Below are 56653 nucleotides of genomic sequence, written 5' to 3' on the forward strand. Positions count from 1 at the left end.
CCGCCGAGGGCGCGTAGAGGCGCGCCGGGAGCGCATGGCCGTCGCGGGCCGCGATGGTGAAGTCTTCGATGCGCGCCAGTTCGGGCTTGGGCACTTCGAGCACGCCGGCACCCTTTTCGTAGGAGGCCTTGGCCTCGTCGGGGGTCTGGCGGTCGAGCGGCGGGTGGCCTGCGCGGGCCATGCGTTCGACGACGCTGGCCATCTTCTGCGTGAGCCGCGTGGTGTCCGGTGTGCCCGGCGCGACAGCGGCAAGGGTTTCTTTCGTGTGCAAGACGGTTCGCTCTTGTTAGATTTGGCTGGTCGGCAATCGTACTGCCCCGGGCTCCCGGAGGCCTTCACCCCCATGGCACTCATTCAATACCTCACCCAGATCCAGTTCGAGTTCGGCGCGATCAAGCTGCTTTCCAGCGAATGCGCGCGCATCGGCATCAACCGTCCTCTGATCGTGACTGACGCCGGCGTGCGCGCGGCCGGTGTGCTGCAGAAGGCGCTCGACGCCATCGCCGACCTCGAAGTCTCGGTCTTCGATCAGACGCCCTCCAACCCCACCGAAGCCGCAGTGCGCGCAGCCGTGGAGCTCTACCGCAGCGGCCGCTGCGACGGCCTGATCGCCGTGGGCGGCGGCTCCGCCATCGACTGCGCCAAGGGCGTCGCCGTCGCGGCCACGCACGAGGGTCCACTCAAGACCTACGCGACCATCGAAGGCGGCTCGCCGCGCATCACCGATCGCGTGGTACCTCTGATCGCGGTGCCCACTACCAGCGGCACCGGCAGCGAGGTGGCGCGCGGCGCCATCGTCATCGTCGACGACCACCGCAAGCTGGGCTTCCACAGCTGGTTCCTGATGCCCAAAGCGGCCATCTGCGACCCCGAGCTCACGCTGGGCCTGCCGCCCAAGCTCACTGCCGCCACCGGCATGGACGCCATCGCGCACTGCATGGAGACCTTCATGTCGGCCGCGTTCAATCCGCCAGCCGACGGCATCGGCCTCGACGGACTGGAGCGCGCATGGGGGCACATCGAACGCGCAACCAAGGACGGCAGCGACCGCGAGGCGCGCCTGAACCTGATGAGCGCGTCGATGCAGGGTGCGATGGCCTTCCAGAAGGGCCTGGGCTGCGTGCACTCGCTGAGCCACAGCCTGGGCGGCGTCGATCCGCGCCTGCATCACGGCACGCTCAACGCCCTCTTCCTGCCCGCTGTGATCCACTTCAACTCGGGCGCCGAGTCGGTGCAGAAGGAACAGCGTCTGCAGCGCATGGCGCAGGCCATGCACCTCGATTCGGCCGGCGACCTCGGCGATGCGATCCGCGACATGAACGCGCGCCTCGGCCTGCCCAAAGGCCTGGCCGAAGTGGGTGTGACGCCCGCGATGTTCGAGCAGATCATCGACGGCGCCATGGCCGACCACTGCCACAAGACCAACCCGCGCCTGGCCACGCGCGACGACTACAAGGCGATGCTCGAAGCCTCGATGTAAGGCCCGCGCAAGAAGCCTGTAATGGCTTCTTCTACACATTGCTTCAGTGAGCGTTCCGAGGGGTGTTTCAGAGGGAAAAACCGCCCTCTCACACCCCTCGCGTCATTTATGTGACATAAGGGATTTCTAGACTGTCACCGAAGGTTTCCCAGCCGCGGAAACCCAAGGGTCAGGGAAGTTCCGAATGCAGCGCACAGTCCAAGTCCACACCGTCCTGAGCTCGGAGCAGCTCAAGTTCCGCTCGATGCGGGGCCGGGAGGGACTCTCCGAACTCTTCGAGTTCGAAGTGGACATGGTCAGCACCAGCTTCAGCCTCGACCTAAAGCAGTTGCTCGGCACCTCGCTCACGCTGGAGCTGGCCGACGACGGCGGCCCGCGCTTCCTCAACGGCACCGTGGTTCGCTTCGAGCTCGTGGGCCGCGCCAACGAAACCGGCCGCCACTACATCTATCGCGCGCTGGTGCAGCCGTGGCTCTGGTACCTCACGCGCACCACCGACTGCCGCATCTTCCAGAACAAGAGCGTGCCCGAGGTGCTCGACGAAGTGCTGGGCAAGTACGGCTTCCAGTTCGAGAAGCGCCTCACCGGCAGCTACCCCACCTGGGAGTACTGCGTGCAGTACCAGGAGAGCGACTTCGCCTTCGTCAGCCGCCTGATGGAGCACGAAGGCATCGCCTATCACTTCGAACACGCCGACGGTTCGCACCTGCTGGTGCTGGCCGACGACGCAGGCAGCTACAAGCCTCTGCCGGGCCATGCCAGCATTCCCTACCGGCCGCGCGACCGCGTGGTCAATGCGCTGGAGCCCTGCATCGACCAGTGGCGGGTGGCCGAGCAGATCACCTCCGGCCGCGTGATGCTCGACGACTTCGATTTCCGGAAGTCGCGCGCCTCGCTCCAGAGCGTGCAGCAAGACCCCAAGCCTCACGATCACTCGACCTACGAGGTCTACGAATGGCTCGGCGGCTACACCGAGCACCAGCAGGGCGACGCCTACGCAAAGATCCGCCTGCAGGAGCTGCAGTGCGCACACGAGCTGGCCGCGGGCCACACCAACGTGGTGGGCATGGCGCCGGGCTACCTGTTCCAGATGACGCATTGCCCGCGCGAGTCGGACAACCGCGAGTACCTGGTCACCGAGACCCGCTACGACCTGCGCGAGCCCGAGTACTCCTCGGGCGGCAGCAGCGAATCGGTGTGCGAGTTCGACTTCACCGTGCTGCCCTCCTCCGTGCCCTACCGTCCGGCTCGCAAGACGCCACGCCCTCGTACCAACGGTCCGCAGACAGCCACGGTGGTCGGCCCCGAGGAGATCTGGACCGACCGATTCGGCCGCGTGAAGCTCCAGTTCCGCTGGGACCGTTACGGCCAGTCGAACGAGAACAGCTCCTGCTGGGTGCGCGTGTCGAGCAGCTGGGCCGGCGCCAACTACGGCACCATGCACATGCCGCGCGTGGGCCAGGAAGTGATCGTCGATTTCATCGGCGGCGAGCCCGACCGCCCCATCGTCACCGGCCGCGTCTACAACAGCGACCAGATGCCGCCATGGGAGCTGCCCGCCAACGCCACGGCCAGCGGCATCCTCACGCGCTCCAGCAGCGGCGGCGCAGCCAACCAGGCCAACATGCTGCGCTTCGAGGACCGCACGGGTGCCGAGCAGATCCTGCTGCATGCCGAGCGCAACCTCGACGTTGAAGTGGAGGCCGACGAAACCCACACCACCGACGGCACCCGCACGACGCTCATCAAGGGCCACGAATCGGCCACCTACCAGGACGGCGAGACGCGCGACATCACCGCCGGTGCCAAGGAAACCATCACAGGCGGCGACACCCGCAGCGTGACCGGCGGCTTCACCGAGACCGTGACCGGCGGCGTGAACCAGACCATCTCGGGCGGCAAGACGCGCGTGCTCAGCGGAGGCCTGAACGACACCATCACCGGCGGCGTCAACTCGACCATCGCCGGCGGATACCACGGCACCATCAACGGGCAGGAAGTGCGCTTCGTGAGTGCGGGCCGGCAGGACACCATCGACGCTTCGAACACGGTGGTGGTCAACGGCCCGTCGACCACCACCGTCACCGGCCCGACGGTGCATACCTCGCCGGACGTGACCTTCAACACCACGAACCACATCCACAACACGACGCAGCACGTCATCAACACCACCGTCTACAACACGACGTCGAACACCTACAACAACCTGGCGGTGAGCTACACCAACAACTCGGTCAGCTACACCAACAACTACGCCAAGAGCAGCGACTGGCGCCTGACGCGCTCCGGCGGCGCGGGCTTCCGCTTCGGCGCGGTGGGCATGTCGCTCGACTTCTGGGGCGTGCGCCAGCAGTTCTACGGCATCAACTCGCAGTACGCGGTGCTCAAGGTCGACTTCCTGACCTTCAAGATCGCGAACAAGGGCATCGACATCACCAACCAGGCCATGGAAGTCGGCAGGACCGCGGTCCGCTTCTACATGGACGGCATGGCGGCCTATGCGCAGGCCATGCACCTCGTGATGTGACGCCCGGCATGGTCGAGTGGGAGACGCTTCTCTGGGTGTTCTTTGGCGTGGTGATGGCCGTGGTGGTGCTGGGCGGCATCGGCGCGGTGGGCTACATGCGCAAGGAGAACGGCCGCTACACGGCCGAGGCCAGGCGCTGGGCGGTGCTCGCGCAGACGGGCCAGCCGGCTGAAGCCGTGGTCAGCAACGTGCGCATGCATCCCAACAACATGACGCGCGGCGGCTCGCGCGGCCAGACGGTCTGCGCGCTGGTGCTCGACGTGGCCTACACCGATGCCGCCGGCGCGGCGCATTCGGCCTCGATTCCCACCTTCGTCGAAGACGCGCTGGTGCCGCAGTTCCTCACGCCGCAGCGCGTCGTCCACTTGCGCTACGACCCGAGCGATCCGGCCTCGGTGGCCATCGACCGCACGCGCACGCCGCTGGAGCTGCCGCGTGCCGACTGAGCGCTGTTCCCTTACTCGTCCATGAAGACAGTCAAGCCGCTGCGGCTGAGCGCGATCACGCGCCCCTTCCTCCGGCAGGCCGAGCAGCGCCTGGCCGTCACCACGCTGTGCATGGCCTCGATGAGCGGCCAGCCTGTGCTGACACCCGAGCCCGAGTTCTGGAAGACGCTGTCCGAGGAACTGGGGCCGGCCACGGCGATCGACCTCGGCATTCCCAAGGTTCGCGCCGAAATGCTCGCGACCGGCTACGCCTACACCGCGCACCACGAAGAGAAGACCCGGTGCGCCGCACGGCTGCAGGTCGGCCATCTGGCCAAGGACCTCGCGGTGTTCGGCGATCGTTTCTGGATCGGCGCACGCCCTTCCCCACCCCAGCCCTTCGAGGCCATGCGCATCGACTGGACGCGCGCCTACGGCGGCCCCGACTTCGCGGACAACCCGCTGGGCCGCGGCCACGGCCTGGAGAACGTGAACGGCCATGAGGTGCAGCGGCTACCCAACATCGAAGACCCCGCGCACCGCCTGCACCATCCAGGCGACCGGCCGGAGCCGGCGGGCTTCGGTCCGCTCGACATCGCATGGCCGCGCCGCCTGCGGCTCATCGGCAAGCAATACGACGGGCATTGGCGCGACAACCTGTTCCCCGGATTCGCCGAGGACATGGACTGGCAGCTTTTCAACGCCGCGCCCGCCGACCAGCGTTTTCACGACACGGCGGAGATTGCACCGGGCACGCCCTTCGCGGTCTGGAACATGCACCCTGCAACGCCGATCCAGCAAGGCCGCCTGCCGCAGTGGCGCGCCCTTGCCGTCATTGCGCGGCACCGGCTTCCCGGCCAGATCGAGGAAGTGCCGCAGCGGCTGACCACCGCATGGTTCTTTCCACATCTCGATCGCGTGGTGCTGGTCTTCCACGGAGAGACGCGCATCGATGAAGACGATGCGTCCGACATCTCGCATGTGATGCCGGCGCTGGAAAGCGTCGGCCAGCCGCGCGGCATCGACCACTACGCCGCCGTGCTGCGCCAGCGCTGCGATCCGGACAAGGGCGCGCTGTACATGTTCCGCGACGACGAGCTCATTCCCGACGAAGCGATCGGCCCGTGGCTCGACCAGCCCGGCACCGGCGACTCGGCGCTCGTGCGCAACATGCGCGAGCGTGGCGCGCAGGCCCGCGAAGACCTGAAGCAGAAGGCGCTCGCCGCCGGCCACAAGGCGCGGCACTTCAACGAGCGCCGCCTGCCGGAGCCCTTCACGCGAATGCCCACGCTGCGCGAGCTGCCGGACTTCGTCGAACGGGCCGACCACCACGCGCGGGCCCAGCGCGAACAGGGCGCCGTCGAGCGCGAGCGCCTGCAGCGCGAGGCCGATGCCAACGCCAAGGAGTCGATGAAAGTCGGCTTCGACACCGGCAAGCTGGTGCGCGAACACGACGCCATGCGCCCGAAGGGCCCGCCGCAGGTCGACAGCGCCGAACTGCTGCGCGGCTTCGAAGGCATTCCCGCGGCCACCGGCACCGCGCCGCTGCCGGGGCAGCAGGTCGAGTCGATGCGCAAGCTCGCGCAGGACGCCGAGCGCGGGCTGCTCGCGCTGTACCGCGGTTCGGCCCAGCACCAGACGCCGATCGATGCACCCAGCGACGAACGGCAGGCCGCGCTGCGCGCCAAGGTTCTGTCCGTGCTCCAGGGCAGCCGCGATTTCACCGACATGGACCTCACGGGCGCCGACCTCCGCGGCATGGACCTGCAGGGCGCCTGCTTCCGCCGCGCGCTGCTCGAAGGCGCCGACCTGCGCCGCGCACGCTGCGAAGGCGCGGACTTCAGCGAAGCCGTGCTCGTGCGCGCGCATCTGTCGGCCGGCGACTTCAAGCGCGCGGTCTTCCGCGACACCAACCTTGCCGGCATCCAGTGCGAGCAGGCCGTCTTCTCGCAGGCCCTGTTCGAAGGCACGGGCTTCGAGAAGCTCAAGCTCGAGCGCTGCGACTTTTCATCGGCCCGCATGCGCCACCTGCACGTCATCGAATCGCAGCTGCTGCATTGCAACTTCGATGCGGTCGACGCCGCCTACATCGGGTTTCTTTCCGACGTGACCATCGAAGACTGCAGCTTTCGCGGCGCACGTCTCATGAAGGCAGGCTTCCTGGGCTGCCGCGTGGCAGGGCTCGACTTCAGCGGCGCCGAGCTCGAAGCCTGCGCCTGGACCCACGTGAATTGCGACGACCGCATGGTGTTCGGGCGTGCACTGCTGCGCAGCACCTGCTTCGTTGGCAACAGCAGCCTGCGCGGCGCCGACTTCGAAGAAGCCACGCTCGTGCAATGCAGCCTGCGCGAGATTCCGATGGAGGGCGTGCGCTTTGCGCGCTCGACCCTCGACACCTGCGATCTTTCGTCGTGCGACCTCACCGCCGCCGACCTCGGTGCGGCACAGACGCCCGAGAGCCTTTTCATACGCAGCAACCTGAGCCGGGCTTCGCTGCGCGCCGCGAACCTCATGAACGCCAATTTCAACAAGGCCCGGCTGCTGTCGGCCGACCTGCGCGAAGCCAATCTGTTTCGCGCCGACATGTCCCAGATCGTGATCGACGACGTCACCGAGACGCGCGACGCCTACATCGTGCACACCAAGACCGTGCCGGCCGCGCGGGCCGCCGCCGTCGAATGAGCCCGCAGGCGCTGGCAGCCAAGGCACGCAGCGGCGAGCCCTTGCAGGGAGAAGACTTCAGCGCAATGCCGCTCGACGGACTCGACCTGTCGGGCGGATTGTTCAGCGAGTGCCGCTTCACGCGCGCAAGCATGAACGGCGTGCAACTGGCCGACGCCGTATTCGAGCGCTGTGTCTTCGACGGCGCAGCGATGGACGGCGCGCAGATGGGCAAGACTTCTTTCCTGCGCTGCAGCCTGCAGGAAGCGCCGATGCATGCGGCTCGGTGGGAAGGCACGGTGGCTGCCGAGTCCGATCTGCGGGGCGTGCAGGCCGATGAATCGGTACTGCAGGAGGCCGCTTTCCACGATTGCGACCTCGGCGGCGCACGGTTCGTGCGTGCATCGGTCACCAAGACAATCTTCAACGACAGCCGCATCGGCGATGCCGACTTCGGCGAAGCCGCGTTCGCGACCGGCGTGTTCTTTCGCTGCGACCTGCGCGAGACGGGCTTTCTCGGCGCGCGTTTCGACAACGCGATCTTCACCGAGGCCGACCTGCGCGGCCAGTCGTTCGCAGGCCAGTCGCTCGAGCGCTGCCAGTTCATCGAAGCGCGCCTGTCGAACTGCGTGTTCGACGACGCGCGGCTGGTGCAGTGCAACTTCAAGGGCGCGGCGCTGGATGGCGCACGGCTGCTGCGCGTGCACGCGCAGCAGTCGCTGTTTCCACAGGCCGACATGCGCCGCGCGGATTGCCGCGGGGGCGTGTTCGACCAGTCGCTGTGGATCGATGCGCAGCTCGCCGACGCCGACTTTTCCGACGCGCGCCTCGAACAATGCGTGTTCCACCGCGCCCGCTGCGAGCGCACGTCGTTCGCGCGCAGCCGGCTGGTGTACGCCGACTTTTCATACGCGGACCTGCGCGCCGCCAATTTCGAGAAGGCCGTCTTCCAGCGCACGCAGATGCACCGAAGCCTGCAGACGGGCACGCGCTGGAGCGACCGCGTCGGCGTGCTCGACGCCGACCCCGAGCTGTTCGAGGCCGAGCGCGTCGCTTGGCAGCGCCCGCACCGCGCCGTGCGCATCGATCGCGACGCGCACGGGCTGATGCGCGCGCAGGACCTCCCCTCCTCCCACATGAAGGACCCCGCATGACGATGGCATCCAGGACACCGTCCAGCGCACCCGCGCCGCTGGCCGGCCGCGGCGACGAACGCGGCAATGAAAGCGCCGACGAAAGCGCCGACGAAAGCGCGCTGGCGCCGCTGCTGCGCAAGCAAGCAGGCCCGAAGCAACGGCAAGCCGACGCACCGCCCAGCGGCATCGCCATGGCGACGGTCAGCGCCGCCGAGGCCGAAGACGGCTTCTGCGAAGTCATGCTCGCAGACAGCCGCCGCATGCTGCGCTGCCGGCGCGCCGCCAGCTGCCTGCTGCTGCCCGGCCCCGGCGACACGGTGATGGTCGCCGGCCCGCACGACGAGGCGCTCTATCTCATCGCCGTCGTTGCGCAGGCCGACAGCAGCCTGGCCACGCTCGCAGTCGACGGCGACCTGCGGCTGCAGTCGCGTCACGGCGGCGTTGCCATCCAGGGCGCGGGTGCGATCGACCTCCAATCGGACACCGCCATCGCCAGCCGATCGCCGCAATGGACGCTCGCGGCCGAGCGCGCGCAATGCACCGTGTCCGAGCTGGACTACCAGGGCGCCGAAGTGCGGTTCGGCGTGCTGGTGTCGCGCTTCGTCGGCCGCGCCTGCGAGGTGGTGCTCGACCGGCTGAGCCTGCTCACGCGGTCGAGCTTCCGCATCACCGAGGAAGTCGAACAGGTGCGCGCGGGGCAGATCGACATGCAGGCCTCGCGCACGCTGCGCCTGCATGCGAAGAACACGCTCGTCACCAGCAAGGAGCTGGTGAAGGTCGATGCCGAGCAGATCCACATGGGCTGAACCACCCGCCACCGATTCGAAGGAGCTTCACGCATGTTCGCCAACGCACAGATGATGGGCATGGACCTGGCCTTTCCCGATGTCTGCAAGACGCCGCCGGCCGTTCCGATTCCCTACCCCAACTTCGCGCTCGGGCCCACGGCCATTCCCAATGCCTGGAACATCCTCTACGGCGGAACACCCGCGCACAACCTGGCGACGACCACGCCCATCACCAACGGCGACAACGCAGGCGTGCTGATGGGCGTGGTGTCGCAGACCGTGATGGGTCCGTCGCGCCACATCACGGGCGCGTTCACCGTGCTGCTCAAGGGCTCGCCATGCACGCGCATGACCAGCCTGACCGTGCAGAACCGCAGCAACATCGTCGGCATGCGCATCGTGCCGAGCCAGTTCAAGGTGCTCGTGCTCGCGCCCTGAATGCACATTCGGTTGCTTTTGTAAGCGGAAATAGTTCACTTTTGGCATGTGTATTGCTGCGATGCAGCAAAGCAGATGGCATGCCCCAATGATGTGCCACGGCAGTGGAGACGCAGGTCCTGAAAAGCCACCACGTCATCGATTGCGAGGCGCCAATGAATGCAAGTACCGTCCAGGAGTCGCACCAGATCGCGAAGGCGGAGGTCTCCACATGGCATGAGCGCTGGCGACGATGGCGAGGCGGCACCGCCGAGTCGCTGGTGCCGCGCATCGCGGGGTACGCATTGCTCGCCTTCGTGCTCTGGCTCGTCGTCACCACGCTGATACAGCCGCTGGTCTCCAGGCAGGCCACGCGCGCGGTGCTGCAGGCCCCGGTGACGCTGGTCACCTCGCCCATCAGCGGCGTGGTCACTCAGATGTCGGTGCGCGCGCTCGACAAGGTCGATGCCGGCGCCGTGGTGGCCACGGTGCAGAACCCGACCATCAACCGCGACATCCTCACCACGCTCAGCACCCAGCGGCTCGCGCTGCAGAGCCAGGTGGCGCAGTTGACGAACCAGGCCAACGCATCGGGCGATGAACTCCAGTTCGTGGAGCAGCAGGTCAAGCTGTACCGCACCGCATCGATGGCGCAGACGCGCGATGCGTGGCAGATCGCGCAGCGCCAGCGCGAGGTGGCGCAGTCCAGCGTGGCGGAGCAGGAGCAGAAGGTGCGCCGCACGTCCGCCATGCTCGACGAAGGCGCGGTGAGCCCGCAGGCCATGGACGCAGCACAGGCGCAGTTGAGCATCTCGCGGGCCAATGCGGCCGTGGCCGAGCAGGCCTACTCAGGCCTGGGCCAGAGCATGGCGAGCGCGAGCCGCGGCGTGTTCGTGGGCGGCGGCGGTGCCAGCGTCTACCAGACGCTCACCAGCCGGCGCGAGACACTGAGCAGCTCCATCGAGCGCGCGCAGCACGACAGCGAGGTCCTGCGCCAGCAGCTGCGCGAAGTGACCGCGCTGGAGGCCGAGGAACGCAGCCGCATCGACCGCATGGCCGCCTTCCAGGTGCGTGCGATGCAACCGGGCCAGGTGAACTCGGTGCTGATGCCGCAGGGCAGCTTCGTGCCGCAAGGGGCCACTCTGGTGCGCATGACCGACTGCAGCCGCATCGAAGTGGTCGCGGTCTTTCCGCCGCGGGTGGCCAGGAAGCTCAACATGGGCTCGACCATCGCCGTGAGAACCGACGACGGCGGCGCGGAAGTTTCGGCCCGCGTTACCCAGTTGTTGCCAGTTGCTCCAGAAGATTTCCAGAGCCGCTATGCCGTGCCCTTCCCCTTCGCGGAACAAGGCTCGCTGTACGCGGTGGCGCGTGTCGAGTCCGACAACCCGGCCTGGATCGCGCAACGGGGCCTGTGCGCGCCCGGCAAGGTGGTGTCGGCAAGGCTGGCCTCCTAGCGCGAAGCATGCATCCACGACGCCGATGAAGGCAGACGATGGATCACGCAACACCCGTTCGACGATGCGCGCTGGCGCCGGCCATGGCGCTCACGGCGATGCTGTGCCTTCATGCGCCGCAGGCACCGGGGGCCGAGAGCTCCGTGCAACAGCTGCTCGCGCGGCAGAGCTGCGACGGCCTGCGCCGCGCCGTGGCGTTCAGCAGCCGGGGTGAGTCTTCGGCGCCGCTGCTGCTGCCGAGCTATCGCACCGAGGCGCAGATCGACGGCGTGCCTGAACTCGCGCCGAGCCTCGCGAACGTGGCCTTCGTGTACGACAACGCGCTGGCCGGCATCGCACTGCTCGCATGCGGCGACACCGCGTCGGCCAAGCGCATCGCCGACGCGATGGTGCTGGCCGTCGAGCACGACCCGCACTACTCCGACGGCCGCATCCGCAACGCCTACCGAGCCGGCCTGCTGGTCGATGCGAAACCCGTGCTGTCCGGCTACTGGGACGCCAGCAGGAACCAGTGGATCGCCGATGCCTACCAGGTCAGCACCGCGACCGGCAACGTGGCCTGGGCCGCGCTGCTGTTGCTCAACGTGAACCAGTCTGCACCCTCGCCGCGCTATGCCGATGCCACCGCGAGGCTGCTGGCATGGATCGAGCAACGTACGCGTTCCAGCGTTGCGCCGGATGGCTACAGCGGCGGCTGGTACGGCTGGGACGAAAAGCAGGCGGCGCAGACCTGGAAGTCGACCGAGCACAACATCGACATCGCCATGGCCGCCGCATGGGCCGCACGCTCCGGCACGCACCCCGAGCAGAAGCAGCAGGCCACCACCGCGCTGGCCTTCGTCGAACGCATGTGGAACAAGGGCGAGCAGCGCTTCCACATCGGCACTCAGGCCGACGGCGCGAGCGTCTCCGGCACGGCCTCGGGCCTCGATGCGCAGCTGTGGCCGCTGCTCGCCGCGCCGCCGGGTCACTGCGCATGGCAAGCCGGGCTTGCATGGATCGATGCCAACCATCGCTACGGTGCCGGCTACGGCTTCTCGCGTCAGCCCGACGGCATCTGGACCGAGGGCAGCGCCCAGGCCGCAGCCACGCTGGTGGCCGTCAAGGGCGCGGCGCCGGAGGCCTTGTGGCAGCTGCTGGCCGCGCAGCGCGCACCCAACGGCCTGTACTACGCCACGCCCAGCCCGCGAATCTCGACCGGGCTGGCCATCGGGCCCGATTCCAAGGGCCCCGACTTCTTCTACTACCGCTGGCCCCACCTGGGCGCCACGGCCTGGATCGCACTTGCAGCCAAGGGCTGGAACCCGTTCACCGGAATCACCAACGTCGCAGGAGCAAAGCCATGTTCGAACTGATCGATACGCCTGAATTCAGGGTCAATCTGATGGTCGTGGGCCTGGCCCTGATCATGATCTTCCATGCTCGCGCCGACCGCGCGTCGCACCGCGTGCTGTTCGGCTTTCTCACCGCGCTGGTGCTGGTGCGCTACGTGGTGTGGCGGCTGGCCGAAACCCTGCCGCCGGCGGACCTGGGCTTCGGCACGCTGATGGGCTGGGTGTTCCTGGTGTTCGAGATGGTGTCGATCGTCTACACCCTGCTGTCGATACAGATGCTCTCGCGCCGCCGCGACAACCACGCGCAGGCGGATGCGGGCGAAGCGATGCTGCGCAAGCGCGGCGCGGCCGTGCCGGCCGTCGACGTCTTCATCTGCACCTACAACGAAGAGATCGGTGTGCTCGAGAAGACCATCCTCGCTGCGCAGGCCATCGACTATCCGCATCTGAATGTCTGGGTGCTCGACGACACGCGGCGCGACTGGCTGCGCGACTACTGCGAGCGAAAAGGCGTGCACTACGCGCGCCGGCCCGACAACGCGCATGCCAAGGCGGGCAACCTCAACAATGGGCTTCGGCAATCGGCAGCGCTGACCAATGCACCCTACATCCTCGTGCTCGACGCGGACTTCGCGCCTCACCGCGACATCGTCTACCGCGTGCTCGGCCTGTTCGGCGACCCGAAGTCGAAGGTGGGCCTGGTGCAGACGCCGCAGTTCTATTACAACGCCGACCCCATACAGCACAACCTGCGCGCCACCGACAGCTGGGTCGACGAACAGCGCGTGTTCTTCGACGTGCTGCAGCCCGCCAAGGACGCGGCCGACGTGGCGTTCTGCGTAGGCACCTCGTTCATCGTGCGGCGCGACGCCATCACCGCTGCCGGCGGCTTCCCCACCGGCAGCGTGTGCGAAGACATCTACACCACCTACACGCTGATGCGCTTCGGCTGGGTCACGCGCTGGCTCAACGAGCGGTTGTCGAACGGACTGTCGGCGGACAGCGTCATCGACTACATCAACCAGCGCAGCCGCTGGTGCCTGGGCACCATCCAGGTGGCGCTGCTGCGCGACGGCCCGCTGCGCGGCAAGGGCTACAGCTTCACGGCGCGGCTGCACTACGTGCACGGGCTGATGCACTGGCTCACCAAGCCTTTCATCCTGCTGATCCTGGCGGCGCCCGCGCTCTACTGGTACACGGGCGTGTCGGCCTTCCATGCCACGCCCCAGGCCTTTGCCATGTACGGCCTGCCGCCGCTCGTCATGTTCTGGGGCTACACCTACTGGATCAGCCAGCGCCGCTGCCTGCCGGTGTTCACCGAAGTGACGCAGATCGTGGCCGCGATGGCGGTCACGCGCACCATCGTCTCGGCGCTGATCCGCCCTTTCGGGCGGCCGTTCAAGGTCACGGCCAAGGGGCAGGACCGCAGCAGGACGGTGGTGCACTGGAACCTGGTCGCGGTGTTCGGCGCCCTGATCGCGGCGATGCTGATGGGCGCGCTGGGCGCCATCGGCGGCTCGATGACCGCCGGCGATGTGCTCAACGTGGTGTGGACCTTCGTCGCCACCGTGTACTGCCTGGCCGCGCTGATCGCCTGCATAGACCGCCCGCGCCCCGAGCACGACGAGCGCTTTCCGTACGACGCCGTCACCACCGTGCGCAGCGCCGCGGGCGTGGGTGCGGCACGCTTCGCCGAGATCGCGGGCGACGGCGCGCGGCTGCTCAACAGCGCCGCGCTGGGCCGCATCGCGGTCGGGCAGCCGCTGGACGTCCACGTCGACCACGTCGGCTGGGTTGCGGCCACGGTGACGGGCCGCTCCGACGCAGGCACCGAACTGGCCTTCGAGCACGACGAAGCGGTGCACGACCGGCTGGTGCGCCAGGTCTTCAGCCTGCCGCCCAGCCATGTCGCCACGCAGGTGAAGCCGGGGCGCGCCGCGCTGGCCTTCATGGACAGCGCGGGCTGGCGTTGGCCCAGGATGCCCCGAATGCCGGCGATGCCGCGCATGTTCGCCAGCAGCGCGCCGATGCTGATGGTGCTGCTGGTCGCCGTGCTGGTGCTGTCGGGCTGCAACCTCACGCCGTCGCTGAAACCGGCCGACGTCGAAGTGCCCGCGCAGTGGGCCGAGGGAGCAGGCGGCGCTGACGCGGCCCCCATGGCATGGCAGGCCTTCGTGCGCGACGACGAGCTGCGCGGGCTGATCGCCACCGCACTGGCCCGCAACCGCGACCTGCGCGTGTACGCCGCCAAGGCGAGGGAAGCTCGCGCCGTGTATGCGGGCACGCGTTCCAGCCTGTTTCCGGAGATCGGCCTCGCGGGCTCCGCCGGACGCGGCAACCAGGTCACGTCGCTCGGCCCGAACGGCGTGGCCACCAACAGCCAGGCGGTCGGCCGCGTAGGCAACACCTATGCGGTGCAGGCCGGCATCATGGCCTACGAGCTCGACTTCTTCGGCCGCATCGATGCGGGCGTGAAGCAGGCGGGCTCGCAGGCCACGGCCAGCGACCTGGACTTTGCCGCGGCGCGCATGAGCCTCGTGGGCGAGGTGTCGAACGCCTACCTCACGCTGCGCGCCGACCGCGCACTGCTGGCGCTGGCCGAGTCCGACCTCGCCACCCAGACCGACAGCACCGGCGTGATGCAGCGTGCGCGCACGGCGGGCGGCACGTCGGACCTCGACCTGCTGCGTTCGCAGTCTCTGGTGCAGCGTGCCGCCGTTCAGCGCGAGGAATTCCGCATGCGCGTGGGGCAGGACCTGCAATGGCTCACCGTGCTGGTCGGCCAGCCGGTGCCCGCCAACACAGGCGCGCAGCGCCCATGGCCGGAGCGCTCGGTGGCCGACGTGCCGGTGGGCCTGCCCGCGAGCCTGCTGCAGCGCCGGCCCGACCTGCTGGCCTCGTATGCGCGCGTCGAGGCCGCGAACTCTGGCATCGGCGCGGCCAAGGCGGCGTTCTATCCGAGCTTTTCATTGACCGCCGTGGGTGGCGGCCTGAGCAGCGAGTTCTCGAGCCTGCTGAGCTCCGGCAACCGCAGCTGGGCCACGGTGCTCGGCGTGTCGCTGCCCATCTTCGACTGGGGCCGGCGCTCCGCCAACCTGAGCGCGAACGAAGAGCGCCTGGCCGCCGCAATGGCGAGTTATGAATACGCCGTGCAGCAGGCATTGCGCGAAACCGCCAACGCGCTGATCGCCGACAGCCACCTGCGCCCGCAGCTCCAGGCCCAGCAGGCGCGCGTGCAGTCGCTGCAGCGGGTGGCGGCGATCTCGCGCACACGCTTTCGCAACGGGCTCGAAGACTACTTCGCCGGCGCCGATGCGCAGCGCGAGCTGTACGTCGAGCAGCGGCAATGGATAGAGCTGCAGCTCAAGCAGGCGGTCAACACGGTGAGCCTGTACAAGGCGCTTGGCGGCGGCTGGGAAGATGCGCCTGCGCCCATTGCCGCAGCAGGCGCGGCGCCGCGCCAGTGATCAAGCCGCCGGGGGTTCGGCGAACCACGCCTCGGCCCAGCCCTGCCGCTTGACGGGGTTGAACTCGCTGAACGTGAAGCTCGCGAGTTTTTCGGTGTGAAACGGGTCCTGCGCGAAGAACGCCTGCAGCGCGGCGAGCGATTCCGCGCGGGCCAGCATGAACCCGCCTGTCGCCGGCACCTTCGGCCCGGAGCAGAGCAGCAAGCCGGCGTCGTAGCCCAGTTGCAGGTAGGCGCGATGCGGCGGCACGGATTCCTGGATTCTTTCGAGCGGAACGAGGTAGTTGATTTCGACGATGAAGTGCTTCATGAATGGTGTCTTCGATGGCTTTCCAGAGCCGTAGCAGCGACCGTGCCCGCCATGGCACTTTCGGTATTCAGCGCGCCAGCGGCAACCGCATGTCGAAGCGCGCGCCGCCGCCCGCTTCGTTCGCCGCCTCCAGGCGCCCGCCTTGCGCATGCACCACCGCCTGCGACAGCGCCAGCCCCAGGCCGAGTCCGGGCGTCTTCTCGTCGGAGCGCGCGGCGGCGCCGCGGTAGAAGCGCTTGAACAGGTGCGGCAGCTCGTCGCCGCGAATGCCTGGCCCGTGGTCCGACACGCTGACGATCGCCTCGTCGGCCTCCAGGTCGGCGCGCACGCTCACGTTCACCACCGTGTCGGGTGGCGAGAACTTGAGGGCGTTGTCCAGCAGGTTGGCCAGCGCGAGGCTGGCTGCGCCGCGGGCGACGCGCGCAGCGACCGGGAATGGCGCGTCCAGCGACAGGGCAAGCCGACGTTCGCGTGCCAGTGGCTCCAGGCGCCGCAGGGCCTCCTCGGCGAGCTGGTTCAGCGACACCGTTTCCACCGCGTCGCGCTCCTGGCCGGCGTCGAGGCGGGCCAGCACCAGCAGCTCCTCGACCAGCAGCGTGAGCGATTCGACCTCCTCCAGCGAGGAGCGCAGCGTCTCCACGTAAGCAGCCGGCTCGCGCGGCCTTCGCAGCGCCAGCTCGAGCTCGGTGCGCAGGCGCGACAGCGGCGAGCGCAGCTCGTGCGAGGCATCGGCGGTGAAGCGACGCTGCGCCTCCATGCCCTGCTCGATGCGCGCGAGCATGTCGTTGAGGGTGTCCACGAGGCGGCCGATCTCGTCCCTGGTGCCGGGGTGCGGCAGCCGCTCGCCGAGGTTCGCATCGCCGATGCGATGGGCCTGCCGCACCACGTCGTCGATGGCGCCGAAGGCACGCCGGGTGATGAGCGCACCGGCCGCGCCCAGCGCCAGCAGCAGCGCGCCGCCAAGAATGATGAACAGCGCGCTGGCCATGGCCACGGTGCGGTTCACGTCGTCCAGCGAGCCCGCCACCTGCACCGCGAGCAGCGAGCTGCGGCCCGGCACGGGCACCGAGACCATGCGCGTGGGCTCCTCGCCGTAGCCGTCGAGCGTCTCGAAGACGGTCTCGCCCGCCGCGAGCCGCTCGCGCAGCGCGGCCGGGATGGGCAGCTGCGCCTCGCCGAGGTTGCTGCTGCGCGCGAGCACGCGGCCGTCGGCATCGACGATCTGCACCAGCCGGTCGAGCCGCACGAACGAAGGCGCGCCGGGGCCCGGCGGCGCCTCGTGGACGATGACGGTGTCGCCCTCGCCGGCCGCCAGCAGCATGCCCATCTCGGTCTCGGCCAGCGCGAGCAGCGCGGCATCGAGCTCGCGGTGCACGTTGCGCGAGAACACCAGGTAGGAGGCGAAGGCGGCCACCGCCATCACCACCACGATCACGCTGACGTGCGCCCGCGCCAGCCGCTTGCGGAAGCTAATCATGAGCGACGCTTCCGCCGCCGTTGGCGTCCTCGGCCAGCGCCAGCCTGAAGCCGCGCCCGCGCACCGTGTGGATCAACGGCACGCACGGCGGCGCATCGACCTTGCGGCGCAGGTTGCTGATGTGAACGTCGATCAGGTTGTCGATGGAGATCAGGTCGTCCTTCCACACCTGCTCGGCCAGGCGCGAGCGGCTGACGACCTCGCCGGCGTGGCGCAGCAGGATCTGCAGGATCGCGAACTCCTTGTGGGTCAGCTCCAGCACCATGCCGCCGCGCAGCACGCGCTGGCTCACGGGGTCGAGGCTCAGGTCGGCCAGCGCGAGCACCACCGGCCGCACCAGCTCGGAGCGGCGCAGCAGCGCGCGCACGCGGGCCAGCAGCTCGTCGAAGGCGAAGGGCTTGGTCAGGTAGTCGTCGGCGCCGGTGTTCAGGCCGGCCACCCGGTCGCTGAGCGCGTCCCGGGCGGTCAGCATGAGCACGGGGGTCTTGCAGCCGCGCTGGCGCAGGTCTCGGCACAGGGTGAGGCCGTCCTTTCCGGGCAGCATCCAGTCGAGCACGATCAGGTCGTAGGCGACGACGAACGCCTCCTCGTCGCCCTCCTCCGCGGTATGGACCACGTCGACCACGAAGCCCTCCTCCTGCAGGCCCCGGGCCAGCAGCCGGGCGGCCTTGCGGTCGTCTTCGATCAGCAGAATTCTCATGGCGCGGATCATGCCGTGCCTTCCTGACCAACGGCCACCGGGCCACCGGGCCACCGGGCCACCGGGTCACCGGGTCACCGGTCCGGATCCTTAAGAGAACTTCAGGATTTCTTGGGAGCTTCTTCAGGCGCCTTTTCCTACGCTCTCCGGCAGGAGACGGGAGCGGATCGAGGGCATGGGAAGGCGTCCCATGCACGGCGCGCCCGTCCCGCGACACCCCGGATCGCGATGAAGAAGAAATCCCTCTACCAGATAACCCCCGCGCGCATCGTCTTCGGCGTGATGACCTGCGCGGCCCTGTGCGTCGACTCCTTCGACGGCGCCGCCCATGCAGCTACCACGGTGGCCGCCGCCCCCGCCCCGATGCTGGTGCGCCAGGGCAACCGCCTGAGCGTGCCCGCCGGCTCGCCGCTGCGCGACCGGCTGCTGGTCGCCACCGTCGGCCAGGACACGCTGCCGCACGAGGTGAGCCTGCCCGCCACGGTGGAAGCCAACCCGGCGAGCACCGTCAACATCCTGCCGCCGCTGACCGGCCGGCTGCTCGAGCTCAAGGTGCGCCTGGGCGATACCGTCAGGCGCGGCCAGGTGCTCGCCACCATGAGCTCGCCCGACCTCGCGCAGGCCGTGGCCGATGCCCAGAAGGCCCGCGACGCGCTCGACCTCGCGCAGCGTGCGCTGGTGCGTGCGCGCGGCGTGAACGAGGCCGGCTCCAACGCCGCCAAGGACGTGGAGGCGGCCCAGAGTGCCGTCGCCCAGCAGACGGCCGAACTGCGCCGCAGCGAGGCGCGCCTGCGCAGCCTGGGCGCGGACGGCAGCGGCACCCAGGCTGGCCAGGCCGGGCAAGTGCTGAAGATCGTCGCGCCCGCCTCCGGCACGGTCACGGCGCTGAACGCGGCCGCCGGTTCGAACCTGAACGACGCCAACGCGGCGCTGATGACGGTGTCGAACCTGGATTCGGTCTGGGTCACGGTCAACGTGCCCGAGAGCGTCGTGGGCACGGTCGCGCCCGGGCAGAACGTGGTGGTCACGCTGGCCGCCTACCCGGGCCGCAGCTTCAGCGGCAAGGTCGCCTTCGTGAGCGCGGTGCTCGACGCAGACACGCGCCGCGCCCGCGCCCGCATCGTGTTCGCCAACCCCGAAGGCATCTTCAAGCCCAACATGTACGCGACGGCCGTGCTGGGCGTGCCGCAGGGCGCGCAGCCGCAGGTGCCGGCCTCGGCGCTGCTGATGAACAACGACAGCGTGAGCGTCTTCGTCGAGGCCGAGCCCTGGACCTTCGTGCGCCGCACGGTGGAACTGGGCCGGGAGGACGGCGACAAGGTCCGCATCCGCAGCGGCCTGGCCGCGGGCGAGCGCGTGGTGGTGCGTGGTGGTGTGCTGCTGAATGATTAACCTCATCATCACCCAGTTCTTCCGCCGCAGGCACCTGGCCTGGGCGATGTCGGTGGCGCTGGTGCTCTTCGGCGCGTGGTCGTGGACGCAGATGACGGTCGAGGCCTACCCCGACCTCGGCGACGTCAACGTGCAGGTGACCACGCAGGTCAACGGCCTGGCCGCCGAGGAGATCGAGCAGCAGATCACCACGCCGCTGGAGCGCGCGCTAAGCAACACGCCCGGGCTGGCGTGGATCCGCTCCAGCAGCACCTTCGGCCTCTCGCTGATCACGCTGACCTTCAAGGACGGCACCGACGACTACTTCGCCCGCCAGCGCGTGACCGAGCGCATCGGCCAGGTCAGCCTGCCCTCCGGCGCACAGCCCGGCCTCGGGCCGGTGGCGGGGCCGGCGGGCGAGATCTACCGCTACACGCTGGAGTCGGACACCAAGAACCTGATGGAGCTGTCGGAACTGCAGCGCTGGAAGGTGATTCCGGCGCTCAAGCAGGTGGCCGGCGTGGTCGACATCAACAACTTCGGCGGCTTCACCCGCGAGTTCCAGCTGGAGCTGGACCCGGCGCGTCTGCAGAAATACGGTCTGGTGCTCAACGACGTGGTCACGGCCATCAACAACAACAGCGCCAACGCCGGCGGCGGCCGCATCGCGCGCGGCGACCAGAGCTACGTGGTGCGCGGCATCGGCCAGATCCGGACGCTGGACGATCTGGGCACGGTGGTGGTGGCGCAGAGCAGCGGCTCGCCGGTGCTGGTGCGCGATCTCGGGCGGCTGCAGTTCGGGCACCAGGAGCGCGGCGGCATCCTCGGCAAGGACACCAACCCGGACACCATCGAGGGCATCGTGCTGATGCTCAAGTACGAGAACCCATCGCGCGTGCTGGAGGGCGTGCACAGGAAGATCGACGAACTGCAGGCCGAGCTCGCGCCCATGGGCGTGAAGATCGTGCCCTACATCGACCGCGACGACCTGGTGAAGCTCACCGTGGACAAGGTGACGCACACCGTGCTCGAAGGCATGGCGCTGGTGTGCTTCGTGCTCATCCTCTTCCTGGGCAGCCCGCGCAGCGCGGTGGTGGCGGCGGTTGCCATTCCGATGTCGCTGGTGACGGTGTTCATCGTAATGCACTTCACCCGCATGCCGGCCAACCTGTTCTCGCTGGGCGCGATCGACTTCGGCATCATCGTGGACGGTGCCATCGTGGTGATGGAGGCCATCCTGCGGCGCCGCGAAGAAGAGCCGCATGCCACGCTCACCGAGGGCAACATCCTCGAGACGGTGAGCCATGTGTCGGGGCCGATCTTCTTCGCCACGCTGATCATCATCACGGCCTACTTTCCGCTCTTCGCCTTCGAGCGCGCCGAGGGCAAGCTCTTCAAGCCGATGGCCTTCACGGTCGGCTACGCGCTGGTGGGCGCCCTGCTCTGCGCGTTGACGCTCATTCCGAGCCTGGCCTACGTGGCGCTGCGCAAGCCGAGCAAGCCCTTCGTCAACAAGCCGCTGGTGTGGCTGACGGGTGCCTATCGCCGGGTGCTGGCGCGGCTGCTGGAGCTGCCGGCCATCGCCTACGGCCTGAGCGTGGCGGCGCTGGCCGCGGTGGTGGTGCTGGGCGCCACGGCCGGGCGCGAGTTCCTGCCCGACATCGACGAAGGCGCCCTGTGGCTGCAGGTCCAGCTGCCCTCGGGCCTGTCGCTGGACAAGGCCAGCGAGATGGCCACCGAGCTGCGGCACGTGCTGCTGGAGTACCCCGAGGTCTCCTACGTGGTGACGCAGCTCGGCCGCAACGACGACGGCACCGATCCGTGGACGCCCTCGCACATGGAGGTGCCCGTGGGCCTCAAGCCCTACGGCGAATGGCCGGCCGGCGTGAAGAAGGCCGACTTCGTGCGCACGCTGACCGAGCGCTTCGCGCGCATGCCGGGCTTCGACGTGGGCATCAGCCAGCCGATCATCGACGGCGTGAACGACGCCGTGGGCGGCGCGCACAGTCCGCTGGTGCTGCGTATCTACGGCGACGACCTGAAGGAAAGCCGGCGCATCGGCAACCAGATCGTCGACCTGCTCCAGACGGTGCGCGGCACGGCCTCGGCGTCGCTGTTCCAGGAGCCGCCGATCCCGCAGGTGGTGATCGAGCTCAACCGCGAGGCGGCGGCGCGCTTCGGCGTGAACGCGAACGACGTGGCCAACCTGATCCAGACCGGCATCGGCGGCGCGCCCGTCATCACCGTCTATTCGGGCAACCGCACCTACAACGTGTCGGTGAAGATGCCGAAGAGTGCCAAGGGCAACACCGAAGCCATCGGCTCGCTGTTGCTCAACAGCTCCAGCGGCGCCAAGGTGCCGCTGGCGCAGGTGGCCGACATCCGGCTGCAGACCGGCGAAAGCACGATCTCGCACGAGATGAACGAGCGCCAGATCACGGTGCGCGTGGACAACCGAGACCGCGACCTGGCCTCCTACCTCGACGAGGCACGCGATCGCATCGCGAAGGAAGTGAAGTTCGACCCCACGAAGACCCGCCTGCAGTGGGCCGGCCAGTTCGAGAACCAGCAGCGCGCGCAGGCGCGGCTGGGCGTGTCGCTGGCCATCGTGGTGAGCATCATGGCCGTGCTGCTGTTCTTCCAGTTCGGAAAGATCCGGCAGGTGGCGCTGATCCTGGGCGTGGTGCCGATGGCGACGCTGGGCGGGCTGATCGCGGTGCACGTCGCGGGCGAAACGCTCAACGTGGCCACGGCCGTAGGCTTCATCGCGCTCTTCGGCGTATCGATACAGAACGGGATCATCATGGTCGCCAACTTCCGCCGCGTGCGCGGCGAAGGCCTGGCGCTGCAGGCCTCGGTGCTCGAAGGCGCGACCGAGCGGCTGCGGCCGGTGCTGATGACGGCCACGGTGGCCTCGGTGGGCATGCTGCCCGCGGCCCTGGCCACCGGCGTGGGCACCGACGTGCAGCGCGGCCTGGCGACCGTGGTGGTCGGCGGGCTGGTCGTGTCGACGCTGCTGACGCTCTTCATCCTGCCCACGCTCTACTTCGCGATGGAACGCCTGTTCGAACGCAAGGGCTGGGGCACGCGCTCGCGGCGCGACCGGTAGGAGAACAGAGAAATGAAGAAGAAGACGAACCTGGCGGCGCCCGTCCCGGCTGGTACTACGGCTGGCATCACTGCCGGCATCGCGGCGATGCTGCTGGCGGGCTGCGCGGTCGGTCCTGACTACGCGCGCCCGCAGCTGAACCTGCCCGAGCGATACACGCCTGCGCCACCCACGAACCAGGCCGCCGAGGGCGTGCCGCTCGCGCACCTGTCGAGCGATGTGGACGTGCCTGCCCAGTGGTGGCAGGCCTTTCGCAGCGAGCCGCTGAACGCGCTGGTCGCCCAGAGCCTCGCCGGCAACCCGACCATCGAGGCCGCCGATGCCGCCCTGCGCGCCGCGCAGGAGAACGAAGCCGCCGACCGCGCCGCCTTCTGGCCGAGCGTGGCGCTGGGCTACTCGCCGACGCGGCAGCGCGTGGCCAGCGCGGTGGCGAGCCCGGTGTCGTCCAACGCGAGTCTCTACACGCTGCACACGGCGCAGGTGACGGTGTCGTACACGCCCGACGTGTTCGGCGCCACCCGCAGGCAGGTGGAAGGCGCGCAGGCCAACACCGAGCTGCAGCAGTTCCAGAGCGTGGCCGCAAAGCTCTCGCTCAGCAGCAACGTGGTGACCGCCGCGATCACCGAAGCCTCGCTGCGCGCGCAGCAGGCCGCCACGCTGAAGATCATCGCGGGCCAGAAGGAAGTGCTGCAGGCCTATCGCAGGCAGCTGGCGCTGGGCCAGGCAGCGCCGGCCGACGTCGATGCGCAGGAGGCCGCGCTGGCCGCCACCGAAGCGACGCTGCCGCCGCTCGACCGGCAGCTGGCGCAGCAGCGCAATCTGCTGGCCACGCTGGCCGGCCGCTTCCCGAGCCAGGGCGTGGAGGCGCGCTTCGATCTCGACGCGCTCCAACCGCCGACGGAGCTGCCGCTGACCCTGCCGTCCAGCCTCGTCGAGCATCGGCCGGACGTGCGTGCGGCCGAGGCGCAGCTGAAGTCGGCGAGCGCGGCCATCGGCGTGGCGGTGGCCGCGCGCCTGCCCAACGTGACGCTGGGCGTGAACTCGTACGGCTCCTCGGCCTACCGGCTGGCGGATCTGTTCAAGTCGTCCTCGCTCTTCTGGACGGTCGCCGCGAGCGTGACGCAGCCCATCTTCGACGGCGGCGCGCTGAAACACCGCGAGGCCGCCGCCCGCGCATCGTTCGACCAGGCGGCCGCGCAGTACCGCGCGACGGTGCTCGCCGCCTTCCAGGACGTGGCGAACACGCTCGAAGCCATCGACGCCGACACCCGAGCGCTGCAGGCAGCGGTGAAGGCCGAGCGCGCCGCGTCGCAGAGCCTGGCGCGCACGCAGGCGCAGGTACGGCTGGGCGACGCCAGCGCGCTCTCGCTGCGCATCGCCCAGCAGGCCCAGCAGCAGGCGCTGCTCAACCTAGTGCAGGCCCGCGCGCTGCGGCTGACCGACGCGGCCGCCCTCTTCCAGGCGCTGGGCGGCGGCTGGTGGAACCAGCCGCAGGCTGCGGTCGCCTCGTCTTCGTCGCTTTCGACGTCTTCTTCCAATTCCTCCGCATCGCCATGAACATCATCCGCCACGACATGGGACCCCGCTTCAGCGAGATGGTGACCGTCGACCTGGGCACTGCTCGCCTGCTGTATCTCTCGGGTCAGGTGGCCGAGAACCCGTCGCTCGACATCACCGGGCAGACGCGCGAGATCCTCCATCACATCGACCGCCTGCTCGCCACGCAGGGTGCCACCAAGCAGGACCTGGTCAGCGTGACGATCTACCTGCGCACCGTGGGCGACTACGCCGCGATGAACTCGGTGTGGGACGAATGGGTGCCGGCGGGACACACTCCCGCGCGCGCCACGGTGGGAGCGAAACTGATCGACTCCGAGTACCGCGTCGAGATCCAGGCGACGGCTGCGATCGCAGTGAAGGGGCCCGCGCCGTGATGCGCCTCTTCCTTCTTGGAGCGCTGATGCTCGGCGGCTGCTCGGCCTTCGATGCGCATTCCTTCGACCGCTCCGCCGGCTGGCGCGCTGCCGAGGTCGTCAGCGTCGGGCGCGCGGGCGACCTTGCCGCCACGGCCGATCGCGATTGCGGCTCGGACGGTGGTGCCGCGGCGCCCTACGCCGTCGTGCGCTATCGTAACGGAGGCGTGCACAGCCGTTCGGTAGGCACCGGTCGATGGCCTGCCGGCGCCCGGCTCAAGGTCGGCGATGCGGTGGAAGTGAACGTCCTCGACTGCGCCGCGCCCCTGGCGCTGCCGGGTCAGAGTGGCAGCAGCTCCGGCACGCCGTCGCGCTGAAGCCAGCCCTCGAACTCGTCGGAAAGCCGCCGCGCCTCGCGCGTGGCGCGGCCCCATGCGGCGATGCGCGCCTGCGCGTCGTTCGCGAAATGGATGAAGTCCTTGCGGTCGGGCAGCTTGCCGTTGGGCAGTGACCGAACCCATTCGGGGTCGGGCGCAAGCACCACCATCCGGTCGAGAAAACCGCTGGCCTTGTGGCGCCAGCGCAGGCCCTTGTCGAGCCAGCCCGGCACCACCGCCTGCTGGAAGTGCGGATACAGCACGATGCCCTCGTCGGCCGGCTGGTAGTCCAGGTGCAGGTGGTAGTCGGTGATGCCGCCGTCCCAGTAGGCGCCGCGCGGCGCGCCGGGAATATCGTGCACCGCCGCCAGCAGGAACGGGATCGAGCACGAGGCCTGCAGCACCATGTTGAAGTTGGCCTCGCTCAGCGCGTGCTGGCGCGTGCGGAAGTCGCGCGTGGCGAAAGGCAGGGCCGCGCCGGGGGTGGAGAACACGCAGCGCTCCAGCCACGCGCCCAGGCTCTTGCGGTGCAGGCTGTTGGTGGCGAATGCCCCGAGGTAGCCCACGGGCGTGCGCGCCCTGCCCTCGCGCCCGAGGATGTGCCGGCCGCGCGAGGTCACCACGTGAAGCCGATAGCGCGGATGGCCCAGCACCTCGCCGATGCGCCCGCCGTAGAACGATTCGAGGCTCTCGGCGAAGCGCTCGCTGAGCTGGTGCGGGCTGAGCTTCTTCTGGCCGGGCGGCACCTCGAACTGCTGGTGCACGTAGTCGTGCTCGAAGCGCTCGAAAGCGGTGTCGGGATCCGACAGGCAGGCCGTCGACAGCCGCCACGCGCCGATCGACGCGCCCACCAGGTGCACCTGCTGGCTCGACTGCGGCAGCCAGCGTCCGAAGATGAAACGGTCGAGCGGCCCGAGGATCAGCCCCTTCGGCCCGCCCGCCGCGCCGGGAACGGTGCGCACGTCCTGCGGACGCAGGCCGTGCTGCTCGATGTGCTTGCGGGCCGCGGGGCCGGCGTAGATGCGCAGGGCTTTCATCGTCATGCCGGTCGCGTCAGCAAGAAGCGTGCGTCGACGCCTGCCTTACTTGCGAAGCCCCTGCAGCTTGGCGAAGGCATTGGCCATCTGGCCGGCCGGTTGTGGCGAGCTGTCGCGGCGGCCGTGCTGCTGCTGGCCGCGTCCAGCCCCTTCGAAGCGGTTGTCGCGCGGGCCGTCGCGGCGCGCCGGAGCGGCGTCGAGCTTCATCGACAGGCCGATGCGCTTGCGGGCCACGTCCACTTCCATCACCTTGACCTTCACGATGTCGCCGGTCTTCACGACCTCGCGCGCGTCGTTCACGAACTTGTGGCTCAGCTGGCTCACGTGGACCAGCCCGTCCTGGTGCACGCCGAGGTCGACGAAGGCGCCGAACTGGGCCACGTTGCTCACGGTGCCTTCGAGCACCATGCCCTCCTTCAGGTCGGCGATGTCTTCCACGCCGTCATTGAAGCGCGCCACCTTGAAGTCGGGGCGCGGGTCGCGGCCGGGCTTCTCGAGTTCGCCCAGGATGTCCTTGACGGTGATGACACCGAACTTCTCGTTGGCGAAGAGCTCGGGCTTCAGCGTCTTGAGCATGTCGGCGCGGCCCATCAGCTCGGTGATCGGCTTGCCGGTCTTGACGATGATCTGCTCGACCAGCGGGTAGGTTTCTGGATGCACGCCGGTGATGTCCAGCGGGTCGGCACCGCCGCGGATGCGCAGGAAGCCCGCGCTTTGTTCAAAAGCCTTGGGGCCGAAGCCGGTCACGTCGAGCAGCTGCTTGCGGGTGGAGAAGGCGCCGTTGGCTTCCCGCCAGCGCACCACCGCCTTCGCCACGCTGGACGACAGGCCCGACACGCGGCTGAGCAGCGGCACGCTCGCGGTGTTGAGGTCCACGCCCACGGAGTTCACGCAGTCTTCCACCACGGCCTGCAGCGTGCGCGCGAGCTCGCTCTGGTTCACGTCGTGCTGGTACTGGCCCACGCCGATGCTCTTGGGGTCGATCTTCACGAGCTCGGCCAGCGGGTCCTGCAGGCGGCGTGCGATGGAGGCGGCGCCGCGCAGGCTCACGTCCACGTCGGGCATCTCCTGCGAGGCGAATTCGCTGGCGGAGTACACCGAGGCGCCGGCTTCGCTCACCACCACCTTGTCGACCTTCAGCTCGGGCGCGCCGGCCTGCGCGGCCATCTTGGCCAGCAGCTTGATGAGGTCGGCCGCCAGCTTGTCGGTCTCGCGGCTGGCGGTGCCGTTGCCGATGGCGATCAGGTTCACGCCGTGCTTGGCGCACAGCTTGCCCAGGGTGTGCAGCGAGCCTTCCCAGTCCTTGCGCGGTTCATGCGGAAACACGGTGGCGGTCTCGACCAGCTTGCCGGTGGAATCGACCACGGCCACCTTCACGCCGGTGCGGATGCCGGGGTCCAGGCCCATCACCACGCGCGGGCCGGCGGGCGCCGCGAGCAGCAGGTCGCGCAGGTTGTCTGCGAACACCTTGATGGCGACCTTTTCCGCGTCTTCGCGCAGGCGGGTGAACAGGTCGCGCTCGGTGGACAGCGCGAGCTTCACGCGCCAGGTCCAGGCCACGCACTTGCGGAGCAGGTCGTCGGCCGGGCGGCCCGAATGGCTCCAGCCCAGGTGCAGCGCGATGCGGCCCTCGGCGATGCTGGGCTTGCCGGGTTCGGGCTCCACGGGGAGCACAAGCTTGGCATCGAGGATCTCCAACGCGCGGCCGCGGAACACGGCCAGTGCGCGGTGCGAGGGCACGCGGCCGATGGGCTCGTCGTACTCGAAGTAGTCGCGGAACTTGGCGACGTCGGCGTTGTTCTCGTCCTTGCCGGCCATGAGGCTGGAGTGCAGCAGGCCCTCGTTCCAGAGCCATTCGCGCAGGCTCTGCACCAGCGCGGCGTCTTCGGCCCAGCGCTCGGAGAGGATGTCGCGCACGCCGTCGAGCACGAGCGGCACGGTCGAGAAATCGGGGCCCGGCTTGCCGTCGTCGAGGGTGGTGGCGGGCTGCAGGAAGGCCTTGGCTTCCACGGCGGGGTCGAGCGTGGGGTCGGCCAGCAGCTTGTCGGCCAGCGGCTCGATGCCGAATTCCCGGGCGATCTGGCCCTTGGTGCGGCGCTTCTGCTTGAACGGCAGGTAGAGGTCTTCGAGTTCCTGCTTGGTGGGCGCCAGCTCGATGGCGGCGCGCAGCTCGGGGGTCAGCTTGCCCTGCTCGTCGATGGCCTTGAGCACGGCCCCGCGGCGGTCTTCGAGTTCGCGCAGGTAGGAAAGACGCGCTTCAAGTTCGCGCAGCTGGGTGTCGTCGAGGCCATCGGTGGCTTCCTTGCGGTAGCGGGCGATGAATGGAACCGTGGCGCCCCCGTCGAGCAGTTCGACGGCGGCCTTCACCTGGTTCTCGCCGACCTTGATCTCGACGGCGAGCTGGCGAATGATTTTCTGCATGTCTTGAGCGCGTCCCTGGCAAAGCGCGGGAGTTTGCCATAGGCGAGCGCGGCCTCCGCCCCTGCCGGCCCGCCGGGCGTGTTACAGCTTGCGTTCGTGTTCCGCCCGTGCCGGCGCCGCGCACGGCACCACGAGCCGCACGCACAGGCCGTGCGGCGCGACGGGGCCGATGTCGAGCTCGGCGCCGATCGCCTCGGCGCGCGAATGCATGCTGCGCAGGCCCTTGCCCAGGCCGGCGGAGGGAATCCCGTCGCCCGCCGCCTCGCCCGCCCGAACGTTCGCCTCCGGGCCCAGCCCGCGGCCGTCGTCGCGCACCTCGAGCACCATCGCGCGCCCCTGGTCGTGCGCCGCGACCCGCAGCTCGACCCGACTCGCACGCGAATGGCGCAAGGCGTTCGACAGCGCCTCCTGCGCGACGCGGCAGACCTGCGAGGCGGTTTCCGCGGGCATCTCGAAAGTCTCTGCCTCGGCCGGCACGCTCCACTCGAAGGCCACCCCCATGCGCTCGAAGGCGGGCAGCAGGCGGTAGCGCAGGTGTCCGAGGCGCTCGACGACAGTGCTGTCTCCCTGGTCGTCCAGGTCGTCCACCGTCATCTGCAGCTCGAGCAGGCAGGCCTGGAGCGCCATCGAGAGGCTGCCGGGGCCGGCCGACCTGGGGTCCTGGCTGGCCAGCAGCGCCACCAGCCTGGAACCGACGCCGTCATGCAGGTCGTTGGCAATGCGGCGGCGCTCGGCCATCACGGCCTCGGCCTGGAGCGAATGGGAGGTGCGCTGTCGCGAGAAGTACCAGATGCCCACGACCATGGCCAGCACCAGCACGTTGACGGCCTGAAGGGCCCAGAAGGCGAACGACATGTCGCCCGCAGTGGCTGCGACGGCGGCCGGCCCTGACCAGATCGCCTGCGCGGCGACCGGCGTCAGGTGCAGCGCACCCGCGAGCGCGGTCCAGGCCAGGAGCCGGCGGCGCGAGACCTGCCGGCGCAGCCATGCCAGCAGCACGCACCAGGCAGCGATCGAAAGCCACACGAACTGGTCTTCCAGAAGATGCGGAAGCTGAAGGTCCTGCGGCGCGAGCATGGCATGGCCTAGAGGAGTCCCCGATGGGAGGCGAAGCTCACGGCCTGCGCGCGGGTGTGCGCGTGCAGCTTGCGGTAGATGTTCTTGACGTGTGCGTTAACCGTCTGGGCACTGATGGTGAGCTGCAGCGCGATCTCTTCGGTTACGTAGCCGGTCGCTACAAGTCGCAACACTTCGCGCTCCCTCGCCGACAGGGTCGCCTTGCTGTCGGGCGGGCGCACCGGGTTCACGTTGGAGCGCTTGTGATCGAGGTGCACGAGCAGCCTGCGGGCCAGCCGGGGGGTGATGGCGGCACCGCCATTGACCACCTGCAGCACGGCCTGCGCATAGCTCTGGAACCACGCGTTCTTGACCAGGTAGCCCGAGGCGCCGAGCTCGAAAGCATGCAGCACCTGGGGTTCGTCCTCGAGGGCCGAAATGACGATGATCTCGGCCGCGCTGCGATGGCGCTTGGCCTCCTCGATCAGTTCGAATCCGCTGCCGTCGCCGAGCCGGATGTCGACCATGAGCACGTCGAATTCATGCTGCATCAGCAGGCGCCGGCCCTCGCGCAGCGTACCGGCCTGGCCTTCGAGCTGGATGCGCAGGTCGCCCAGCAATTCCTGGGCGATGACGCGGCGCACGAACGGGTCGTCGTCCACGAGCAGTACGCGCACCGGCTTGGTCTGCTGCCCGGTCAGGAAGTCTGGCCACGGGAGGGTGTCGGCGGACGGTGACAGCAGTCCGCCGAACTGGCCAGGGTTGTTGTACTTCCTTGCAGAGTTGCTTGAATCTGTCAACGAAATCTCAAGATCGCTTTCCATTTCAGCCCCTTTGTGACAACTAGTCCATCGTGTTCGTTTCCAAAAGTTAATCCATTTCTACTCAGATTTTTAAACCGAACTTTTTTGATTACCTTGGTTGCATCCTGTTGCGATTGACTACCGGTGTCAAGTAAAAGTACTACTTTTCCCTTGTGGCGACGCATGTAATGCCCGGTTGGCGAGGCTTTGGATGGGCAGTTCGACATGTCTTTTGCCATAGCCTTGCTCTACCCAACAAAGGGCGCCGTCCACCGTCCCTCAGGCCTTGACGAAGCATTTCGACTGACATTTGAGCCATTCAAATCCCCCTCGCTGACCGTCAGCTGATGGCAAAGCGGCCCGCCGCACTGCCTTGCCTTACGCTCGCACGATGACTTTCCTTGCGCATCTGTTGCGCGTGCTGCGTGCCCTGCTCCGCGCCATTGCCACGGCGCTCGTCGTTCCGCTGCTGCTCTTCGAGGAGTGGGGCTGGGAGCCGCTGGCGGCGCTTGTGGCGCGCCTCTCGCACCTTCCCCTATGGGCTGCGCTAGAGGAGAGGCTGCGCCGGCTGCCGCCGTGGGGAGCGCTGCTGGCCTTCTTCGTGCCGGTCCTGTTGCTGCTGCCGGTGAAGGTGCTGGCGCTCTTCCTCTTCGGCCGTGGCCATGCGGCGAGTGCGCTGACGGTGCTGGTGCTGGCCAAGCTGGTCGGCACGGCCATCGTGGCGCGGATCTTCCAGCTGGTCGAGGGGCCGCTGATGCGCATTCCCTGGTTCGCCCGCTGGTATCCCCGATGGAAGGCCTGGAAGGACCGCGTGCTCGACTTCGTCAGGCAGAGCCGCCCCTGGCGCCTGGTGCGGGCGTTGAATCGGCGCCTCGCCCGAAACTGGCGTCATTTCAAGGAAGGCTGACGCATATTTTACCCGGGTATATTGCCATCCTTATTTAACCCGGGTAATATTTGAGGCATGAACCTGCCCACTGAAACCCGCCGCGACCTGATCCGCCAGTACAAGGAAACCCCGCGCCCCGCCGGCGTCTACGCGATCCGCAACAGGCTCGACGGGCGCATCTACGTGGGCGGCAGCCTCGACGTCGAAGGCGCGATGAATCGCGCGCGTTTCGAGCTGAACATGCGCTCCCATCGCAGCAAGGCGCTCTTGCGCGACTGGATCGCCCACGGCGCCGACCATTTCAGCTTCGAGGTGGTCGATCGCGTCAAGGAGCGAAAAGACCCCGATTTCGATCGCAAGGCCGAACTCGAGAAGCTTCTTTCGCTCTGGCAGGAAGAGCTTCAATGCTTCGGGGCGAACGGCTACAACACACCCTGAACGCATGTGCGATACATGCTGTCGAAACGGTGCGCAGCGAAGCGCAGCAGCGAGTAGATTACGCACCTCGTTTCGCTTGGCATCCCCCAGGAACAAACAAACACCCGAATGTCTTCCGACACCCCGACAACCACCCTGACCGTGTTCTTCGGCTTCCAGCGCGTCGCGCACGGCAGCAAGGCCGAAGTGCTCGAGCAGTTGAGCCGCCGCGACGATCCCGGCCCGTATCTCGTTTTCGACGACCAGACCGGCACCCAGCTCGACCTCGACATGCGCGAGCTCCCGCCGGAACTGCGCTACCCCGAGGCCGAGCCGCATCGCGACGAGGCACCGCGCAGCGTGGGCCGTCCCAAGCTCGGCGTGGTCGCACGCGAGGTCACGCTGCTGCCGCGGCACTGGGACTGGCTGGGCCGCCAGCCCGGCGGCGCGTCGGTCGCGCTGCGCAAGCTGGTCGAAGATGCGCGCCGCGTGAACGCCGAACGCGACACCGTGCGCGCTGCGCAGGAGGCCGCCTACCGCTTCATGACCGCGATCGCGGGCAACCTGCCCGGCTTCGAGGAAGCCACCCGCGCGCTTTTCGCCGGCGAGGAGCAGCGTTTCGCCAACCTGATCGAACCATGGCCCGCCGACGTGCGCGCCCATCTGCAGAAACTCGCGGCCGCCGGCTGGAACCATCGATGAGAACGACAACCGAGACGACCGGCTCCACGGCCAGCAGCCAGGGTGCCGGCCAGAGCGGCCTGCAGGGCGTGCCCGTATCGCCCGTCAACGCGCCCCGGCCCTTGTGGAAGGTGTTCCTCTTCTTCCTCGCGCCGATGTTGCTCAGCAACATCCTCCAGTCGCTCTCGGGCACGCTCAACAACGTGTACGTGGGCCAGATGCTCGGCGTGGGCGCGCTCGCGGCGGTGTCGAGCTTCTTCCCGGTGATGTTCTTCTTCATCGCCTTCATCATCGGCCTGGGTGCGGGCGCCTCGGTGCTCATCGGCCAGGCCTGGGGCGCGCGCGACGCCGCCAAGGCGAAGGCCGTCGCGGGCACCACGCTCACCGTCGGCGTGCTGATGGGCCTCGTGATCGCCGTCTTCGGCGGCGCGTTCACCACGCCCATGCTGGCGGCGCTGGGAACGCCGCCCGACGTGCTGGCCGACTCCACGCGGTATGCGCGCATCATGCTGATCGCGATGCCGGGCGTGTTCATCTTCCTGCTGGCCACCGCGATGCTGCGCGGCGTGGGCGACACCGTCACGCCGCTGCTCACGCTGCTGATCTCCACCCTGATCGGCCTGGTGGTCACGCCTGCGCTCATCCGCGGCTGGGGCGGCCTGCCGCAGCTCGGCGTGGCCAGCGGCGCATGGGCCTCGGTGCTGTCGTTCCTCGTAGCGACCGTCTGGCTGGGCTTCCGGCTGCGCCAGCGCAGGAGCCCGCTCGCACCCGATGCGGAATTCATGCGCAACCTGCGCATCCAGCCGCACCTGCTGAAGGCCGTGCTGCGCATCGGCGTGCCCACCGGCGTGCAGATGATCGTGGTGGCGCTGGCCGAGGTGGTGCTGCTGTCGATGGTCAACGGCTTCGGCTCCAACGCCACGGCCGCCTACGGCGCGGTCAACCAGGTGGTGGCCTACGTGCAGTTCCCCGCCATCTCCATCGCGATCACCGCATCGATCCTCGGCGCGCAGGCGATCGGCGCGGGCCGTGCCAACCGGCTCGGCGCCATCGCGAAGACGGCGCTGCTTATGAACCTCGTGCTGACGGGCGGGCTGGTGCTGCTGGGCTACCTCTTCTCGCGTCCGCTGATGGGCTTCTTCATCACCAGCGCGCCGGTGATCGAGATCGCGCAGACGCTGCTGCACATCATGCTGTGGAGCCTGGTGGTGTTCGGCATGGCCTCGGCGCTCTCGGGGATCATGCGCGCCAGCGGCTCGGTGCTGGTGCCGACGCTGATCTCCATCTTCTGCATCCTGGGCGTGGAAGTGCCGGTGGCATGGCTCATGAGCCACCGCATCGGGCTCGACGGAGTCTGGGTGGCCTACCCCGTGACCTTCGGCGCGATGCTGCTGCTGCAGACCGCGTACTACCAGCTCGTGTGGCGCAAGAAGGCGATCCACCGGCTGGTGTAGGCGCCGCTCCTACCTTCCCTCGAAGGCGCGCTGCACCTCGGCAAGGTCGAGCTTGACCATCTTCATCATGGCCTGCATCGCGCGGTTGGCCTTGGCCTGGTCCTTGTCCTGGAACATGCGGATCATGGCCTTGGGCGCGACCTGCCACGACACGCCGTAGCGGTCGGTGAGCCAGCCGCACTGCACGGGCTCGCCGCCGCCTTCGAGCAGCCTGTCCCAGTAGTAGTCGACATCGGCCTGCGTCTCGCACGGCACGAACATCGAGATGGCCGGGTTGAACTTGTACTGCGGGCCGCCGTTGAGGATCATGAACTCCTGCCCGTCGAGCTCGAAGGTCGCGGTGAGCAGCGAGCCCTTGCGCTCGGGGTTGGCGTCGCCCCACAGCAGCCTGTCGGTGACGCGGGAGTTGGGGAAGATGCTGCTGTAGAAATTCAGCGCCTCCTCGCCGTTGGTGTCGAACCAGAGGCAGGGAATGATCTTCTGCATGGGATCTCCTTGGTGCTTGAATGATGAACCTTGAGGTTCAGTATCGAAGCCTCCGCCGCTGGCTGTCAACCCGTGCAACGCCTGTCAGTGGGAAGTTGTCAGGCGATGCGATAGAAGCCCTGGTCGGGGCGTACGCCCGCCCTCTTCGTGAACTCGACCGGATCGAAGCCCTCCTCGGCGAACTTCTTCTTCACGAACTCGGTGGCCGAGGCCACGGCCTGCTCGCTGGTCCATTCGACCAGCGTCAGGACGTTGAACTCGCTGCCTCCGCCCGTCTGGTCCAGCACATGCGCGCGCAGGCAGCCCGGCAGGTTGCGCAGTGTCTGCTGGATGCGCTGCATCTGCGCGATGAACGCCGGCCGCGCTTCGGCTGGCACGGCGAACTTGTCGACCCGGAAGACGGGACCGTAGGCAGGGATCGAGGAAGAGGTCGAGGTCGAGGACGAGGAAGAGGCGATGGTGTCGTGCGACATGGAGCGGATTCCTTGCAGAGAAAAATGCGCACGGGACCCGCGCGCTGGGAGTTATTCTCAAACCTCAAGTAAAGCTGAGGTCAAGGGCTTTTCTCTTCCATGAACGACGCACTTCAACGAGCCGGCATTCCCTCCACGCTCACGGTCGGCGAGGTGGCCCGCCGCAGCGGGGTGACCGTGTCCACGCTGCATTTCTACGAGGCGCAGGGGCTGATCGGCAGCACCCGCACCGCGGGCAATCAGCGACGCTACCCGCGCACGGTGCTGCGGCGCGTGGCCTTCGTTCGGGTAGCCCAGAGGGTAGGCATTTCGCTTGCCGAGATCGGCGCTGCACTGGCTACCCTGCCCGACTCCGCCGCGCCGGCCCGCGAGGACTGGGCCCGGCTCTCGGCCTCATGGCGCGCGGATCTGGACGAGCGCCTGGCGCAATTGCAGAAGCTGCGCGACACCCTCGACGACTGCATCGGCTGCGGCTGCCTGTCTATCGACCGCTGCAAGCTGCGCAATCCGCTCGACCGGCTCGGCGCCGAGGGCCAGGGGCCGCAGCGGCTGCTGGTGAAACGAGGCGCCTGAAGAACCCAGGCGCTTGCGCCCAAAAAAAGCACTTCGCCGGCGAAATGCCCCGGCCGAATCGACTGCGCCCCACGGCGGCTGCAAGCGCCAAGGATGGTGCGCCGCCACGAAGGCAGAATGGAAAAAAGCAAAGGACTCCGAATGACGAGTACTTCACTCACACCCGAGGCCGCCCGTGCCTACGCCGTCGAGATGCACGGCGAACAGAAATACGGCACGCATCCCTACGTGCACCATCTCGACGCCGTCGCCGCCCTGCTACAGCCCTACGGCGACAAGGCGCGCGTCGTCGGCTATCTGCACGACGTGGTCGAGGACACGGCCACCACCGTGGCCGACGTGCGCTCGCGCTTCGGCGACCTGGTCGCCTCCTGCGTCGCTCTGCTCACCGACGCACCCGGTGCCAATCGCAAGGAGCGCAAGGCCAGGACTTACGCGGCGCTGGCCGAGGTGAAGGGCGACGAGGAACTCGCGCTGCTCGTGAAGGCCGCCGACCGGCTGGCCAATGTGCGCGCCTGCGTGGCCGACGGCCAGCGCGCCTTGTGGGACACCTACCGCGGGGAGCACCCGACCTTCAGGGCGGCCGCGTTCAGGCCCGGGCAGTGCGATCCGCTGTGGGCCGAGCTCGACACGCTGCTCTCGCCACCGCACGCGCCAGCGCCCTAGCCGGCACGCGGATTCGCGAACTCCATCACCCCGTCGTCCACCGAACCGAAGCGCAGGCTCACGAGATCGCGCGCGTAGTTCTGGTACACCCGCCACGGCGCGCGCGAGCCCTGCTTCGGAAACCTGTCCACCGCGCGCTGCACGTAGCCTGAGGAGAAGTCCAGCCAGGGCTCGGGCACCAGAGACGGGTCGGTGTTGCGGGGCGTGCATTGCCTCCAGCCGTGCTTCTCCATGTGGTTGAGCACCCGGCAGACATACGCACAGGTCAGGTCGCTCTTGAGCGTCCACGAGGCGTTCGTGTAGCCGAACGACGAGGCCAGGTTGGGCACGTCGCTGTACATCATTCCCTTGTAGTTGAAGGTCGCGGCCGGGTCCACGCTGCGGCCGTCCACTTCGAGCTGCACGCCGCCCAGCACCTGCAGTTCGAGTCCGGTGGCGGTGACGATCACGTCGGCCTGCAGCTCTCTGCCCGACTTCAGCCTGATGCCGCCCGGCGTGAAGGTGTCGACATGGTCCGTGACCATCGATGCGCGCCCTGCCCTGATGGCCGCGAACAGGTCGCCGTCTGGCACGAGGCAGAGGCGCTGGTCCCACGGGTTGTAACGCGGCGTGAAATGCGTGGCGACGTCGTAGCCGGGCCCGAGGGCCTGCCGCACGCCACCGAGGATCAGCCGCTTCACGCGTTCGGGCCTGCGCCGCGCAAGGCGCAAGAAGTACATCGACAGCAGCACGTTCTTCCAGCGCGTGAGGCCGTACGCGATGCCTGACGGCAGGAAGCTGCCCAGCGTGTACATGTCGGAATCGGAGCGCACGCCGGGATAGCGGAACAGGTCCCAGGTACCGCCGCTGCGTTCGCGCCCCTCGAGGATCGCGTAGCTGCGCCCCGGGCACTTCGCCTGCAGGTGGTAGCCGGCGCCGATGCCGGAGAGCCCGGCGCCGACGACCAGCACGTCGAGGTACTCCTGTCGGTGCTCCTGTTGCGGCTGCTGTTGCTGGGTCTGCCGGTCTCGGTCTTCTTCCTGCATCGACATGTCTCCTGTCTCCTCAGTTCCTGCTGCCGGGGCCTCCTGCAGGCTTGCTCCGGATCATCAGCCAGGCGCTCACCGCACTGAGCACCGCCAGGGCCGCGCTCGACAGCATCACCCAGCGAAACCCCGCGACGAAGGATTCGGCCACCGCGCGCTTGACCGCGGCCGCGGTCGCCGCGTCCACGCCCGGCGGCACCGCAGCGCCTCCGAGCTTGCTGCGTTCGCCTTCGAGAAATGCCGCCAGCTGCGGCGAAGCCCCCATCTCGCGCAGGTGCGCCGCCAGCGCCGCGTCAAAGGCCCAGGCCATGAGCGCGCCGAACACCGCGATCGCCAGCACCGCCGCCGCGCGCGACACCGCGTTGTTCACGCCCGAGGCCACGCCCGCCAGGTCGGCGCCGACGGAGTTCATCACCGTGGTCGTCAGCGGCGCCACCGTCACCGTCATGCCGAAGCCCAGCACCACCACCGCCGGCAGGAAGCCGCTCCAGAAGCTCGCGCCGACGCCCGGCAAGGCGAAGAGGGCGAAGCCCACGGCGGCGATGGACGGGCCGATCACCAGCGGCATGCGCGGCCCGAACCGGTCGACCAGCTGCCCCGCCCAGCCCGAGAGCGCGAACATGATGAAGATGAAGGGCAACAGCGCCGCGCCGGCCACCGTGGCCGAGTAGCCCTGCACCTGGATCAGGTTGAGCGGAAAAAAGTACAGCCCGCCGCCCAGCGCCGCATAGAGCAGCAGCGTGAGCAGGTTGGCGCCGCTGAAGTTGCCGATGCGCAGCAGCTGAAGCGGCAGCATCGGCGTGCGCGCCCTGTGCTCGGCGAAGAAGAAAGCCACGCTGCCAAGCAAGCCGATGGCCAGCGCACAGAGCACCGCCGCCGAACCCCAGCCCTGCGTCGGCGCCTCGATGAAGGCGTAGACGATGCCGCCGAGACCTGCCGTCGCCAGCAGCGCGCCCCACAGGTCGAGCCCGCCGGTGGCGGAAGCTCCGCGGCTTTCGGGCACGTGGCGCCACACGATCCACAGCACCAGCAGCGCCATCGGCACGTTGATGAGGAAGGCCCAGGTCCACGAGAAGTGATCGACCAGGAAGCCGCCCAGCACCGGCCCCACCGCCCCCGTGATGCCGCTGAAGCCCGACCAGGTGCCGATGGCCTTGCCCCGCTCCTTCTCCGGAAAGGCCGCGCTGATGAGCGCGAGGCTGCCCGGCACCAGAAGCGCACCGCCGATGCCCTGCACCGCGCGCGCGGCGATCAGCTGCTGCACATTGGCCGCGAGCGCGCAGGCCACCGATGACAACGCGAAGATGCCGACACCGATCGCGAACACGCGCCTGCGCCCGTAGTGATCGCCCAACGCCCCGCCCACCAGCAGCAGCGCCGCCAGCAGCAAGGCATAGGACTCGACCACCCATTGCGCCTGGAAGGCGGTTGCGTGCAGGTCGGACTGGATGGCCGGCAGCGCGACGTTGACGACGGTGCCGTCGATGAAGGCCATGCTCGAGCCGACGATGGCCGCTGCCAGCACCCATGGCCTGGCGGCTTCGGGACAGCCGGTCTCCTCGGGGCGGGCGCCGTGCAGGATCAGCGTGTCGTCGCAGGGCGCCTTGCCGATCTGTGCCATGGGGTCTCCTTTTGATGGGATTCCGTCTTGCTCCTTCCCCTCTGGGGGAAGGTCGGGATGGGGGCAGCCCCCGCACGATACGCCATGCTTCCTCGAGCGCTGCCGTGCCCCCACCCCTGCCCTCCCCCAGAGGGAGAGGGAGAAACAGCCAGGATCAGGTTGCGCAGGCGGTCGCCGAGGGATTGGCCAGCGCCGCGCTCACGCTGCGCGCCATCGCGGCGGCGGCGGCCGAGGTCACGCGCTGCGCACCCTGCGCCAATGCGTCCATGCCGCTGCCCACGGGCTCGCCAAGGCTCAGCTGGCAGATCATCGTGCGCGCCTCGTCGGAGCGCCGCAGCGTCCAGGTGAAGTTCGCGTCCACGCGAGCGCCGTCCACCGCATCGAACTGCCGCAGCTGCACCGCGATGCGCCACAACGGGAGCGAACTCTGCCGGCCGCCCTTGGTCACGTCGAGCGCGCCGAGCCGCCCGGCGATGCCGCTGGCCAGCGCGTCGCGCAGTTCGTTCTCGAAGGACGAGGCCCAGCGGTGCTGCTCCAGCACGTCGACCTGCACGCTGCCGTCGGGACGGCGCACCACCATCTGGGGCCGGGCCAGCCGCTCGGGCACGGCCACCGGCGCGAGCTCGATGTAGACCGGTGCGGTGCCGCCGATCGTCGAGGGCGCTGCGTCGGCTGCGGCCACCGGGCTCGCCAGCGTGTAGTAGTTGTCGGGCTTGCTGGCGCAGCCCGAGAGCGCGACCAGCGCTGCGGCAAGGTACGCGGGATAGGCAAGGTGTTTCGTCTTCATTTCTTGTTGTCGTCCGGTTTGCCGCGCAGCAGCGACTCGGGGTGGCGCTCGAGGTAGTCGGTCAGCACGCGCACCGAGCCGGCGGCGCGGGTGAGCTCCTGCAGTGTCTGTCGCATGTCCTGCTGCAGCGGCGAGTCGTCGGCCAGCGTGCGCTCGGCCGTGTTCACGGTCTTGCGCACGTCCTTCATGGCTGCAGCCAGCTCGGGCGTGACGTCGTTGTTGATGCGCTTGACCGTCTGCTCGGCGGCCGTGAGGGTCTTGTTGAGCGTCGCGAGCGTGGTGCGCAGGTCGGCCGCGATCTGCTCGTAGGGCACCTTGTTGAGCTTGGTCGCGATCTCCTGCACCTGCGACTGGATCTCGTCGAGGCTGTTGGGCACCGTGGGCAGCTCGATCGGGTTCTTCGACAGGTCGATCTTGGCGGCAGGCGCCTTCGGGAAGAAGTCGAGCGCCACGTAGACCTGGCCGGTCAGCAGATTGCCGTTGCGCAGCTGCGCGCGCAGGCCCTTCTCGGCCAGGAAGCGCAGCCGCTCCTGCTGGCTGAAGCGCGACTCGGTGCCGGTCTCGCCGGCGCGGCGGCGCAGGCGGTCTGGATAGACCTGCACCAGCACCGGCATGCGGAACTCGCGCTCGGCGCGGTCGAATTCGACGCCGATCGACTTCACCTCGCCGATCACCACGCCGCGGAAATCGACCGGCGCGCCCGGCGCCAGGCCGCGCAGCGACTGGTTGAAGTACATCAGCAGCGTCTGCGAAGGCCCGTCGGGCTCCTTCATGGCCGTCGTTTCGTCCTGCGCCAGCGCGAAGGAGGCGTTCTCGTTCGCCGTCGGCCCCATGGCGTCCTCGGGCGCGCGGAAGGCGATGCCGCCGAGCAGGATCGTGGCCAGCGACTGCGTGCGCAGCGTGAAGCCGCTGGCGCTGAGCTGCGCATCGATGCCGCTGGCCTGCCAGAAGCGGGTGTTCATGCCCACGAACTTGTCGTACGGCGCATTGACGAACACGCGCAGCGTCACGCCGCGACCGTCGCCGTCGAGCTCGTAGGCCGCCACCTGGCCGACCTTGATGCGCCTGAAGTAGACGGGCGAGCCGACGTCGAGCGAGCCGACGTCGTTGGCGCGCAGCAGGAACTGCTTGCCGGAGTCGTCGCGGGTGACGATGGGCGGGCTCTCCAGGCCGGTGAACTCGCCCGCCGTTTCCTTCGACACGCCTGCGTCTGCCCCGATGTACGCACCCGACAGCAGCGTGTTGAGGCCCGAGATGCCGGAGGTGTCCAGCCGCGGGCGCACCACCCAGAAGCGCGAGTCTTCCGCGGTGAAGCCCTGCGCGTCCTTGTTGAACTGCACCAGCACGCGCACGTGCGAGCGGTCGCGCGCCAGGCGCAGGCTGGTGACCAGGCCGATCTGCACGTCCTTGTACTTGACGGCCGTCTTGCCCGCCTCCAGCCCCTCGGCGGTCTTGAAGGTCAGCACCACCTCCGGGCCGCGCTCCATGATGATGCGCGCCACCAGCGTGATGCCGACCAGCGCGGCCACGATGGGAATCAGCCAGATCAGCGAGGGCAGCCACTCGCGCCGGCGCACCACGCGCGGCTTGGGAAGCGGGTGCTGGCCTGTCGGGCTCGGCCGGGCGGATGGTGCCGGGTCGTCTTGGGGTCGGTCGTCTTCACTCATGCTGGTTTCTCGTCCCTTTTTTCATGTCCCTGTACAAGCTGCTCGTGCCGTGCGGCTTCCTCGTTGTCCTGCAGGATGGCCTGGTCCTCCCGGCTGTCCCAGGTGAGCTTCGGGTCGAAGCTCAGCGAGGCCAGCATGGTCAGCACCACCACCGAGCCGAAAGCCGCGATGCCTACGCCAGCGGTGATGACCGCAAAGCCCTGGATCTGCACCAGCCCGGTCAGCAGCGACACCACGAACACGTCGAGCATCGACCAGCGGCCGATGATCTCGATGATGTGATAGAGCTTCGCCCGCTCCCGCCGCCGCCATGTGCTGCCGCGCTGCGCCAGCACCACCAGCAGCAGGAGCACGGCCAGCTTGAACAGCGGCACCAGGAAGCTCGCGATGAAGACGATGGCCGCCAGCCCGTAGGCGCCGGACACCCAGAAATAGATCACGCCGCTCAGGATGGTGTCGTTCTGCGTGCCGAACAGCGTGCGCGTGATCATCACCGGCAGCAGGTTGGCCGGGATGTACATCATGCAGGCCGCGATCAGGAAGGCCCAGGTGAGCTTCAGGCTCTGTGGCTTGCGCGTGTGCAGGTGCGTGCCGCAGCGGCCGCAGGGTTCGCCGTCCTGCGCGTCCTTCCAGACGGCGCCGCAGTGGCGGCAGGCCATGTAGCCCATCGAGGCGGCGGTGGGCGACTTCGCGTCTTCTTCATGTTCGTGGTGGTACCGGTCGCCGTAAGCCGCGAGGCTTCCGAGGCGCTGCCGGACGCGTCCCAGCGGCTTCATGCCGATGCCCCGCCTTTCCCTTCGCCAGGTTCGTCGCCGACCTTCTCGCCCCTCGGGCGGAACGCCATCCCCCAGAACGCGCCCGGGTCGAACGACAGCACCGCCGTCAGCATCACCGTGAGCGCCACGAAGGCCCACAGCGCCGGCCCCGGGACCACGGTCGCCATGCTCGAAAGCTTGACGATGGCCACGAGAACGCCCAGCAGGAACACCTCGATCATTCCCCAGGGCCGCAGCGACTGCATCGCCCGCACCAGCAGCGCGAAGCCCAGGGGCCGGTGCTCGCGGCTCAGCGGAACCAGCAGGTAAGCCAGGATGCAGAGCTGCAGGAAGGGAAAGAGGATGGTCGTGGCCAGCACCAGCAGCGCCACCACCGACATGCCCTCGGCGCTGAGCGCCACCACCGCGCCGGCCAGCGTGGTCTGGCTGCGCATGCCCTGCAGCTCGATCTCGACGATGGGGAACAGGTTCGCGATGGCGAACATGATCAGGCAGGCCACCGTCAGCGGGAGGATGCGGCGCTCCTGCTGCCCCGGATGCCGGTCCAGCTCGGTGCCGCAGCGCGGACAGCGCGCCACGTCGCGCGGGCGCAGCGGCGTGCGGCCATAGACCGCATCGCAGCCCGGGCAAACCACGGTATCAGGTACTTCCGTCATGGATGAGTACCCTAACTCATTCAGCCGCCGTGGCTTGTCGTCTTGAGCCGCAGGCTGCTGAAAACCGCCGCCACCGCGGCAAAGCTGGCGGCCAGCACCAGCGCGACCACCGGCCCGTGGCCGCCATGCGGGCTCCAGAAGCTGAAGACGCCCGCCAGCACCACGGCGCCCAGCGTCTGCCCGGTGAGCCGGGCCGTACCCAGCATGCCGCTGGCCGCACCACTGCGGTGCGCCGGCGGCGAGCTCACGATGGTGTGGTTGTTCGGCGACTGGAACAGCCCGAAGCCCAGCCCGCACAACGCCATGCGCCAGGCGATGTCGGCATTGCCCGGATGCGCTGGCAGCGCCGCCAGCAACCCCAGCCCGATGGCCAGCAGGCCCAGCCCGATGCCTCCCAGCAGCCCGTCGGGGTAGCGCCCGATCAGCTTGCCCGCGATGGGCGCCATCACCACGATGGCCAGGGGCCAGGCCGTGATGAGCAGGCCCGCCTCGATGTGGCTGCGCCCGTACACCTCCAGCAGCAGGAAAGGCAGCGAGATGTAGGCCAGCATCTGCGCGCAGAACGCCGCAACCGAGGTGCCCATCGACAGCGCGAACACCGGGATGCGCAGCAGGTCGATCGGGAAAAGCGGCACGGCTTGCTTGCGCTGGCGCCGCAGGTAGACGAAGCCGACCACCAGTCCGGCCACCAGGATGCCCCAGGCCGACGCCTGCGAGCCGCCCGCGCCCTGCGCCCCTCCCTCGCGCACGCCCAGCCGGTCCACGCCCAGGAACACCAGCGAGAACATCAGCACGTTCAGCGCCACGTCGAGCGGCGAGAAGCGCAGCCCCGCGGCTGGCGGCACGCGGTTGAAAGGCAGCGCCTTCATGCCGAGCGCGAAGGTGACGATGCCCAGCGGCACGTTGATGGCGAAGAGCCAGGGCCACGAAGCCACCGACAGGATCGCCGCCGCCACCGAGGGCCCTGCCACCGACGAGGTGGCCACCACCAGCGAATTGATCGCCATGCCCTTGCCCAGCTGCGACGACGGGTACGTGAGACGCACCAGCGCCGCATTCACGCTCATGATGCCGGCCGCGCCCAGGCCCTGGAAAGCGCGCGCCGCGATCAGCGTGCCCAGCGAGTTGGCGAATGTGGCGGCCAGCGAGGACAGCGTGAAAACCGCCATGCCGACCAGGTACACGCGCCGGTAGCCCACGAGGTCGCCCAGCGAGGCCAGCGGCAGCAGCATCACCAGCGTGGCGATCTGGTAGGCGTTGACCACCCAGATCGACTGCGACGGGCTCGCGCTGAGTTCGCGCGCAATGCCCGGCAGCGCGAGGTTGACGATGGTGCCGTCGAGCACCGCCACGATCAGCCCGAGGATGATGACCAGCATCGCCCTGCCGCGCTCCGGCTGGGACAGCCCGTCGACGGGTCTTGGCGCCGTGGTGCCGCCGTTGTTGTTGTCTTCGGCGGCCGGGAGCGCGGCGCCTGCGCGTACCGTGTTCATCAGGCTTGCTGTGTCCTTCCTGTCTTTCCTGCCTTGCCCGTGGGCTCCGAGCGCACGCCGCCCAGCGTGAGCCAGGTCAGCACCTGCGCGATGAGCGCGCCGGCGGCCATGCCGGCCACCATCGGCAGCGGCCTGCCGTCGGTGAAGAAGCCCACCACCGCCATCGCCAGTGCGCCGGTGAGCATCTGCAGCGTGCCCAGCAGCGCCGAGGCCGTGCCTGCGATGGCACCGTGCATTTCGAGCGCGAGAACGCCGGTGGTCGGGATCACCAGCCCCATGAAGCCCGAGGCGATGAAGTACAGGACGATCAGCACCCAGATGCTGTCGCCGCCCATCGCGAAGTAGGCGAACATCGCGATCATCGCGGCGCCGCAGCACACCACGCCGAACTTGACGAGGTTGACCAGCCCGTAGCGCTCGCCCAGCGCACCGGTGAACTGCGAGGCGCCGATGAAAGCGGCCGCGTTCACACCGAAGGCCACGCTGTAGAGCGCGGGCGACAGGCCGTAGTGGTCGATCATCACGAACGACGAGTTCGCGAGGTAGGTGAAGAAGCCCGCCATCGCGAAGCTGCCGATGAACACCAGCCCGAGGTAGTGCGAGTCGCGCAGCAGCAGCCAGTAGGCCGACAGCGCGCTGCCGAGGCTGCTTTCGACGCGCTCCGAAGCCGGGCGGGTTTCGTCGAGCAGCTTCGCCATCATGGCGAGGCCGACCACCGCGGCGATGCTCACCGCCCAGAACACGCCGCGCCAGCCGGCGAACGCGATCACGGCGCTGCCCGCGAGCGGCGCGAGGATCGGCGACACGCTGAACACCAGCATCAGCAGCGACATCAGCCGCGCGGCGTCGGTGCCGGTGTGCAGGTCGCGCACCACCGCGCGCGGGATCGCCATGCCGGCCGCGGCGCCCAGGCCCTGGACGAAGCGCAGCACGATCAGCGTCTGGATGTCGGTCGCCAGCGCGCAGCCGATGCTCGCCAGCGCGAAGAGCAGCAGCCCCGCGTACAGCGGCGGCTTGCGGCCCACCATGTCGGAGACCGGTCCGTAGAGCAGCTGCCCGGCGCCCAGCGACAGGAAGAAGGCCGTGAGGCTCATCTGCACCGCGCCGATGTCGGCGCGCAGGCTCTGTCCGATGGCGGGCAGCGCCGGCAGGTACATGTCGATGGCGAATGGCCCGATGGCCGAGAGCAGGCCCAGCAGCAGGGCCATCTTGAAGAAGGGGGAAGAACGCATCGAGCCGATTGTCGCGAAGCGCGGCGATCGGTGCAGGCGTGGGGTCGGCCCGGGCGCGGTTCAGCCCCCGTTGCTAATTCTGGGCAAAGAAACGGTTGCCTGGCCGTGGCAAGCCGAGGTTCTCGCGCAGGGTACGACCTTCGTACTCGCGCCTGAAGATGCCACGGCGCTGCAGCTCGGGCACCACCTTGTCGACGAAGGCATCGAGCCCGCCGGGCAGCCAGGGGAACATGACGTTGAAGCCGTCGCAGCCCTCGCTTTCCAGCCACTCCTGCATGGCGTCGGCGATGGTCTGCGCGGTGCCGACGAAGGCCAGGCCGCCGTAGCCGCCCAGGCGCTGTGCCAGCTGGCGCACCGTGAGGTTCTCGCTGCGGGCCAGCTCGATCACGCGGGCGCGGCCGCTCTGGCTCGCATTGGTCTCGGGCACGTCGGGCAGCGGGCCGTCGGGGTCGAACTTCGACGCATCGTGGCCCAGCGCGATCGAGAGCGACGCGATGGCGCTGTCGTAGTGCACGAGGCTGTCGAGCTTCGCGCGGATGGCGCGTGCCTCTTCCACCGTGTCGCCCACCACCACGAAGGCCGCCGGCAGGATCTTGAGATGGTCGGGGTCGCGTCCGATCGCGCGCATGCGGCCCTTGATGTCGGCATAGAGGCTGCGCGCACCGGCCAGCGTGCCCGGCGCGGCGAACACGGCTTCGGCAGTCTCGGCCGCAAGCTGGCGCCCCGCCTCCGAGGCGCCCGCCTGCACGATCACCGGCCAGCCCTGCACCGGCCGCGCGATGTGCAGCGGTCGAGGCGGTGGCCACCAGTCCGATGTGCTGCGTGTGCTGCGCCAGTGCCGACAGCAGCGTGAACGGCTCGAACGACGTCACCGTGTGGCTGCGCTGCAGCGCGGCCACGGGCATGTTCAGCACCGCGAGGTGGTCGGCCATGAAGAAGGCGTCGAAACGGCCCCGCTCCAGCGTCTGGGCCAGCTGCTTCAGGTGTGCGAAGTTGAAGTTCGCGTCGGGCCACGCGCCGGGATAGCGCCAGGCGCCGGTGTGGATGCTCACCGGGCGCATGAAGGCGCCCAGCCGCAGTTGCCTCGTGGTGCTCATGGACGGGGGCTACTTGCCGGCGGGCCAGAACACGAGCGCGCGCAGCTCGATGCTGCGGCGCGGCGGCGCCTCCTGCGAGCCCGTCGGATCCTCGAAGGCGGTGTGCGCGGTATAGCGCGCCACGCCCTGCTCCAGCGAGTCGTAGATCTTCAGCAGCAGCGCCTCGTCGGGCCGAAGCCTCGGGAACCAGTACCAGCGGTGCGCCGGGTTCCAGGTGAAGGAATAGGTCTCGCCCACCTTGTCGGGGTAGACCAGGTCGGTGGGCACGAGGTCATCGGGCGAGATGGAGCGCGCGTCGCACAGCGCGAGCGGCAGGCGCTCGACCGTGGCCAGCGGCCGCCAGAGGTTGACGATCGCGAAGCGGCTCTTCAGCCTCTCCTCGGCTTCGTCGTGGGGCAGATGGTCGCGCACGCGGCGCGGGCCGGAGACGAAGGTCTGGTCGTTGTGCACGCGGCGCACCGGCTCGCGCAGCGCGGCCGTGCGGCGCGAGCCCTGTGCGCTGTCGCGCAGCGTGTGGTCGAACACCACGATCTTCTCGGCGCCGGTCACGTCGCGCAGCAGCGCCTCGGCCTCGCGGTAGTAGATGTCGCGGATCGCCGCATCCTGGGAGAAATCGGCGAGCACGCTGCGGTGCGAGATCTGCGTGAAGCCGCTGCGGTCGAGCGAGAGTTCGTTCAGCGCGACCAGGGGGCGCCCGTCGCGGATCGCCACGCGGCGCGGCTCCAGTTCGCCGGTCACCCAGGGCGTGCCGGGCGGCGGCTCGAATGTGTAAGTCACGGGCCGCCCCTGCCCCGCCTTCAGGTAGTTCAGCTCCGCTTCCACCGAGGGCAGTGTGGCGGTCAACATCTGGCCATTCGATCCGACGCTCATGTAGCGTGACTCCTCAAAACGGTTCCTTGAACGGCCGCAGGTCCAGCTCCTGCGTCCATGCGCTGCGGTGCTGCACGTGCAGCTGCCAGTAGCTTTCAGCGATGGCTTCGAGCTGCAGCAGGCCGTCGTCGCCGGCCTGCTGCACGCGTTGTGGCGCGTTGCTGCGCAGGCGCTCGCCGTCGATGCCGCCATCGATGACCACATGCGCCACGTGAACACCCTGCGGACCGAATTCGCGCGCCAGGCTCTGGCTTAGCGAACGCAACGCGGCCTTGGCCGCGGCGAAGGCCGCAAAAGGCGGCTTGCCGCGCAGCGCCGCAGTGGCACCGGTGAACAGCAAGGTGCCGCGCGCGTGCTGTCCGCCCGCCTCGAAAGGATTGGCCAGCAGGCCGCGCAAGGCCTCATGCCCGAAGATGAAGCCGCCCAGCGCGCTGGTGCGCCAGGCCTGCGTGAACTGCTCGACCGAAAGCTCCAGCGTCGGCGCGCGCACCGCGCTCGCGGCGTTGAAGATGGCCACCGTGAGCGGGCCCAGCGCCCTCGCCTTCTGCGCAATGCCATGAATCTCGGCCTCGCTCGCCACGTCGCCCGCGAATGCATGGGCCCGGCCGCCGGCCGAGACGATTTCACCGGCCACCGCATCGAGCTGGGCCTGCGTCCGACCGGTCAGCGCGACGATGAAGCCTTCGGCCGCGAAGCGCCGCGCGAGCGCCGCGCCCAAACCCGCGCTGGCGCCGACACCGGCGATCCACGCGACGGGCGACGGCCCCGAACCAGAGGGCAACGAAGATGGGGTGTTGGAGGTGGCAGCCATGGATGAGCACGAAGGCTATACCTGCGCCCCGCGGTGCGGAACGATGCAAAAGGGATAACCTTATTCGGCGGCAGGTCGGTGCCCTGCACCGCTTGACGCCACCCCCAGCTTCACCGCACGCGCCGCGGCCGCTACGCTATGGGCTTCCCGGACCGTTCATAACAACTCGCAGCAATCGTCATCCAGGAGAAGATCGCCCATGGCTCTGGCCCGCACGGTTCACGCCGACCTCTTTCGCGTGTTCCTCCTCACCCTCGTCTCGCTGTTCGCCATTCCGGCCGCGACGCTCGCCTTCACCGAATACGCGCTGCGCTCGCAGGACGCCGAGTTCCTGCAGGCGATCGAGAAGCGCATCGCCAACGACAGCCGTCTCACGCTCGCCGAGAAGGCCGAGGCGACCGGCTTCTACCGCAGCCACCAGCTCTCCAAGGCCTGCGACGCCACCGCGGCCGAGGACAGGAACTTCCACGACAAGGTGTGCAGCCCCTATTCGATGCAGTGGCAGTTCCACTGGGCCGACCGCGCCGCCATCTGGACCATCGTGCTCGGCGCCGCGCTGCTCGCAGCGGCGCTGGTGCTGGGGGCGCTGGCCTTCGCCAACCGGGGCCTGCGCTACGCCAGCTTCGTTGCGGGCTGGCGGCTCATGACGGTGTCGTGCGCGGTCGAGGTCGTGCTGCAGAGCGCGATGCTGGTGTGGCTGTCGTTCTGGCTCACTGCGTACTTCTGGCACAGCTACTACATCAAGCTCATCGCGCTGGCGGGCATCGCGGCCGGCGCGGCGGTGTTCTACGCGATCTACACGCTGTTCAAGAAGCTGCCCTCGGGCAACGAGATCGAGGGCGAGCTGGTCTCGCAGGCCGATGCGCCGCGCCTGTGGGAGCGCATCCGCCAGCTCGCCGCCCGCGTGAAGACGGCGCCGCCCGACCACATCGTGGCCGGCATCGACACCAACTTCTTCGTGACCGAGGCGCCCTGCGAGGTCAAGGGCCGCACCCTGCAAGGGCGCACGCTGTTCGTGAGCCTGCCGCTCCTGCGCGTGCTCGACCAGACCGAGGCCGACGCCGTGCTCGCACACGAGCTCGCCCACCTGGGCGGCGGCGACACCCGCAGCAGCGCCGCGCTCGGCCCCAAGCTGCTGCAGTTCGACCAGTACACCTGGAAGATGCGAAGCGGCGGACTCACCATCGTGGCCCACTACCTGCTGCGGCTCTACCGCATGATCTTCGCCTTCGCGCTGGCCCGCGACAGCCGGGAGCGCGAGTACAAGGCCGACCGCGTTGCAGCAGGGCTCACCGCGCCGCATGCGATCGTGCAGTCGCTCATCAAGATCTCGGCCTATGCGAGCTACCGCAACGACGTGGAGCGCAAGCTCTTCGAACAGGATCGCGAGCATGACGGCGCCCTCGGCATCGCCCGCTTCGTCGCCGACGGCCTGCCGCCCTATGCCAGCTCGCCGGCTTTCATCGAGGCCATGAAGACGGCCGGCGTGCCGCACCCCTACGACAGCCATCCGCCGCTGCTCGAGCGCATGCGCAACGTGGGCCATCACGTGCCCGAGAGCGCCTATGGCGGCATCGTCGCGACCGCGCCGCAGGCCTCATGGGCCGACGAGATCGAGACCGCCCACGACATCGAGCAGCGCCTCTGGAGCGAGTACGAGCAGCGATTCGTGCAGAACCACGAGCTGAGCCTGGCCTACCGCTACGAACCCGCGACCGAGGAGGAGCGCGCCGTGGTGCTGCGCCACTTTCCGCCGGTGGGCTTCGAGCTGAAGAACGGCGAGCGCGTCGACATCAGCTACGAGGGCATGCACCCCAGTGCCAATGCTGCCGACGGCGGCTCGGCCATCCCGTGGGACGAGGTCAAGAGCCTGACCTACAAGGACGGCAGCTTCGGCGACACGCTCATCGTCACCCACCACGACAAGGGCATGCTGGGCGCGCGGACCACCAAGGTGAAGCTCGCGGGCCTCGGCAAGCAGAAGGAGAACTTCAAGGGCGTCGTCGGCCATTACTGGCGGCGCCACCAGATCATGAGGGCCCAACAACAGCAGCAACAACAGCAGTGACACCGGCGGCGTCGGCCGCCCTCCCCCGTTTCCCCAACCAGCCTCCACAAAACCATCCAACACCGGAGACAAGCAACCATGAACCCCGTAGAACAGAGAACCATCTCGAAGATCAGCTGGCGACTGCTGCCGCTTCTGATGGTCAGCTATTTCATCGCCTACCTCGACCGCGTGAACCTCGGCTTCGCCGGCGCGGCCATGTCCAAGGACCTGGGCTTCACCGCCGCCGTGTTCGGCAGCGCGGCCGGCATCTTCTTCCTGGCCTACTTCCTCTTCGAGGTGCCGAGCAACATGGCGCTGGAACGCTTCGGCGCGCGCCGCTGGATCGCCCGCATCATGTTCAGCTGGGGCGTCCTCTCGGCCGCACAGGCCTGGGTCGGCGGCTCGACCAGCTTCAACATCGTGCGCTTCCTGCTGGGCATCGCCGAGGCCGGCTTCTTCCCGGGCGTGATCTTCTACATCACGCTGTGGTTTCCGGCGGCGTACCGGGCACGCATCGTGGGCTGGTTCATGTTCGCCATCCCGATCTCGACCGTGATCGGGTCGCCCATCTCGGGCTACATCCTCAACATGGACGGCATCGGGGGCATGCACGGCTGGCAGTGGCTGTTCATCCTGGAAGCCGTGCCCTCGCTGATCCTGACCTTCTTCGTGCTGATGTACCTGCCCGACGGTCCGAAGGACGCCAGGTGGCTGACCGACGAGGAGCGCAGTTGGCTGCAGCGCACGCTGGACGCCGAGCGCGCCAACCGCGAGTCGATCAACAAGATCTCGTGGAAGCAGTCGCTGCTGAACCCGCGCGTGATCGGCCTGGGCTTCGTCTACATGGGCATCACGGTGCCGCTGTACGGCCTGAGCTTCTTCCTGCCGCAGATCATCAAGGGCTTCGGCGGACTGGGCAACGTGGAGATCGGCTTCATCAACGCCTTCCCCTACCTCGTGGGCGCCATCGCCATGCTGTTCTGGACGCGGGCTTCCGACGCGCGCAAGGAGCGCAAGTGGTTCCTGCTGATTCCGCTGGCCTGCATCTTCCTGGGCCTGGTGCTGGCTGCCCAGACCTCCGCGCCGGTGCCGAAGATGGCCGCCGTGACGCTGGCCGCCTTCGGCATCTTCAGCGCCCTGCCCACCTTCTGGACGCTGCCCACCGCCATCCTCAGCGGCACCGCTGCGGCGGCAGGTATCGCGTGGATCAACTCCATCGGCAACCTGGGCGGCTACATCGGCCCGACCATCTTCGGCACGCTCAAGGACAAGATGGGCAACGACTTCTACGCGGTGCTCTTCCTGGCGATGCTTTCGGCGGTGGCCATCGGGCTGGTGCTGATCATCGGGCACGACGCGCGCACGGAGCAGGCGCCTTCTGCGGGGCAGGCCTGAGGGCCCCGGGTAATCGCCACTCCCGCCATTCCATGCATTCCAGAAACCGCGATCCGCGATTTCTCGCAATCAATATGCAACAAGTGTCATCTGAATGTTGATCAGAACGTTCTACAGAGGCGCTCGTTGAACGACGCAATTCCTCGATCGATGTCTTTGCTCAGAAAGAACGCCATGAAGACCAAGCAACTCATCCTCTCCAGCGTCCTCGCCTTCGCCGGCCTCGCCATGCTGGCTCCCAGCATCGCCTCGGCGGCACCGCGCCACCACCACAAGCACAAGGTGTGCAAGTGGGATGCGCGCCATCACCACCGCGTCTGCCACTGGGTGCGCTGATCCAGGGTGCGCTGATCCGGCCGGCAGGCACGCCGGTCCGCGGACCGCAGGAAGAAAACGAGAAAGCCCGCGTCAGCGGGCTTTTTTCGTTCATGGGCCACGCCCGGCTCAGTACAGCGTGGCGCGCTGCCGGGCAGGCAGCTCCCGGTCGTATGTCTCGCCGTCGAAGGCCGACTCGGTCAGCGCCGACAGGATGGCACCGGGCGTCGGCACCTCGGGCTTCGCGTCCGCCGGCAGCGGCGCCCACAGCTTCGAGCGCTGGATCGCCCGGGCGCACTGGAAGAACACCGTCTCCACCGCGATGCTGATCACGCACTTCGGCGGCTTGCCTTCCATGGCGAAGCGCTCCAGCAGCGCCGGGTCGACCAAGATCTGCGCCCGGCCGTTGACCCGCAGCGTCTCGCCCACGCCAGGGATCAGGAAAAGCAGCGCCACGCGCGGGTCGGCCACGATGTTGCGCAGGCTGTCGATGCGGTTGTTGCCGCGCCGCTCGGGCATCAGCAGCGTCTTCTCGTCCTGCACCGCGACGAAGCCCGGCGGATCGCCGCGCGGCGAGGCGTCCAGCCCGCCCGGGCCGATGGTGGCGAGCACCGCGAAGGGCGACGCGGCGATCAGCGCCTGGTAGCTCGGGTGCAGGTACGGCACCTCCTTCTTGAGGGATGCCTCGCCGGGCAGGCCGAACAGGGCTTCGAGCTGGGCGACGGTTTCGATGGCGTGGGAGGTCGTCATGTGCTTTCCTGCTGGATGCTGGTCGATTGTGGCGAGGCGCCCCAGCCGCAGGCCAGCGCCGCCAGTGCGAGCAGCAAGGCGGTCACGCCGTAAATCCACGGTGGCGACGCGACCGGCAGCAGCAGCCCCGCAATGAGCGGCCCTGTTCCCGCGCCGATGTCGCGCCATACCGAGCGCGCCGCCAGCGCCTGCACGCGCTCGGGCCCCGGCGTGCGGCGGGCGACGATCGGCGGCAGCAGCGGCAGCTGCAGGGCTCGCAGCACCACGATCAGCGCCGCGCAGCTCCACAGCCATCCGAAGCCGAAGCCCACGAGCGCGATGGAGGTAATGAGCGAGAGGCTCACCAGCAGGCGCTCGGCGCCGAAGTGCTCGGCCATGCGGCCGCCGACGGGGCTCAGCAGTATCTCCGCGAGGTAGCGCAGTGCCATCAGCACGCCGGCGACGATCACCGCGCCGCCGGGCAGCAGGTCCTTGCCGAGATAGGAAAGGCCGACGATGAAGAGCCCGTCGAGCGCCAGCCCTTCCATGAACGACCAGCTGTCCAGGCTGTTGGGCAGCTTGAAGCGCCTGGTCGGCCTGGTCACCGGATGCGGCGCCTCGGGCAGCCGCCGCGTGACGAAGCACGCCAGCAGCGAGAACACCGCAAGGATCGCGAAGATCGTGCGCGGCCCCGTCCAGTGCGCCAGCAGTGCGCCCAGCGGCAGCGCGAGCACCGGCCCCATCGCGATGAAGGCGCGCGAACGGCCGTTGCGCCGCGCCGCGCCCACGGGGTCGGCAGTGGCCAGCGCCTGCGTCGACAGGTTCAGCGCCGCGAAGCACAGCCCCCACATCAGCCGCAGCGGCAGCAGCGCCCAGAAGCCCGAGAGCGTGGCGTAGCCCAGCCCGCATGCGGCCGCCGCCACCACGGCGATGGTGCAGGTCAGCCGGTCGCCGTTGCGGGCATAGAAGCGGGCCACGAAGCCGTAGCCGGCGATCCGCACCAGCCGGTTGGCCGCGAGCAGCATGCCGGCCTCTGCGAGCGTCACGCCGAACTGGCTCGCGTACATCGGCAGCAGCAGGTAGAGCACCACGTCGGCCGGCAGCGAGAGGCCCAGGGCCATCGCCGCGTGGCGGGAGTTCAGGTCGGTGGGGGATGTTGGAGAAGCGGGTGCGGTGCGTGACATCGAGCCTCGATGGTGCGCCGCCACATGCCCTGGCGACAAACGACATTAACGCCCTTCATGCGTGAGAAAATCGCACGCATGCCGCTTCGTGAGCCTCCCTTGAACGCCGTGCGCGCCTTCGCCGCCGCGGCGCGCCACCTCAGCTTCACGCGCGCGGCGCTCGAGCTGCACGTCACGCACAGCGCCGTGAGCCGGCAGATCAAGGGCCTGGAGGAGGTTCTCGGCGTCGCGCTGTTCGAGCGGCGCGTGCGCCAGGTCGCACTCACCGCCGAGGGCCAGCAGTTCTTCGCCGAGGTGCAGCCCGCGCTCGCACAGATCAACGCCGCAGCGCGGTCGCTGCAGTCGCAGGGGCCGGCGCACGCGGTGCGCATCAACGTGCGGCCATCCTTCGCGGTCCGCTGGCTCATTCCGCGCCTGCCCTCCTTCGTCGAGCGCTTTCCAGAGATCGAGCCGCAGGTCGTCACCAGCACCGTCATGCCAGAGGAAGCCGTCGGCAGCTTCGACATCGCGGTGCGCCGCGGCCTCGAAGGCTGGCCTTCGTCGGCGGAAGTGCGGCCCTTTCTCGAGGACGAGGTGCTGGTGGTCGGCGCGCCCGCTCTTTTCAGGACGCACCCCTTGCCCGACCTGCGCGCGCTGGCTTCGCACGTGCTGCTGTCGGCCCGCACCCGCAAGGACGACTGGGACGACTGGAAGAAGCAGGTCGGCGCGCCGCGTGCCCGGCCGGCGGGGCGGCTGCAGTTCGACCACCTGCACTTCGTGCTGCAGGCCGCGGTCGACGGACTGGGCATCGCGCTCGCGCCGACCTCGCTGGTGTCGCACGACCTCGCCTCGGGCCGCCTGCAGTCGCCGCTGCCCGAACTTCGCATGACGCTGGAGCGCTACTACTACGGGCTGGCGCCGGACGCCGCGCCGGAGGCCTCGTACGTGGTCGAGTGGTTCGAGCAGATGCAGGCCCGGGGCGCCTAGGCGGCTTCGCTGGCCAGCGAGCGGATCACCTCCGCCACGCTCACGCGGCCCTTGCGCACGCTCGCATCGTCGCCCTCGAAGCGGATCCATCCTTCGTTGAAGCCGTCGAGCATCTGGATGCGCGGCACCGGGTCTCGCATGCCTTGCGCGCGGAAGATCGCGCCCCAGTTCTCGCGCGGCACCGACTCGGCGCGCACCGGGCGTCCCAGCACTTGCGAGAGCGCCTCGGCAATGTCGTGCTGCGTCAGCCGCTGCGGCCCCTCGAGCTCGACGACGCGCGGCAGCTCGCCCTCGTGCAGCAGGAGTTCGGCGGCGAGGCGGCCGATGTCGGCCGTGGCCACCATCGGCACCGCGCGGTCGAGCGGCTGGAGGTAGCTGGACAACACACCGTGTTCGCGGGCCTGCGCGATGTCCCAGCGCAGGTTCTCCAGGAACCAGGCGGGCCGCAGGAAAGTGATCGCGAAGGGCAGCGTGCGCAGCGCCTCTTCCAACAACGTGCGCTGGCTCAGCAGATTGGGCTGGGCCGCCTGCGCGCCGACGGTCGACAGGCACACCACGCGCCGCGGCCGGGCGGTGTCGAGCGCCTGGCGCAGCGCGGCGTTCTCCGCCCTCACTTCGGGAAAGCCCGGCTCGGGGTCGAAGTTCGGTGGCGGCAGGACGAAGACGCCGGCCGCGCCCGAGAAAGCGCGCGTCAACGCCTGGGCGTCGTCCATCTCGGCAACGGCCACCTCGCAGCCGAGTGCAGCCCAGGGGCGGCCCCTGCCTTCGTCGCGGACGACCGCGCGAACCAGCTGCCCTTCGGCCAGCAGGGCGCGCGCGACTGCGCCGCCGACCTGGCCCGTGATTCCGGTGATTGCGTACATGAGAGTTCCTTGTTCCTGACTTGATTCGATGGGGTGACGCATGCGACGGGACGAATCGTAGGAATGGCTCATCTTTGAGTAAAGCGACCGTGCGGCATATCATTCATGACACCTGATCACGAATAGAAATATGCCCCTCGACGGACGCCTCCTCTCCAACGTCAGCGTGCTGGCCGCAGTGGTCGAAGGCGGCAGCTTCGCCAGCGCCGCCAATGCACTGGGCCTGACGCCCTCCGGCGTGAGCCGCGCCATCGCCCGACTCGAAGGCCGCATCGGCATACGGCTGTTCGATCGCACGACCCGCTCGCTGAGCCTCACCGACGAAGGCCGGCAGCTCTACGCCAACATCAATCCGCTGGTGCTCGGCATCGAGGACGCGGTGACGATCGCCGCTGGCGCATCGGGCGCGGTGCGCGGGCGCCTGCGCGTGAATACCGACGCCTTCACTTCGCGCCTGCTCCTGGCGCGGCACCTTCCGCGCTTTCTCGCGCAGTACCCGGAGCTCACGCTGGAGCTGATCGCACGCGACCAGCTGGGCGACCTCGTGGCCGAGGGCTTCGACATCGCGGTGCGCTTCGGCGCGCCGCCTTCGTCGTCGCTCGTTTCCCGCAAGCTGATGGATTCGCGCGTGGTCACGGTGGCTGCGCCGGCCTATCTCGCGCGGCACGGCCGCCCTGCGAAGCCGGCCGACCTCGCCGGCCACGCCTGCCTGCAGGTGCGCAACCCCGCCACCGGACAGCCGTACACGTGGGAGTTCCAGCGCGGCCGCAAGCTCGTCGCCGTGCCGACCACGGGGCGGCTGCTGCTCACCGATCCGGGGACCGTGCTGGAGACAGTCCTTTCCGGCATCTGCGTGGCGCAGATCAAGGCGGTGGGCATCCAGCCGCAGCTCGACAGCGGCGAGCTGGTCGACCTGTTTCCCGACTGGCCGGATGAGCGGCTCCCGCTCCATGCGCTCTATCCGTCACGCCACCTGCCGGCGGCGAAGGTGCGTGCCTTCATCGACTTCGTGATGGAGGTGGTGTCGCCAGCATCCAAGCCGATGCCGATGCCGATGCCAAAGCCGCAGCGCTGACGCTCGCTTGTCCGGAAACGGCCAGCCGACAACGTCTTCCGCCCGCACGATGCGGGCATGACTCCAACTCCCCTGCCCCGTTCCTTCCGCGACCTCGCGTGGTCCAACCTCGCCGCGCAGTCCGCAGAACAGCTGAG

The 56653-nt window shown here is 68.7% G+C and carries 50 protein-coding genes and 1 pseudogene (2 of these 51 running past the window's edge); 27 read left to right on the top strand and 24 right to left on the bottom strand.

Annotated elements, in window-relative coordinates:
* Positions 1–202: the 5' end (the start) of an alpha/beta hydrolase gene (locus tag FHY06_RS03510; protein ID WP_260310119.1), read on the bottom strand. It extends 716 nt beyond the left edge of the window; the window shows 202 of its 918 coding nt (coding positions 1–202); its start codon is at positions 200–202; its stop codon lies beyond the left edge, outside the window.
* 141 nt (positions 203–343) lie between these two features.
* Here FHY06_RS03510 and FHY06_RS03515 point away from each other — a divergent pair, with 141 nt between their 5' ends.
* The 10 genes from FHY06_RS03515 (at position 344) to FHY06_RS03560 (ending at position 15692) form a co-directional block, all read left to right on the top strand.
* Entirely contained in the window at positions 344–1480 is a 1137-nt protein-coding gene (locus FHY06_RS03515; RefSeq protein ID WP_184603390.1) for a 4-hydroxybutyrate dehydrogenase, read from the top strand.
* A gap of 184 nt (positions 1481–1664) precedes the next feature.
* Positions 1665–4007, top strand: a complete 2343-nt coding sequence (locus FHY06_RS03520; protein ID WP_184603392.1) for a type VI secretion system Vgr family protein — start codon at positions 1665–1667, stop codon at positions 4005–4007.
* Complete coding sequence (locus tag FHY06_RS03525; protein ID WP_126181838.1) at positions 4004–4453, top strand: hypothetical protein; 450 nt, start codon at positions 4004–4006, stop codon at positions 4451–4453. The genes FHY06_RS03520 and FHY06_RS03525 overlap by 4 nt, the downstream gene beginning before the upstream one ends.
* A 21-nt stretch (positions 4454–4474) precedes the next feature.
* Positions 4475–7114: a DUF2169 family type VI secretion system accessory protein gene (locus tag FHY06_RS03530; RefSeq protein WP_184603395.1), complete on the top strand. Its 2640-nt coding sequence runs from the start codon at positions 4475–4477 to the stop codon at positions 7112–7114.
* Positions 7111–8247, top strand: coding sequence for a pentapeptide repeat-containing protein (locus tag FHY06_RS03535; RefSeq protein WP_184603397.1), 1137 nt, complete (start codon positions 7111–7113; stop codon positions 8245–8247). The genes FHY06_RS03530 and FHY06_RS03535 overlap by 4 nt, the downstream gene beginning before the upstream one ends.
* Positions 8244–9035 carry a DUF3540 domain-containing protein gene (locus FHY06_RS03540; RefSeq protein ID WP_184603399.1) on the top strand — a complete coding sequence of 264 codons (792 nt, stop codon included), beginning with the start codon at positions 8244–8246 and terminating at the stop codon, positions 9033–9035. Before FHY06_RS03535 ends, FHY06_RS03540 begins: the two co-directional genes overlap by 4 nt.
* Positions 9036–9068: 33 nt before the next feature.
* The gene (locus FHY06_RS03545) at positions 9069–9455 is read left to right on the top strand and encodes a DUF4150 domain-containing protein (RefSeq protein ID WP_019652627.1); all 387 of its coding nucleotides are present in this window, start codon (positions 9069–9071) and stop codon (positions 9453–9455) included.
* A gap of 155 nt (positions 9456–9610) precedes the next feature.
* Complete coding sequence (locus tag FHY06_RS03550; protein WP_184603401.1) at positions 9611–10891, top strand: HlyD family secretion protein; 1281 nt, start codon at positions 9611–9613, stop codon at positions 10889–10891.
* Between the two features lie 38 nt (positions 10892–10929).
* A complete protein-coding gene (locus tag FHY06_RS03555; protein WP_184603403.1) occupies positions 10930–12246 on the top strand; it encodes a hypothetical protein in 1317 nt (438 codons plus the stop codon).
* Positions 12234–15692, top strand: coding sequence for an efflux transporter outer membrane subunit (locus tag FHY06_RS03560; protein ID WP_184603404.1), 3459 nt, complete (start codon positions 12234–12236; stop codon positions 15690–15692). Before FHY06_RS03555 ends, FHY06_RS03560 begins: the two co-directional genes overlap by 13 nt.
* On the opposite strand, the gene FHY06_RS03565 is transcribed toward FHY06_RS03560, so the two are convergent.
* The 3 genes from FHY06_RS03565 to FHY06_RS03575 all read right to left on the bottom strand — a co-directional run bounded on the left by FHY06_RS03565 (position 15693) and on the right by FHY06_RS03575 (position 18178).
* Positions 15693–16001 (bottom strand): YciI family protein, encoded by a 309-nt coding sequence (locus FHY06_RS03565; protein ID WP_019652623.1) that lies wholly within the window; start codon positions 15999–16001, stop codon positions 15693–15695. It abuts the gene before it with no gap.
* A 67-nt stretch (positions 16002–16068) separates the two neighbouring features.
* Positions 16069–17478 (bottom strand): sensor histidine kinase, encoded by a 1410-nt coding sequence (locus tag FHY06_RS03570; protein WP_184603405.1) that lies wholly within the window; start codon positions 17476–17478, stop codon positions 16069–16071.
* Positions 17471–18178 (bottom strand): response regulator transcription factor, encoded by a 708-nt coding sequence (locus FHY06_RS03575; protein WP_126181845.1) that lies wholly within the window; start codon positions 18176–18178, stop codon positions 17471–17473. Before FHY06_RS03575 ends, FHY06_RS03570 begins: the two co-directional genes overlap by 8 nt.
* A gap of 228 nt (positions 18179–18406) precedes the next feature.
* Here FHY06_RS03575 and FHY06_RS03580 point away from each other — a divergent pair, with 228 nt between their 5' ends.
* The 5 genes from FHY06_RS03580 to FHY06_RS03600 are packed head-to-tail and all read left to right on the top strand — an operon-like array spanning position 18407 to position 24948.
* Positions 18407–19570, top strand: coding sequence for an efflux RND transporter periplasmic adaptor subunit (locus tag FHY06_RS03580; RefSeq protein WP_184603406.1), 1164 nt, complete (start codon positions 18407–18409; stop codon positions 19568–19570).
* Positions 19563–22658 carry an efflux RND transporter permease subunit gene (locus tag FHY06_RS03585; RefSeq protein WP_184603407.1) on the top strand — a complete coding sequence of 1032 codons (3096 nt, stop codon included), beginning with the start codon at positions 19563–19565 and terminating at the stop codon, positions 22656–22658. The genes FHY06_RS03580 and FHY06_RS03585 overlap by 8 nt, the downstream gene beginning before the upstream one ends.
* 12 nt (positions 22659–22670) lie before the next feature.
* The gene (locus tag FHY06_RS03590) at positions 22671–24215 is read left to right on the top strand and encodes an efflux transporter outer membrane subunit (RefSeq protein WP_184603408.1); all 1545 of its coding nucleotides are present in this window, start codon (positions 22671–22673) and stop codon (positions 24213–24215) included.
* Positions 24212–24592: a RidA family protein gene (locus tag FHY06_RS03595; protein ID WP_019652617.1), complete on the top strand. Its 381-nt coding sequence runs from the start codon at positions 24212–24214 to the stop codon at positions 24590–24592. The genes FHY06_RS03590 and FHY06_RS03595 overlap by 4 nt, the downstream gene beginning before the upstream one ends.
* Positions 24592–24948: a hypothetical protein gene (locus FHY06_RS03600; protein WP_145759379.1), complete on the top strand. Its 357-nt coding sequence runs from the start codon at positions 24592–24594 to the stop codon at positions 24946–24948. The genes FHY06_RS03595 and FHY06_RS03600 overlap by 1 nt, the downstream gene beginning before the upstream one ends.
* Here the strand turns inward: FHY06_RS03600 and FHY06_RS03605 are convergent.
* The 4 genes from FHY06_RS03605 to FHY06_RS03620 form a co-directional block, all read right to left on the bottom strand.
* The gene (locus tag FHY06_RS03605) at positions 24912–25985 is read right to left on the bottom strand and encodes a patatin-like phospholipase domain-containing protein (protein WP_145759378.1); all 1074 of its coding nucleotides are present in this window, start codon (positions 25983–25985) and stop codon (positions 24912–24914) included. The two genes, FHY06_RS03600 and FHY06_RS03605, sit on opposite strands and share 37 nt — an antisense overlap.
* A gap of 45 nt (positions 25986–26030) precedes the next feature.
* Positions 26031–28406, bottom strand: coding sequence for a Tex family protein (locus FHY06_RS03610; protein ID WP_184603409.1), 2376 nt, complete (start codon positions 28404–28406; stop codon positions 26031–26033).
* 81 nt (positions 28407–28487) lie between these two features.
* Complete coding sequence (locus FHY06_RS03615; RefSeq protein WP_184603411.1) at positions 28488–29483, bottom strand: sensor histidine kinase; 996 nt, start codon at positions 29481–29483, stop codon at positions 28488–28490.
* Between the two features lie 8 nt (positions 29484–29491).
* Positions 29492–30286, bottom strand: coding sequence for a LuxR C-terminal-related transcriptional regulator (locus FHY06_RS03620; RefSeq protein ID WP_019652612.1), 795 nt, complete (start codon positions 30284–30286; stop codon positions 29492–29494).
* A 370-nt stretch (positions 30287–30656) separates the two neighbouring features.
* Between FHY06_RS03620 and FHY06_RS03625 the strand changes: the two genes are divergently transcribed.
* The 4 genes from FHY06_RS03625 (at position 30657) to FHY06_RS03640 (ending at position 33706) form a co-directional block, all read left to right on the top strand.
* Positions 30657–31172 carry a hypothetical protein gene (locus FHY06_RS03625; protein WP_184603414.1) on the top strand — a complete coding sequence of 172 codons (516 nt, stop codon included), beginning with the start codon at positions 30657–30659 and terminating at the stop codon, positions 31170–31172.
* Positions 31173–31229: 57 nt separating this feature from the next.
* Entirely contained in the window at positions 31230–31592 is a 363-nt protein-coding gene (locus FHY06_RS03630) for a GIY-YIG nuclease family protein (protein WP_184603416.1), read from the top strand.
* A 108-nt stretch (positions 31593–31700) separates the two neighbouring features.
* Positions 31701–32273, top strand: a complete 573-nt coding sequence (locus tag FHY06_RS03635) for a DUF2239 family protein (protein WP_019652609.1) — start codon at positions 31701–31703, stop codon at positions 32271–32273.
* The gene (locus FHY06_RS03640; protein ID WP_221404092.1) at positions 32270–33706 is read left to right on the top strand and encodes an MATE family efflux transporter; all 1437 of its coding nucleotides are present in this window, start codon (positions 32270–32272) and stop codon (positions 33704–33706) included. The genes FHY06_RS03635 and FHY06_RS03640 overlap by 4 nt, the downstream gene beginning before the upstream one ends.
* 9 nt (positions 33707–33715) lie before the next feature.
* On the opposite strand, the gene FHY06_RS03645 is transcribed toward FHY06_RS03640, so the two are convergent.
* Together FHY06_RS03645 and FHY06_RS03650 are read right to left on the bottom strand one after the other, a co-directional pair.
* Positions 33716–34192 carry a VOC family protein gene (locus FHY06_RS03645; RefSeq protein ID WP_184603418.1) on the bottom strand — a complete coding sequence of 159 codons (477 nt, stop codon included), beginning with the start codon at positions 34190–34192 and terminating at the stop codon, positions 33716–33718.
* A 98-nt stretch (positions 34193–34290) separates the two neighbouring features.
* Entirely contained in the window at positions 34291–34665 is a 375-nt protein-coding gene (locus FHY06_RS03650) for an antibiotic biosynthesis monooxygenase family protein (RefSeq protein ID WP_184603420.1), read from the bottom strand.
* Positions 34666–34764: 99 nt separating this feature from the next.
* On the opposite strand from FHY06_RS03650, the gene soxR reads away from it, so the two are divergent.
* Together soxR and FHY06_RS03660 are read left to right on the top strand one after the other, a co-directional pair.
* Positions 34765–35238 (top strand): redox-sensitive transcriptional activator SoxR, encoded by a 474-nt coding sequence (soxR, locus tag FHY06_RS03655; RefSeq protein ID WP_184603422.1) that lies wholly within the window; start codon positions 34765–34767, stop codon positions 35236–35238.
* 141 nt (positions 35239–35379) lie between these two features.
* The gene (locus tag FHY06_RS03660; protein WP_184603423.1) at positions 35380–35904 is read left to right on the top strand and encodes an HD domain-containing protein; all 525 of its coding nucleotides are present in this window, start codon (positions 35380–35382) and stop codon (positions 35902–35904) included.
* On the opposite strand, the gene FHY06_RS03665 is transcribed toward FHY06_RS03660, so the two are convergent.
* From FHY06_RS03665 to FHY06_RS03715, 11 genes and pseudogenes are all read right to left on the bottom strand, one after another.
* Positions 35901–36929 (bottom strand): NAD(P)-binding protein, encoded by a 1029-nt coding sequence (locus FHY06_RS03665; RefSeq protein ID WP_184604101.1) that lies wholly within the window; start codon positions 36927–36929, stop codon positions 35901–35903. The genes FHY06_RS03660 and FHY06_RS03665 overlap by 4 nt on opposite strands.
* A gap of 19 nt (positions 36930–36948) precedes the next feature.
* On the bottom strand, positions 36949–38550 hold the full coding sequence (locus FHY06_RS03670) for an MFS transporter (RefSeq protein ID WP_184603425.1): 1602 nt from the start codon (positions 38548–38550) through the stop codon (positions 36949–36951).
* A 154-nt stretch (positions 38551–38704) separates the two neighbouring features.
* Entirely contained in the window at positions 38705–39337 is a 633-nt protein-coding gene (locus FHY06_RS03675; protein WP_184603427.1) for a PqiC family protein, read from the bottom strand.
* Positions 39334–41004, bottom strand: a complete 1671-nt coding sequence (locus tag FHY06_RS03680; protein ID WP_019652600.1) for a PqiB family protein — start codon at positions 41002–41004, stop codon at positions 39334–39336. Before FHY06_RS03680 ends, FHY06_RS03675 begins: the two co-directional genes overlap by 4 nt.
* Positions 41001–41672: a paraquat-inducible protein A gene (locus tag FHY06_RS03685; RefSeq protein ID WP_051127541.1), complete on the bottom strand. Its 672-nt coding sequence runs from the start codon at positions 41670–41672 to the stop codon at positions 41001–41003. The genes FHY06_RS03680 and FHY06_RS03685 overlap by 4 nt, the downstream gene beginning before the upstream one ends.
* 104 nt (positions 41673–41776) lie before the next feature.
* Positions 41777–42436 (bottom strand): paraquat-inducible protein A, encoded by a 660-nt coding sequence (locus FHY06_RS03690; protein WP_019652598.1) that lies wholly within the window; start codon positions 42434–42436, stop codon positions 41777–41779.
* A 20-nt stretch (positions 42437–42456) separates the two neighbouring features.
* Positions 42457–43929, bottom strand: coding sequence for an MFS transporter (locus FHY06_RS03695; protein WP_184603429.1), 1473 nt, complete (start codon positions 43927–43929; stop codon positions 42457–42459).
* Complete coding sequence (locus FHY06_RS03700) at positions 43929–45161, bottom strand: multidrug effflux MFS transporter (RefSeq protein WP_184603430.1); 1233 nt, start codon at positions 45159–45161, stop codon at positions 43929–43931. Before FHY06_RS03700 ends, FHY06_RS03695 begins: the two co-directional genes overlap by 1 nt.
* Positions 45162–45234: 73 nt before the next feature.
* Positions 45235–46258, bottom strand: a pseudogene (locus FHY06_RS03705) (LLM class flavin-dependent oxidoreductase).
* Positions 46259–46267: 9 nt separating this feature from the next.
* The gene (locus FHY06_RS03710; RefSeq protein ID WP_145758484.1) at positions 46268–47128 is read right to left on the bottom strand and encodes a CmcJ/NvfI family oxidoreductase; all 861 of its coding nucleotides are present in this window, start codon (positions 47126–47128) and stop codon (positions 46268–46270) included.
* Positions 47129–47141: 13 nt separating this feature from the next.
* Positions 47142–47939, bottom strand: coding sequence for an SDR family NAD(P)-dependent oxidoreductase (locus FHY06_RS03715; protein ID WP_126181861.1), 798 nt, complete (start codon positions 47937–47939; stop codon positions 47142–47144).
* Positions 47940–48138: 199 nt separating this feature from the next.
* On the opposite strand from FHY06_RS03715, the gene FHY06_RS03720 reads away from it, so the two are divergent.
* The 3 genes from FHY06_RS03720 (at position 48139) to FHY06_RS03730 (ending at position 51720) form a co-directional block, all read left to right on the top strand.
* A complete protein-coding gene (locus FHY06_RS03720) occupies positions 48139–50007 on the top strand; it encodes a M48 family metallopeptidase (RefSeq protein WP_184603432.1) in 1869 nt (622 codons plus the stop codon).
* Positions 50008–50085: 78 nt separating this feature from the next.
* The gene (locus tag FHY06_RS03725; protein WP_019652591.1) at positions 50086–51384 is read left to right on the top strand and encodes an MFS transporter; all 1299 of its coding nucleotides are present in this window, start codon (positions 50086–50088) and stop codon (positions 51382–51384) included.
* A gap of 174 nt (positions 51385–51558) precedes the next feature.
* Entirely contained in the window at positions 51559–51720 is a 162-nt protein-coding gene (locus FHY06_RS03730; RefSeq protein ID WP_019652590.1) for an HHHH-motif protein, read from the top strand.
* A 108-nt stretch (positions 51721–51828) separates the two neighbouring features.
* On the opposite strand, the gene FHY06_RS03735 is transcribed toward FHY06_RS03730, so the two are convergent.
* Both FHY06_RS03735 and FHY06_RS03740 read right to left on the bottom strand, forming a co-directional pair.
* On the bottom strand, positions 51829–52449 hold the full coding sequence (locus FHY06_RS03735) for a pyridoxamine 5'-phosphate oxidase family protein (RefSeq protein ID WP_184603435.1): 621 nt from the start codon (positions 52447–52449) through the stop codon (positions 51829–51831).
* Complete coding sequence (locus FHY06_RS03740; protein ID WP_184603437.1) at positions 52446–53612, bottom strand: MFS transporter; 1167 nt, start codon at positions 53610–53612, stop codon at positions 52446–52448. The genes FHY06_RS03735 and FHY06_RS03740 overlap by 4 nt, the downstream gene beginning before the upstream one ends.
* A gap of 78 nt (positions 53613–53690) precedes the next feature.
* Here FHY06_RS03740 and FHY06_RS03745 point away from each other — a divergent pair, with 78 nt between their 5' ends.
* Positions 53691–54578, top strand: coding sequence for a LysR substrate-binding domain-containing protein (locus tag FHY06_RS03745; protein WP_184604102.1), 888 nt, complete (start codon positions 53691–53693; stop codon positions 54576–54578).
* On the opposite strand, the gene FHY06_RS03750 is transcribed toward FHY06_RS03745, so the two are convergent.
* Complete coding sequence (locus FHY06_RS03750; RefSeq protein WP_184603439.1) at positions 54575–55441, bottom strand: NmrA family NAD(P)-binding protein; 867 nt, start codon at positions 55439–55441, stop codon at positions 54575–54577. The two genes, FHY06_RS03745 and FHY06_RS03750, sit on opposite strands and share 4 nt — an antisense overlap.
* 130 nt (positions 55442–55571) lie before the next feature.
* On the opposite strand from FHY06_RS03750, the gene FHY06_RS03755 reads away from it, so the two are divergent.
* On the top strand, positions 55572–56516 hold the full coding sequence (locus FHY06_RS03755; RefSeq protein WP_184603441.1) for a LysR family transcriptional regulator: 945 nt from the start codon (positions 55572–55574) through the stop codon (positions 56514–56516).
* Positions 56517–56573: 57 nt separating this feature from the next.
* A protein-coding gene (locus FHY06_RS03760; protein WP_184603443.1) for an MFS transporter crosses the window boundary here: on the top strand, positions 56574–56653 show its beginning. It continues 1144 nt past the right edge of the window; the window shows 80 of its 1224 coding nt (coding positions 1–80); the start codon lies at positions 56574–56576; the stop codon falls past the right edge of the window.

It is taken from the genome of Variovorax atrisoli, assembly GCF_014195185.1.
Lineage (GTDB): Bacteria > Pseudomonadota > Gammaproteobacteria > Burkholderiales > Burkholderiaceae_C > Variovorax > Variovorax atrisoli.

Bases quoted from the DNA above. Each gene is read 5' to 3' on its own strand.
- FHY06_RS03515 (WP_184603390.1), top strand. From the start codon at position 344: ATGGCACTCATTCAATACCTCACCCAGATCCAGTTCGAGTTCGGCGCG.
- FHY06_RS03520 (WP_184603392.1), top strand. From the start codon at position 1,665: ATGCAGCGCACAGTCCAAGTCCACACCGTCCTGAGCTCGGAGCAGCTC.
- FHY06_RS03530 (WP_184603395.1), top strand. From the start codon at position 4,475: ATGAAGACAGTCAAGCCGCTGCGGCTGAGCGCGATCACGCGCCCCTTC.
- FHY06_RS03535 (WP_184603397.1), top strand. From the start codon at position 7,111: ATGAGCCCGCAGGCGCTGGCAGCCAAGGCACGCAGCGGCGAGCCCTTG.
- FHY06_RS03540 (WP_184603399.1), top strand. From the start codon at position 8,244: ATGACGATGGCATCCAGGACACCGTCCAGCGCACCCGCGCCGCTGGCC.
- FHY06_RS03545 (WP_019652627.1), top strand. From the start codon at position 9,069: ATGTTCGCCAACGCACAGATGATGGGCATGGACCTGGCCTTTCCCGAT.
- FHY06_RS03550 (WP_184603401.1), top strand. From the start codon at position 9,611: ATGAATGCAAGTACCGTCCAGGAGTCGCACCAGATCGCGAAGGCGGAG.
- FHY06_RS03555 (WP_184603403.1), top strand. From the start codon at position 10,930: ATGGATCACGCAACACCCGTTCGACGATGCGCGCTGGCGCCGGCCATG.
- FHY06_RS03560 (WP_184603404.1), top strand. From the start codon at position 12,234: ATGTTCGAACTGATCGATACGCCTGAATTCAGGGTCAATCTGATGGTC.
- FHY06_RS03565 (WP_019652623.1), bottom strand. From the start codon at position 16,001: ATGAAGCACTTCATCGTCGAAATCAACTACCTCGTTCCGCTCGAAAGA.
- FHY06_RS03570 (WP_184603405.1), bottom strand. From the start codon at position 17,478: ATGATTAGCTTCCGCAAGCGGCTGGCGCGGGCGCACGTCAGCGTGATC.
- FHY06_RS03575 (WP_126181845.1), bottom strand. From the start codon at position 18,178: ATGAGAATTCTGCTGATCGAAGACGACCGCAAGGCCGCCCGGCTGCTG.
- FHY06_RS03580 (WP_184603406.1), top strand. From the start codon at position 18,407: ATGAAGAAGAAATCCCTCTACCAGATAACCCCCGCGCGCATCGTCTTC.
- FHY06_RS03585 (WP_184603407.1), top strand. From the start codon at position 19,563: ATGATTAACCTCATCATCACCCAGTTCTTCCGCCGCAGGCACCTGGCC.
- FHY06_RS03590 (WP_184603408.1), top strand. From the start codon at position 22,671: ATGAAGAAGAAGACGAACCTGGCGGCGCCCGTCCCGGCTGGTACTACG.
- FHY06_RS03595 (WP_019652617.1), top strand. From the start codon at position 24,212: ATGAACATCATCCGCCACGACATGGGACCCCGCTTCAGCGAGATGGTG.
- FHY06_RS03600 (WP_145759379.1), top strand. From the start codon at position 24,592: ATGCGCCTCTTCCTTCTTGGAGCGCTGATGCTCGGCGGCTGCTCGGCC.
- FHY06_RS03605 (WP_145759378.1), bottom strand. From the start codon at position 25,985: ATGAAAGCCCTGCGCATCTACGCCGGCCCCGCGGCCCGCAAGCACATC.
- FHY06_RS03610 (WP_184603409.1), bottom strand. From the start codon at position 28,406: ATGCAGAAAATCATTCGCCAGCTCGCCGTCGAGATCAAGGTCGGCGAG.
- FHY06_RS03615 (WP_184603411.1), bottom strand. From the start codon at position 29,483: ATGCTCGCGCCGCAGGACCTTCAGCTTCCGCATCTTCTGGAAGACCAG.
- FHY06_RS03620 (WP_019652612.1), bottom strand. From the start codon at position 30,286: ATGGAAAGCGATCTTGAGATTTCGTTGACAGATTCAAGCAACTCTGCA.
- FHY06_RS03625 (WP_184603414.1), top strand. From the start codon at position 30,657: ATGACTTTCCTTGCGCATCTGTTGCGCGTGCTGCGTGCCCTGCTCCGC.
- FHY06_RS03630 (WP_184603416.1), top strand. From the start codon at position 31,230: ATGAACCTGCCCACTGAAACCCGCCGCGACCTGATCCGCCAGTACAAG.
- FHY06_RS03635 (WP_019652609.1), top strand. From the start codon at position 31,701: ATGTCTTCCGACACCCCGACAACCACCCTGACCGTGTTCTTCGGCTTC.
- FHY06_RS03640 (WP_221404092.1), top strand. From the start codon at position 32,270: ATGAGAACGACAACCGAGACGACCGGCTCCACGGCCAGCAGCCAGGGT.
- FHY06_RS03645 (WP_184603418.1), bottom strand. From the start codon at position 34,192: ATGCAGAAGATCATTCCCTGCCTCTGGTTCGACACCAACGGCGAGGAG.
- FHY06_RS03650 (WP_184603420.1), bottom strand. From the start codon at position 34,665: ATGTCGCACGACACCATCGCCTCTTCCTCGTCCTCGACCTCGACCTCT.
- soxR (WP_184603422.1), top strand. From the start codon at position 34,765: ATGAACGACGCACTTCAACGAGCCGGCATTCCCTCCACGCTCACGGTC.
- FHY06_RS03660 (WP_184603423.1), top strand. From the start codon at position 35,380: ATGACGAGTACTTCACTCACACCCGAGGCCGCCCGTGCCTACGCCGTC.
- FHY06_RS03665 (WP_184604101.1), bottom strand. From the start codon at position 36,929: ATGCAGGAAGAAGACCGAGACCGGCAGACCCAGCAACAGCAGCCGCAA.
- FHY06_RS03670 (WP_184603425.1), bottom strand. From the start codon at position 38,550: ATGGCACAGATCGGCAAGGCGCCCTGCGACGACACGCTGATCCTGCAC.
- FHY06_RS03675 (WP_184603427.1), bottom strand. From the start codon at position 39,337: ATGAAGACGAAACACCTTGCCTATCCCGCGTACCTTGCCGCAGCGCTG.
- FHY06_RS03680 (WP_019652600.1), bottom strand. From the start codon at position 41,004: ATGAGTGAAGACGACCGACCCCAAGACGACCCGGCACCATCCGCCCGG.
- FHY06_RS03685 (WP_051127541.1), bottom strand. From the start codon at position 41,672: ATGGGCTACATGGCCTGCCGCCACTGCGGCGCCGTCTGGAAGGACGCG.
- FHY06_RS03690 (WP_019652598.1), bottom strand. From the start codon at position 42,436: ATGACGGAAGTACCTGATACCGTGGTTTGCCCGGGCTGCGATGCGGTC.
- FHY06_RS03695 (WP_184603429.1), bottom strand. From the start codon at position 43,929: ATGAACACGGTACGCGCAGGCGCCGCGCTCCCGGCCGCCGAAGACAAC.
- FHY06_RS03700 (WP_184603430.1), bottom strand. From the start codon at position 45,161: ATGCGTTCTTCCCCCTTCTTCAAGATGGCCCTGCTGCTGGGCCTGCTC.
- FHY06_RS03710 (WP_145758484.1), bottom strand. From the start codon at position 47,128: ATGAGCGTCGGATCGAATGGCCAGATGTTGACCGCCACACTGCCCTCG.
- FHY06_RS03715 (WP_126181861.1), bottom strand. From the start codon at position 47,939: ATGGCTGCCACCTCCAACACCCCATCTTCGTTGCCCTCTGGTTCGGGG.
- FHY06_RS03720 (WP_184603432.1), top strand. From the start codon at position 48,139: ATGGCTCTGGCCCGCACGGTTCACGCCGACCTCTTTCGCGTGTTCCTC.
- FHY06_RS03725 (WP_019652591.1), top strand. From the start codon at position 50,086: ATGAACCCCGTAGAACAGAGAACCATCTCGAAGATCAGCTGGCGACTG.
- FHY06_RS03730 (WP_019652590.1), top strand. From the start codon at position 51,559: ATGAAGACCAAGCAACTCATCCTCTCCAGCGTCCTCGCCTTCGCCGGC.
- FHY06_RS03735 (WP_184603435.1), bottom strand. From the start codon at position 52,449: ATGACGACCTCCCACGCCATCGAAACCGTCGCCCAGCTCGAAGCCCTG.
- FHY06_RS03740 (WP_184603437.1), bottom strand. From the start codon at position 53,612: ATGTCACGCACCGCACCCGCTTCTCCAACATCCCCCACCGACCTGAAC.
- FHY06_RS03745 (WP_184604102.1), top strand. From the start codon at position 53,691: ATGCCGCTTCGTGAGCCTCCCTTGAACGCCGTGCGCGCCTTCGCCGCC.
- FHY06_RS03750 (WP_184603439.1), bottom strand. From the start codon at position 55,441: ATGTACGCAATCACCGGAATCACGGGCCAGGTCGGCGGCGCAGTCGCG.
- FHY06_RS03755 (WP_184603441.1), top strand. From the start codon at position 55,572: ATGCCCCTCGACGGACGCCTCCTCTCCAACGTCAGCGTGCTGGCCGCA.